Origin of the sequence: Kordia sp. (genome assembly GCF_022447245.1) — a bacterium.
Lineage (GTDB): Bacteria > Bacteroidota > Bacteroidia > Flavobacteriales > Flavobacteriaceae > Kordia.
Map to the genome: position 1 here is coordinate 1 of NZ_JAKVBC010000002.1, position 57,671 is coordinate 57,671.

General features: G+C 34.5%; 46 protein-coding genes, 2 pseudogenes and 1 riboswitch (1 of these 49 running past the window's edge). Of the genes and pseudogenes, 9 read left to right on the forward strand and 39 right to left on the reverse strand.

The features are described from left to right. The 6 genes from MK119_RS01355 to MK119_RS01380 form a co-directional block, all read right to left on the reverse strand. Positions 1-1,145: HAMP domain-containing sensor histidine kinase (locus MK119_RS01355; protein ID WP_290669924.1), on the reverse strand; the 1,145-nt coding region annotated here is incomplete at its 3' end. 57 nt (positions 1,146-1,202) lie between these two features. Continuing rightward, positions 1,203-2,207 (reverse strand): hypothetical protein, encoded by a 1,005-nt coding sequence (locus MK119_RS01360; RefSeq protein WP_290669926.1) that lies wholly within the window; start codon positions 2,205-2,207, stop codon positions 1,203-1,205. A gap of 556 nt (positions 2,208-2,763) precedes the next feature. Then, a complete protein-coding gene (locus MK119_RS01365; protein ID WP_290669928.1) occupies positions 2,764-3,816 on the reverse strand; it encodes a hypothetical protein in 1,053 nt (350 codons plus the stop codon). 52 nt (positions 3,817-3,868) lie between these two features. After that, on the reverse strand, positions 3,869-4,645 hold the full coding sequence (locus MK119_RS01370) for a hypothetical protein (protein WP_290669930.1): 777 nt from the start codon (positions 4,643-4,645) through the stop codon (positions 3,869-3,871). Next, positions 4,632-5,195: an RNA polymerase sigma factor gene (locus tag MK119_RS01375; protein ID WP_290669932.1), complete on the reverse strand. Its 564-nt coding sequence runs from the start codon at positions 5,193-5,195 to the stop codon at positions 4,632-4,634. Before MK119_RS01375 ends, MK119_RS01370 begins: the two co-directional genes overlap by 14 nt. A 69-nt stretch (positions 5,196-5,264) precedes the next feature. Beyond that, positions 5,265-6,242 carry a polyprenyl synthetase family protein gene (locus tag MK119_RS01380; protein ID WP_290669935.1) on the reverse strand — a complete coding sequence of 326 codons (978 nt, stop codon included), beginning with the start codon at positions 6,240-6,242 and terminating at the stop codon, positions 5,265-5,267. 290 nt (positions 6,243-6,532) lie between these two features. Between MK119_RS01380 and MK119_RS01385 the strand changes: the two genes are divergently transcribed. Then, entirely contained in the window at positions 6,533-7,657 is a 1,125-nt protein-coding gene (locus MK119_RS01385) for a choice-of-anchor J domain-containing protein (RefSeq protein ID WP_290669937.1), read from the forward strand. 146 nt (positions 7,658-7,803) lie between these two features. Here the strand turns inward: MK119_RS01385 and rlmN are convergent, their stop codons facing one another. The 9 genes from rlmN to rsgA all read right to left on the reverse strand — a co-directional run bounded on the left by rlmN (position 7,804) and on the right by rsgA (position 18,135). After that, positions 7,804-8,844 carry a 23S rRNA (adenine(2503)-C(2))-methyltransferase RlmN gene (gene rlmN / locus MK119_RS01390; RefSeq protein ID WP_290669939.1) on the reverse strand — a complete coding sequence of 347 codons (1,041 nt, stop codon included), beginning with the start codon at positions 8,842-8,844 and terminating at the stop codon, positions 7,804-7,806. A gap of 182 nt (positions 8,845-9,026) precedes the next feature. Then, positions 9,027-9,341 (reverse strand): hypothetical protein, encoded by a 315-nt coding sequence (locus tag MK119_RS01395; protein ID WP_290669942.1) that lies wholly within the window; start codon positions 9,339-9,341, stop codon positions 9,027-9,029. A gap of 403 nt (positions 9,342-9,744) precedes the next feature. Next, positions 9,745-10,800: a tRNA preQ1(34) S-adenosylmethionine ribosyltransferase-isomerase QueA gene (gene queA / locus MK119_RS01400; RefSeq protein ID WP_290669944.1), complete on the reverse strand. Its 1,056-nt coding sequence runs from the start codon at positions 10,798-10,800 to the stop codon at positions 9,745-9,747. 78 nt (positions 10,801-10,878) lie between these two features. Continuing rightward, positions 10,879-12,108: a 3-phosphoshikimate 1-carboxyvinyltransferase gene (locus tag MK119_RS01405; RefSeq protein ID WP_290669946.1), complete on the reverse strand. Its 1,230-nt coding sequence runs from the start codon at positions 12,106-12,108 to the stop codon at positions 10,879-10,881. Between the two features lie 76 nt (positions 12,109-12,184). Next, positions 12,185-12,511 carry a nucleotide pyrophosphohydrolase gene (locus tag MK119_RS01410; RefSeq protein WP_290669948.1) on the reverse strand — a complete coding sequence of 109 codons (327 nt, stop codon included), beginning with the start codon at positions 12,509-12,511 and terminating at the stop codon, positions 12,185-12,187. A gap of 123 nt (positions 12,512-12,634) precedes the next feature. Then, entirely contained in the window at positions 12,635-14,674 is a 2,040-nt protein-coding gene (locus MK119_RS01415) for a transglutaminase domain-containing protein (RefSeq protein WP_290669950.1), read from the reverse strand. Positions 14,675-14,705: 31 nt separating this feature from the next. After that, positions 14,706-16,616, reverse strand: a complete 1,911-nt coding sequence (locus tag MK119_RS01420) for a DUF3857 domain-containing protein (protein WP_290669952.1) — start codon at positions 16,614-16,616, stop codon at positions 14,706-14,708. A gap of 109 nt (positions 16,617-16,725) precedes the next feature. Further along, a complete protein-coding gene (dtd, locus tag MK119_RS01425) occupies positions 16,726-17,178 on the reverse strand; it encodes a D-aminoacyl-tRNA deacylase (RefSeq protein ID WP_290669955.1) in 453 nt (150 codons plus the stop codon). Between the two features lie 3 nt (positions 17,179-17,181). Further along, complete coding sequence (gene rsgA, locus MK119_RS01430; protein ID WP_290669958.1) at positions 17,182-18,135, reverse strand: ribosome small subunit-dependent GTPase A; 954 nt, start codon at positions 18,133-18,135, stop codon at positions 17,182-17,184. A 258-nt stretch (positions 18,136-18,393) separates the two neighbouring features. Between rsgA and MK119_RS01435 the strand changes: the two genes are divergently transcribed. Both MK119_RS01435 and MK119_RS01440 read left to right on the forward strand, forming a co-directional pair. Continuing rightward, complete coding sequence (locus MK119_RS01435; protein WP_290669960.1) at positions 18,394-18,645, forward strand: hypothetical protein; 252 nt, start codon at positions 18,394-18,396, stop codon at positions 18,643-18,645. Continuing rightward, complete coding sequence (locus MK119_RS01440) at positions 18,642-18,824, forward strand: hypothetical protein (protein ID WP_290669963.1); 183 nt, start codon at positions 18,642-18,644, stop codon at positions 18,822-18,824. The genes MK119_RS01435 and MK119_RS01440 overlap by 4 nt, the downstream gene beginning before the upstream one ends. A 70-nt stretch (positions 18,825-18,894) precedes the next feature. On the opposite strand, the gene MK119_RS01445 is transcribed toward MK119_RS01440, so the two are convergent. The 4 genes from MK119_RS01445 to MK119_RS01460 all read right to left on the reverse strand — a co-directional run bounded on the left by MK119_RS01445 (position 18,895) and on the right by MK119_RS01460 (position 22,947). Next, positions 18,895-19,977 (reverse strand): bifunctional 3-deoxy-7-phosphoheptulonate synthase/chorismate mutase type II, encoded by a 1,083-nt coding sequence (locus tag MK119_RS01445; RefSeq protein ID WP_290669966.1) that lies wholly within the window; start codon positions 19,975-19,977, stop codon positions 18,895-18,897. A 140-nt stretch (positions 19,978-20,117) separates the two neighbouring features. Continuing rightward, positions 20,118-20,966: a prephenate dehydrogenase gene (locus tag MK119_RS01450; protein ID WP_290669968.1), complete on the reverse strand. Its 849-nt coding sequence runs from the start codon at positions 20,964-20,966 to the stop codon at positions 20,118-20,120. Positions 20,967-20,971: 5 nt separating this feature from the next. Continuing rightward, on the reverse strand, positions 20,972-22,120 hold the full coding sequence (locus tag MK119_RS01455) for an aminotransferase class I/II-fold pyridoxal phosphate-dependent enzyme (RefSeq protein ID WP_290669970.1): 1,149 nt from the start codon (positions 22,118-22,120) through the stop codon (positions 20,972-20,974). Continuing rightward, positions 22,117-22,947, reverse strand: a complete 831-nt coding sequence (locus tag MK119_RS01460) for a prephenate dehydratase (RefSeq protein WP_290669972.1) — start codon at positions 22,945-22,947, stop codon at positions 22,117-22,119. Before MK119_RS01460 ends, MK119_RS01455 begins: the two co-directional genes overlap by 4 nt. A 484-nt stretch (positions 22,948-23,431) precedes the next feature. Between MK119_RS01460 and gldA the strand changes: the two genes are divergently transcribed. After that, positions 23,432-24,328 (forward strand): gliding motility-associated ABC transporter ATP-binding subunit GldA, encoded by an 897-nt coding sequence (gldA, locus tag MK119_RS01465; RefSeq protein ID WP_290669974.1) that lies wholly within the window; start codon positions 23,432-23,434, stop codon positions 24,326-24,328. A 112-nt stretch (positions 24,329-24,440) separates the two neighbouring features. Here the strand turns inward: gldA and MK119_RS01470 are convergent, their stop codons facing one another. The 3 genes from MK119_RS01470 to MK119_RS01480 all read right to left on the reverse strand — a co-directional run bounded on the left by MK119_RS01470 (position 24,441) and on the right by MK119_RS01480 (position 26,920). Beyond that, positions 24,441-25,187 (reverse strand): head GIN domain-containing protein, encoded by a 747-nt coding sequence (locus MK119_RS01470; RefSeq protein WP_290669976.1) that lies wholly within the window; start codon positions 25,185-25,187, stop codon positions 24,441-24,443. 167 nt (positions 25,188-25,354) lie between these two features. Then, on the reverse strand, positions 25,355-25,702 hold the full coding sequence (locus MK119_RS01475; protein WP_290669978.1) for a hypothetical protein: 348 nt from the start codon (positions 25,700-25,702) through the stop codon (positions 25,355-25,357). Between the two features lie 105 nt (positions 25,703-25,807). Further along, a complete protein-coding gene (locus tag MK119_RS01480) occupies positions 25,808-26,920 on the reverse strand; it encodes an acyloxyacyl hydrolase (protein ID WP_290669980.1) in 1,113 nt (370 codons plus the stop codon). A gap of 410 nt (positions 26,921-27,330) precedes the next feature. Here MK119_RS01480 and MK119_RS01485 point away from each other — a divergent pair, with 410 nt between their 5' ends. Both MK119_RS01485 and MK119_RS01490 read left to right on the forward strand, forming a co-directional pair. Continuing rightward, positions 27,331-27,522, forward strand: coding sequence for a hypothetical protein (locus tag MK119_RS01485; protein WP_290669982.1), 192 nt, complete (start codon positions 27,331-27,333; stop codon positions 27,520-27,522). An 823-nt stretch (positions 27,523-28,345) separates the two neighbouring features. Further along, positions 28,346-28,546 (forward strand): hypothetical protein, encoded by a 201-nt coding sequence (locus MK119_RS01490; protein WP_290669984.1) that lies wholly within the window; start codon positions 28,346-28,348, stop codon positions 28,544-28,546. A 70-nt stretch (positions 28,547-28,616) separates the two neighbouring features. On the opposite strand, the gene metF is transcribed toward MK119_RS01490, so the two are convergent. The 17 genes and pseudogenes from metF to MK119_RS01575 form a co-directional block, all read right to left on the reverse strand. Beyond that, positions 28,617-29,573 (reverse strand): methylenetetrahydrofolate reductase [NAD(P)H], encoded by a 957-nt coding sequence (metF, locus tag MK119_RS01495; RefSeq protein WP_290669986.1) that lies wholly within the window; start codon positions 29,571-29,573, stop codon positions 28,617-28,619. A gap of 306 nt (positions 29,574-29,879) precedes the next feature. Then, positions 29,880-32,591 carry a methionine synthase gene (gene metH, locus MK119_RS01500; RefSeq protein WP_290669988.1) on the reverse strand — a complete coding sequence of 904 codons (2,712 nt, stop codon included), beginning with the start codon at positions 32,589-32,591 and terminating at the stop codon, positions 29,880-29,882. An 80-nt stretch (positions 32,592-32,671) separates the two neighbouring features. Then, positions 32,672-33,673: a homocysteine S-methyltransferase family protein gene (locus tag MK119_RS01505; protein WP_290669990.1), complete on the reverse strand. Its 1,002-nt coding sequence runs from the start codon at positions 33,671-33,673 to the stop codon at positions 32,672-32,674. Positions 33,674-33,998: 325 nt separating this feature from the next. Further along, positions 33,999-34,101, reverse strand: a riboswitch (SAM riboswitch). 223 nt (positions 34,102-34,324) lie between these two features. Further along, positions 34,325-35,305 carry a phytanoyl-CoA dioxygenase gene (locus MK119_RS01510; RefSeq protein ID WP_290669991.1) on the reverse strand — a complete coding sequence of 327 codons (981 nt, stop codon included), beginning with the start codon at positions 35,303-35,305 and terminating at the stop codon, positions 34,325-34,327. Between the two features lie 170 nt (positions 35,306-35,475). Beyond that, positions 35,476-39,780, reverse strand: coding sequence for a GEVED domain-containing protein (locus MK119_RS01515; RefSeq protein ID WP_290669992.1), 4,305 nt, complete (start codon positions 39,778-39,780; stop codon positions 35,476-35,478). A gap of 367 nt (positions 39,781-40,147) precedes the next feature. Continuing rightward, entirely contained in the window at positions 40,148-41,203 is a 1,056-nt protein-coding gene (locus MK119_RS01520; RefSeq protein WP_290669994.1) for an NAD(P)/FAD-dependent oxidoreductase, read from the reverse strand. A gap of 69 nt (positions 41,204-41,272) precedes the next feature. Beyond that, positions 41,273-41,863: pseudogene (locus MK119_RS01525) on the reverse strand (bifunctional precorrin-2 dehydrogenase/sirohydrochlorin ferrochelatase). A 2-nt stretch (positions 41,864-41,865) separates the two neighbouring features. Further along, positions 41,866-42,642: a uroporphyrinogen-III C-methyltransferase gene (gene cobA / locus MK119_RS01530; protein WP_290669998.1), complete on the reverse strand. Its 777-nt coding sequence runs from the start codon at positions 42,640-42,642 to the stop codon at positions 41,866-41,868. Further along, the gene (locus MK119_RS01535) at positions 42,635-44,728 is read right to left on the reverse strand and encodes a HEPN domain-containing protein (protein WP_290670000.1); all 2,094 of its coding nucleotides are present in this window, start codon (positions 44,726-44,728) and stop codon (positions 42,635-42,637) included. Before MK119_RS01535 ends, cobA begins: the two co-directional genes overlap by 8 nt. A gap of 186 nt (positions 44,729-44,914) precedes the next feature. Next, a complete protein-coding gene (locus MK119_RS01540; protein WP_290670001.1) occupies positions 44,915-46,162 on the reverse strand; it encodes a GTP-binding protein in 1,248 nt (415 codons plus the stop codon). Between the two features lie 163 nt (positions 46,163-46,325). Beyond that, positions 46,326-47,231: a sulfate adenylyltransferase subunit CysD gene (gene cysD / locus MK119_RS01545; protein ID WP_290670002.1), complete on the reverse strand. Its 906-nt coding sequence runs from the start codon at positions 47,229-47,231 to the stop codon at positions 46,326-46,328. 11 nt (positions 47,232-47,242) lie between these two features. Beyond that, positions 47,243-47,857, reverse strand: a complete 615-nt coding sequence (locus tag MK119_RS01550) for a phosphoadenosine phosphosulfate reductase family protein (RefSeq protein WP_290670004.1) — start codon at positions 47,855-47,857, stop codon at positions 47,243-47,245. Between the two features lies 1 nt (position 47,858). Beyond that, entirely contained in the window at positions 47,859-48,110 is a 252-nt protein-coding gene (locus MK119_RS01555; protein ID WP_290670007.1) for a DUF2061 domain-containing protein, read from the reverse strand. A gap of 132 nt (positions 48,111-48,242) precedes the next feature. Beyond that, positions 48,243-49,412, reverse strand: a pseudogene (locus MK119_RS01560) (aminotransferase class I/II-fold pyridoxal phosphate-dependent enzyme). A gap of 100 nt (positions 49,413-49,512) precedes the next feature. Then, on the reverse strand, positions 49,513-51,915 hold the full coding sequence (gene thrA / locus MK119_RS01565; RefSeq protein ID WP_290670008.1) for a bifunctional aspartate kinase/homoserine dehydrogenase I: 2,403 nt from the start codon (positions 51,913-51,915) through the stop codon (positions 49,513-49,515). A gap of 12 nt (positions 51,916-51,927) precedes the next feature. Continuing rightward, positions 51,928-52,905: an alpha/beta fold hydrolase gene (locus tag MK119_RS01570; protein ID WP_290670010.1), complete on the reverse strand. Its 978-nt coding sequence runs from the start codon at positions 52,903-52,905 to the stop codon at positions 51,928-51,930. A gap of 22 nt (positions 52,906-52,927) precedes the next feature. Next, complete coding sequence (locus MK119_RS01575; protein WP_290670012.1) at positions 52,928-54,223, reverse strand: O-acetylhomoserine aminocarboxypropyltransferase/cysteine synthase family protein; 1,296 nt, start codon at positions 54,221-54,223, stop codon at positions 52,928-52,930. A 770-nt stretch (positions 54,224-54,993) separates the two neighbouring features. Between MK119_RS01575 and metK the strand changes: the two genes are divergently transcribed. The 3 genes from metK to MK119_RS01590 all read left to right on the forward strand — a co-directional run. After that, positions 54,994-56,250, forward strand: a complete 1,257-nt coding sequence (gene metK, locus MK119_RS01580) for a methionine adenosyltransferase (protein WP_290670014.1) — start codon at positions 54,994-54,996, stop codon at positions 56,248-56,250. A gap of 223 nt (positions 56,251-56,473) precedes the next feature. Beyond that, a complete protein-coding gene (locus MK119_RS01585) occupies positions 56,474-57,079 on the forward strand; it encodes a hypothetical protein (protein ID WP_290670016.1) in 606 nt (201 codons plus the stop codon). Between the two features lie 234 nt (positions 57,080-57,313). Next, positions 57,314-57,671 carry the 5' portion of a hypothetical protein gene (locus tag MK119_RS01590; protein WP_290670018.1) on the forward strand. The gene runs 290 nt beyond the window's last position, so the window shows 358 of its 648 coding nt (coding positions 1-358); it begins with the start codon at positions 57,314-57,316; its stop codon lies beyond the right edge, outside the window.

A 57,671-nucleotide genomic window follows, 5' to 3' on the forward strand; every position in this document is an offset into this window, starting at 1 on the left:
AACGCTTCCTTTCCATTATTCGAAATCAATAGCTGGTAATTTTTTTGCAAAATAGAAGCAATAAAATGTTGCATTTCATGATGATCTTCTACAATAAGTATCGTGTGTTTTTGTATGGCTTCTGTGATAGGATTCATACTTGCTGTAATAGCATCCATTGGTGTTGTTACTATTGGAATGATGGTATTTACATAGTCTTTTTGGGCTTTTTTATGTATATCCTCCAATGGAATGCTGACGGTAAATTGACTTCCTTTTTTCACTTCACTTTGTACTGTAATAGTACCGTTCATGAGTTCCACCAATTCTTTTACCAAAGACAAGCCAATGCCATAACCACCTTCTAGCGGTTTAGAAGTATCTTTACTTTGAAAATAGCGATCAAAGATATGGGGAATATCTGCTTTTGGAATTCCAATTCCTGTATCCTTTATTTTGATTGATAAGGCGTCTTGTGTGGTAAGCTTCCCGTTTATAGTAATTGTTCCACTAGCAGGCGTGTATTTCATTGAATTGGAAATAAGATTATTGATTACTTTTTCTAGCTTCTTTGTGTCAATGGTAGCATGATAGTTTTCCAAATCTTTACAACAAAAGTGAAAGTGTAGCTTTTTTTGCTGCATTAACGGTAGAAACTTTCGTAGGGTTGTATTCAAAAAAGTATCGATGTCGGTACTTTGTTGGTGAAGTTGGAGTTTTTTAGCTTTTAACTTTGACAAATCTAAAATATCATTCACCAATGTTTTTAACGAAGTGGTATTGTTCATTGCCATTTGTAGCTTCGATTTTGTAATGGCATCCAAAGTTTCTCCATTATTTTGTAAAGCCTGCTCTAAAGGGCCTTCAATAAGTGTGAGTGGTGTCTGCAGCTCATGCGTAATATTTGAAAAGAAGTTTGACTTTGCCTTGTCCAATTGTTTTAACTGCTTATTTTTTTCAGCAATATTGCGTGCAAATTTTATTCTCTTTCGTCTGTCTCTGTAAATAAAAAAAGCGCTCATAACTGCCATTACAAATAATGAAACGACACATAAAATTATTTTGTTCTTTGTGTTATTCTTTTCTTCTGCGAGTACTATATTTTTATCTCTTCTTTCAATTTCTAGTAAGGCGCTTTTTTTAAGTTGTTCTTCATTGGAGATCATTTTTTCAAATGAAACAATTTTTTCCAGTATAGCATTCGCCTTTTTGAAAAGTCCCTTCTATTTATACGCTTCATACAATAAATTTGCTGTCGCTAAATATCTCGGAGAAATACGTTCTTTATATGATAGATCAAAAGCCTTTTCGGCATATTGAATTTTTACTTCAATATTATTAGTTTTTCCACTAAGTATTGCTTTTAGGTAATAATAATTTAATAATAAGGCTGTATACTTGGCATCACTACTCAAAACTTTATACGCCTTTTTTAAACAGGTTTCCGCCTGTGTCACTTCCTCAATATCCACAAAAATGTGTGCTTTTTCTAAAAATATCATGGCCTGCCTAAAATCGAGCTTATTTCTTGTGGCAATAACCATTGCTTTTTGAATATGTGCTAAAGCAATTTCTGTATTTTTAAGTTCTCTATTAAATCGCGCACAGCGAAGATACACTATAGAAGATACTAATGCAGGATCAATTCCTTTTTTTTCAATATACTTAAATAAATGATCGTATTGTTTAATGGCAAGTTCATAGTTTTTTTGAGTGGCATATATACCTGCAGTTATCGTAGTTGCAATTTCACGCTGGAGAAAAAAATAATTAGGATCTTCAATATTTTCAGTTCTTGCAATAACAGCATTAAAATAGTCTAATGATGTTACCAAATCTCCCAAACCTTTGTAAGCAATTCCCTTTGAACAAGTAGCAGATAAAAATTGTTCTACATATTCTTTTGATTCTTTATTTTTAGTCAATGCCAAGACTTTGTCACTGTAATAAATAATACTATCATAACTAGCAGTTTTAAGATAATAGGTAGTGAGTGTATGAACCTCAATAATCTTGTTATAGATTCTAGCAGAGTCAATGGTACTTTTGGCAACACGTAGCATCTCAAACCCTTTGTGAAGTTCTTTTTTGTGCTGAGGTATGAGTGTTGTTTGAAAATTACCAGTTTCTGAAGTAGCAAGGTTTTTATTAGAGCAATACACGAAAAAAGGAAACCATAAAACACACCAGAAAATTTGTTTTTTTGATAAGCTTTTGTGAAATTTCATGAGTAGGTCAAATTGTCAATATCTAATTAAAGATAAATATTTTTTTTGATATATTGTCTTTCAAAACAATATATACTTTTCCTACTATTATTTGAAGTAAGTTAAAACCGTAATATGACAAAAAGTTTTTTTTTAGTGTATAAATAATTGAAAACCTCAATTGATTATGTTTAATCTTTCGGGGGAATTTTAAAAGAATCGTTAAACAAAAAAAGAACTACATTTCAATAAGTTTTAAAAACTATAAAATTAACTAAGGTAAAACCATAAAATTTTTATTGTTGATTTTTTTTTGAGAATTGTTATTGGAATAGCAACTAAAAATGACACAAAAAGTTAAGGGAGACAAGCTTTCAGAGTTTAAATATTTTAAAAATATGTTTGACAAATTTACCAACAAACATTCTATAAAATATATAAACAAAATTTTGATTTGGTTATTCATTGGAGACATCCAATGTAAAACGTCAGATTGAGTTTTTTTTCAAGCAATGAACACTTCAAATAAATCACAAATGCATCGCCGAAACTGATATTTTACATTGGATATTAATATTTAGAATACATCAAATAATATTCCAAGTGAAATATTACGTTGTTCAGTATTTGGACTTTTGAAGATTGGTGATAAGTCGTATTTACAATACAAACTCATGTCGTCCCATCCAATGTAGGCACCAACTCCGTATACAAAATTGTTGGTATTGAAGTTTCTACGAAATTCCTGATCTACTCGTTCTCCATTTTCTTTGTAACGTAACTTTTGTTTTACAGCCAGATTCACACCTACATAACCTCCAACTCCAAACTTAAATTTATTATTAGTGTAGTAACGAATGTATCGATCGGTTTCTTTTTTTCTAGATGGTCCAAATTCAAAGTATAATGGAATCGTCAAGTTTGTCATTCTGATTTTTGAACGACGCAAATCATTTGGAAACTCTTCCAAGGTTGTCAAATTTTCATTGTCAACAAAGAGGCGATTTCCCGTTGGTTTTAAGTTGTTATACTGTAAGGTTAATCCGTAGCGAAAACGTACAAAGTTGTGGTTTTTCGCAACACGTGTACTCCATAGAATTCCAAATTCAAAGAAACGTGATCCGCCAACTTTATAATCGGAATCTTGCAATGATACGCCATCCTGAATGGCATTATTCAACCCAAAAGCAAATACAATATCTGAGTATGTACGTCTATCATATCGCAACGCTCTCTTTTTTTTGATGCGTGTATCAAAGAGTTCTCCAAATCGGATGAATGATCCATATTCTTGCACATAGTAATCTGTTAGCATTTCGCGCTTTACTTTTGCCATACGATACTCAATCGTTGCTGCTGCTAGTTTTGCCGCTTTCTTTTTTTGTTTTTCGGCTTCTTGTAATGTAATTTCTCCTTTTTCGTATTTTTCATTTATTTGTTCTACTGAATATTTCAGCGCATCTTTTTCTTCCTGCGTAATAACACGAAGTCGTTCCGCCAGATATTTCTTCTCTTGCTCTTGTTTGATCGCAGTAGAATCCTGCCTCTTTTTAATTTCTTTTTGTTGCGCCTGCATGGTAAAATTTACACATAGGAATAGCAGGCATAAATACAAAGTACTTGTTTTCATGTTCGTTTTTTTAATGATGTTTGTTGATGATTTTTTCTAAATTATTGCGCTCTCAATCTTCCACAGCAACGGCTCTTTTTTTGACTTTTTCTTTGATAAGTTGAAATACTCTTTCTTTGAATGACATGTCTAATTCGTATTCTACGTCGTTTAACAATTCGTCTGCAGTTGCGAATAGTAAGACGTCAACATTTTCTTCTTTAATGTCTAATTCTCGTAATGATTGTTGTGCTTCTTGAAGCAATTGATCAATTTCTGCATTGGTCACTGATACTTTTTCTTCTTGTAACAATGCAACTATTGATTCTTTTAGTGTTGAATCAGTATTGGCAATTACTTCTTTTTGCGCGATTACTGTTTCTATTTTTGGTTGAATTTCTTTTTCTTTAATTGTAACTTCTTTTGGCAATTCCACTATCATTTGTTTTTTTGATTGTGGCACAATATTATTTTCTATTACTTTCTCTTTGCGATTGTTTGAAGCTTTTTCTTCAATGGCAATTTGTGTATTGTTTACGATTTCTTTCTGTTCTTTTTCTTCTAGTTTTGGATTGATGGTGTTTTGTAAATTTTCTTTTTTAATGATTGATTTTGAAGTATTATCTTCTTTTACAATCATGTCATCTCCAAGGTTCACAGTCGATTTGGCAAACATAAACACCAACATACTTATCAACAAAGCCAAACATGCAGCGTACACATAGTAAAACTTCTGTTTTCTATTTTTTTGATTGTTTGCATCTAGTTGTCCTGCGAGTTTTTCCCACGAATTTTCAGATGCTGTCAACCTACGCTCTTCTAATATGTCTTTAATTTCATGCGATTTCATTAGCTCTGTTTTTTTTTGATCGTAGTCGTGTTTGAAGCGTCTTTTTAGCTTTGAATAGCTGCGACTTTGATGTACTCACAGAAATATTGAGCATTTCAGCAATTTCTTGGTGCTTGTAGCCTTCTATTTCATACAAGTTGAATACAATTTTATAGCCTTGCGGCAAGGCATCTATTGCTTTTTGGATTTCTTCGACGCCAGCATTTACATTTACTTCACAGTCGGTGATTTTTGTGTAGCTTTCATTTTCTTCTACTGAAACGAGCGGATTCTTTTTTCGGAGAAAGGATATGGATTCTCTGACCATAATTCTTCGAATCCAACCTTCAAAACTTCCTTTGTTTTCGTAGCTTTTCAATTGTGTAAATACTTTGAAAAATCCTGAAAGCATTACTTCTTCGGCATCGTGAACGTTTGCAATGTAATACCTACAAACACTCAACATTTTTGGTGCATGTTGCGCATATAACGATTGCTGCGCTTTTCGGTCATTGCGCTTTGCTCGTTTTATGAGTTGTGCTTCTTGTAGATGTAATTGAATAACTTTCACTATGCAGGTTGTTTTCTATTAATATAGACGCAAATTTTATGCAAATGGTTGCCTGCGTGTGAAAAAAAATTATTTTTTTCTGTCAATCACGTAATTTACCATCAATTCTAAGGAATCTTTATATGTGGATTTCGGATAGGCTTTAAGCAGTTCGAGTGCTTTTTCTTGGTAAGCTTTCATTTGATTAATTGCATACTCTAATCCGCCATTTTTTTTCACAAAGTCAATAACTTCTTTGACTCTTTTTTTGTCTTTATTATGATTTTTGACAGAATTAATTGCCCATTTTTTTTCTTCTTTTGAGCAATGATTCAATGCATAAATCAACGGAAGTGTCATTTTTTGTTCTTTGATATCAATTCCTGTTGGCTTTCCAATTTGTGTTTCTCCGTAATCAAATAAATCATCTTTTATTTGAAATGCCATTCCAATAAATTCTCCGAACAAACGCATCCGTTCCACTTCTTCTTCAGGAGCATTTACAGATTGTGCTCCCATAGCACAACATGCTGCAACAAGTGTTGCCGTTTTTTGTCGGATGATTTCATAGTAGATTTCTTCCGTAATATCTAATCTACGTGCTTTTTCAATTTGGAGTAATTCTCCTTCACTCATTTCTCGAACTGCTACAGAGATAATTCGCAACAAATCAAAATCACCATTATCAATAGACAATAGCAATCCTTTAGACAATAAATAATCACCTACTAATACAGCAATTTTATTTTTCCATAGGGCATTAATCGAGAAAAAGCCTCTTCGCCTGTTAGAATCATCTACCACATCATCATGGACTAACGTTGCTGTATGAATCAGTTCTATTACAGAAGCGCCACGATATGTACGTTCATTTACCAATCCTTCTGACACCATTTTTGAAACCAAAAAGATAAACATAGGACGCATTTGCTTCCCTTTCCTATTTACGATGTAATGTGTAATTCTATTCAGTAAAGCGACTTTCGAAGTCATTGAATTGGAAAACTTTTTTTCAAAAAGTTCCATTTCCTTTACAATGGGTTGTTTTATCTGCGAAACTACTTTCATTATGGTGCAAAGATATTAACTAATTCTATGATTTTTAACCTTTTTAACAAGATTCGAACACTTGTATATGTAAATCATTGTATTATTTCAATTGTTTAGAATATAGTTGTGTAAAGATCATTATGCTTTGTTCTTTTATTGTTTTATAACTTTTCAGATTTTTTTTAAAGAGTTGTCATTTTTAAAACTGTTATACTGTTATACTGTGTGAAATATAAAAATACAAATAGAAGGCTAGAGTTGTATATTTTTTCATAACTTTATGTTGTTTAACACATAAAGCCTTGATTATGAAGAAAAATACTTTTTTATTATTATTACTTAGCTTTCAACTCGGATTTTCACAACTCACTGAAGATTTTGAATCTAGTACGACAATTCCGGCAGGATGGACAAGTTTTATTGGAACCAATGGTTTGGGAACTGTTCAAAATTGGCAAATAAATGATGCTGCAACCAATAATGTTGCTTTCGTTACTTGGGAAGCTGTTGTAGGTGGAAATGCTGAAGATTGGTTGGTAACACCACAATTTACTGTTGACGCCACTAACTTCATACTTTCCTTTGATCAATCGGATAGTTTTGCAACAGATTATGGTTCTACATTTACAATTAGAGTTTCTACAGGTATGAGTCAAACCACTCATGCAGATTTTGTCATTGTAGACACACAAACTGAAGCTGATGTTTGGTCTGGAGGACCTTTGGCGCAACACACAGTTGATTTGTCTGCTTATGTTGGACAAGCTATTTATGTAGCTTTTGTTCTGGAACAAAACGATGGTGACCGTTGGATTATTGATAACGTAGATATGATTGCTGATGCTACTGCACCAGACCCTGCTACGACTCCAACTCCAGCAGATACGGCAACTGGTGTTGTTATTGATCCTGCGGATGACAATATGGATGGAAGTCCTGATAATTCTGTAACTTTTGCCTGGGAAGCTGCAGTAACTGGTGATGCAGCAACTGCTTACGATGTATATTTAGGAGATTCTCCAGGAACACTCAATTTATTGGGAACACTTGGTAACACTACTGTAGACATTACAGGAATGGAATATTCAACTTTATATTACTGGCAAATTGTAGCAAAAAATGTTGGTGGAGAAGCTGTCAATTCTCCGGTTTGGAGCTTTACAACGCAATCTGATCCATTATCTGTGGAAGAGGTTAATACAGATAGTTTTAAGTATTATCCAAATCCAACTACTGGAATTGTACAGTTTGATAGTACACAACCAATTACTAATTTAGAAGTTATTAATTTATTTGGGCAGCAAGTAATTCGTGTTGACGAAACTGTTTTAGCTCATCGTCAAATAGATATTTCTTCGTTTAAAGCAGGAACTTATATTATGGTTGTTACTATTGGTGATTCTGTAAGTTCTTATAAAGTCGTCAAACAATAAGTTAAATTATTTATAAAAATATAGAAAGCCTTTAAAGTCGTTACTTTAAAGGCTTTTTTTGTTGGACTTTCTTAGACTTGTTAAGTATTTTTAAAATATATTTTTTTATTAGAAATTTAATTGATTTTCATATAACTTACCATGTACTATTCTTTATTTGCCAATTGTCCGCAGGCAGCATCAATATCTTTTCCTCTTGATCGTCTTACAGTTACGGTAATTCCATTTTGTTCTAATGAATCTACATAACGATCGATTGCTTTGTTGCTGGCTTGTTGGAATTCTCCATCGTCAATAGGATTGTATTCAATGAGATTGACTTTACTTGGAACATCTTTACAAAACTTCACTAAGGCATTGATATCTTTTTGCTGATCGTTGATTCCGTCCCATACTACATATTCGTAGGTAATTTTATTCTTTGTTTTATCATACCAGTATGCCAATGCTTCTTTTAAATCTTTTAACGGAAAGTGTTGATTGAATGGCATGATAGACGTTCTCACCTCATCAATTGCTGAATGCAACGAAACAGCCAATTTGAATTTGACTTCATCATCTGCCATTTTTTTGATCATTTTTGGCACACCAGAAGTAGATACTGTAATTCGTTTTGGAGACATTCCTAAACCTTCATCTGAAGTTATTTTATCAATTGCCTTTAGCACATTGTTGTAATTCATCAAAGGTTCTCCCATTCCCATGAATACAATATTTGATAAAGGTCTGTTATGATATAATCTGCTTTCGCGATCAATAGCAACTACCTGATCATAGATTTCATCAGGATTTAGGTTTCGCATACGCTTTAATCTTGCAGTAGCACAGAATTTACAGTCTAAACTACAACCTACTTGACTTGACACACAAGCTGTTGTTCGTGTTGCTGTGGGAATTAAAACAGACTCCACAATCAATCCGTCATGCAAGCGTACTGCATTTTTGATCGTACCATCATTACTACGTTGCATTTTGTCCACACGAATGTGATTGATGACAAAGTTTTCTTCCAGCATTTGACGCGTACTTTTAGAAATATTAGTCATATCTTCAAATTGATGTGCGCCTTTTTGCCACAACCATTCATAGACTTGATTTCCACGAAACGCCTTATCTCCTTGCGATACAAAAAATTCTCGAAGTTGTTCTTTTGTCAACGCGCGTATGTCTTTCCTCATTGCTTGCATGCTGCAAAAATAGGGAGAATTTACGAGTTTACAGATTTGTTAGCACATCAATATAATATTCACAAAATGAAACAATAAAACCATCAAACCAGACTTTATCTTTTTTTAATTTCGATCATCAATTCAAAATCAGCTATTGTTAGACCTTCTACGCCCGCGACTCCAATAACTACTTCGTAAGGTCAATTAATTGCATTTAAGCGTACTTTTTGTGTATGATCCTGAGTTTTCCCAAGCCTTTTACGATCCCATTTATAATCAGCTTCACAAGTAACACAACTGTTCAAATTTGTTGGTAATTGCTCGTTATTGACACCAACTTGATAAACATATAGACTAAAGTTATGTTTTTTGTTTTTTGGAATGACTTTGGTAAACATTTCTGAACGTCTTGGAATCGCTGTTGTATAAAACACATGGTTTCCAGAGAATTTTTGATTTTTGGTAGCAGGAAAACAAGCAACACTACTATTAGCTGCCCAAGATAAATCTGTCATCTTTTATACATCAGCTAAAGTTCTTGGCTGCGAAACTGTCCAGTTTGCTTTGTTTCTATATAAGTTATTTCTGTGTTGTGATTTTGCCCGAAGCTACAGGGCATCATGAACATATAGCAACAAATAAGAAGTATATTTTTTTCATTGTGTGATGGTTATAGTGATTTTTACAGAATGCATGTTATATCCAATGCACATTCTACGTAGTAAAGTAGGTAAAAACATATTTTTTGGAATTTAGCTTGTATTTTTGGCTTGTAATTTCTACAAATTACTAAACACAAACCTAGTTGCTTGTTTCAACACGTCTTTTGTAGACTTTCATTCTTTCCATTCATGTCAAGAAAAAACAAAATCCTGCCGGAAGACAGGATTTTTGAATATATTTTATGTGTTTTCTTTTTTATAGAATCAACATTGCATCACCATACGAATAGAATTGGTATCCTTCTTTGATAGCTTCGTCATACGCTTTTAGAATAAAGTCGTGACCTGCAAACGCCGAAACCATCATTAATAATGTTGATTTTGGTGTATGGAAGTTGGTAATCATACAGTTTGCAATGCTAAAATCATACGGAGGAAAAATAAATTTGTTTGTCCAGCCTTCATACTCATTCAATGTTCTTTCTGAAGAAACTGAACTTTCCAAAGCACGCATTACTGTAGTTCCAACTGCACATACTTTTCTTTTGTTTTTCTTGGCACTGTTTACAGTTTCTACTGCTTTTGGACCGATTTTTAATTCTTCTGAGTCCATTTTATGCTTCGATAAATCTTCTACTTCTACAGGGTTGAATGTTCCTAAACCTACGTGTAATGTAATTTCAGAGAAGTCAATTCCTTTGATTTCTAAACGCTTTAACAGGTGTTTAGAGAAGTGTAAACCTGCTGTTGGTGCTGCTACAGCTCCTTCTTCTTTTGCATAAATTGTTTGGTAACGCTCTTCATCTTCTGGCTCTACATCTCTTTTGATGTATTTTGGAAGTGGTGTTTGTCCAAGTTCGCTCAATTTTGCTCTGAATTCATCATACGAACCATCATATAAGAAACGTAAGGTACGACCTCTTGACGTTGTATTATCGATTACCTCAGCTACTAAACTTTCGTCATCACCGAAGTATAATTTATTTCCAATTCTAATTTTTCTTGCAGGATCAACTAACACATCCCATAAACGTTGTTCTTCGTTTAATTCTCTTAGTAAAAAGACTTCGATGCGTGCTCCTGTTTTTTCTTTGTTTCCAAAAAGTCTTGCAGGAAATACTTTTGTATTGTTTAACACCATTACATCGCCTTCATCAAAGTAGTCCACCAAATCTTTGAACTGTTTGTGTTCAATTGTTTGTTTTTCACGATTTAACACCATTAAACGTGCTTCATCTCTGTGCTCTGATGGGTATTCTGCTAATAATTCTACAGGAAGGTCAAAATTAAAATGCGATAGCTTTTTTGCCATAAGTCTTCTAAGTTATTTTTTAAGAACCGCAAATATACAATCTCAAAATAGGGGTTGTCAAGTATTTAGTGAGTTTTTTTATTTTTCTATGACTTCAACTCCTATGTTTTGTAAATCTCTCCAAAAATCTGGAAAGGATTTTGACACTACATCTGCTTTTTCAATATATAATGGAACACGCAATGCTAAGGGCGCAAATGCCATTGCCATACGATGATCTTTATAGGTTTGAATTGCAATGTCTTCGTTGATTGTTGATGCTTTGTGTAGATACAAAGATTCATCCGTAATGTCTACCGAAGCTCCCAATTTTTCTAGTTCAACTTTTAGTGCAACTAAACGATCTGTTTCCTTGATTTTTAAGGTGTGTAATCCTATCATTTTACATGGCAATTGCAATCCGAATGCTGTCACGGCAATTGTTTGTGCAATGTCTGGTGCATTTTTTAAGTCAAGCGTAATAGTTTCCTGAGATGCTTCTTTCGTTTTTGTTAGCGTGATGGTATTTTCACCAAAAACAGTTTCTACACCAAATAGTTTATAAATTTCTGCCAAGCATGAATCACCTTGTAGACTGTTTTGCTTATAGGCTGAAAGTTCAATTGTTGTTCCGATTTCGCTAAGTGCAATTAAACTATAAAAATACGAAGCAGAGCTCCAATCAGATTCTACGGTAAATGCTTTATTTTCTTCTGAAGCTTCAAATCGTTTTACGGTGATTGTATTTCCTTCAAAATTAGTTTTTACACCAAGATCATTCAATAACGAAAGTGTCATTTTTATGTATGGAACTGAGGTGATTTTACCATCTAGCGTAAGCGTTAGTCCATTTTCTAATGTTGGTGCAATTAATAGCAATGCAGAAATATACTGACTGCTCACATTGGCTGCTAATGTGACTTGGTTTCCTTTTAATTTTTGCCCTTTGATTTGCAATGGCGGATACCCTTCGTTGTTTGTATACTCAATAACAGCACCTAATTGTTGTAATGCTTCTACCAAAATTTTGACAGGACGTTCTTGCATTCGTGAAGAACCTGTTAGTCTTATTTCTTGTCCTTCTCGCGTGGCATAATACGCTGTTAAAAAGCGCATCGCTGTTCCTGCATGATGAATATCTTTTACGTTAGCTGTAGATTTTAGTGCTTTTTGCATTAAGGTAGCATCATCCGAATTGGAAATGTTTGTAATGCTAATGTTAGGATATAAAGCCTGTAAAAGTAATAATCGGTTGGATTCACTTTTAGAACCTGTTATGGCAATGATTGATTGCTTGTGAAGTGTTGATTTTTGTAGTTTTAGGTTCATTGTAATTTCTTATTTTTTGAGGAAATGCTTTATGTGATTCTGAATTCAATTCAGAATGACGCACCAAAACTTTTATTTATTTAAGTTTTTCGTTGTTGTGATGGCGATCGTGATCACGTTTGGTTTTTTTATCCATTTTTTTATCAAAGGCAGCTTGCAAGTCAATTCCTGTTTGATTTGCCAAACATAGTACAACAAACACAACATCTGCTAACTCTTCACCTAAGTCTTTATCTTTATCGCTTTCTTTTTCACTTTGTTCTCCGTAACGGCGTGCTATGATACGAGCCACTTCTCCAACTTCTTCTGTCAATTGCGCCATGTTAGTTAACTCATTAAAGTAACGAACTCCGTGTTCTTTGATCCATGTATCTACAGCTAATTGTGCATCTTTTAGATTCATAAAGTTTATTTTTTGATATAAAAAAATGACTTTATAAGAGGTTTATAAAGTCATTTGTAAAAATATAGCTTTTCAGCGAATTTTATGAGTTGTTTCCCAAGAAAGATTTACAGTTTTTTTCTACTATAATTTCTTCAATACTACTTTTTCTTTTTCCTTTTCTACCAGCATTTTGTAGAATTCGCGCAAGGCTCCATATTTGTCTGGTGTAATTACGGAAGAATTAATTTCTTTGGTCATTACCACACTAATCCCTACAGGTGTTTTGGAGATATTAAATGAATATGCTCCTAAACCTTCTGGCATTTTTACAGCACCAGCTTCTGGTATTGATTCCACTTCATAGCCTTCCGGCAATTGAATATTCATCATTATTTTTCGTTTCCAAGGATGTCCAAAATCAACAGGATACACACGCTCTTCTGCTTTGAATACATTTTCAGAAGTTGCTAAGAAGAATAGTGGCGAAAAGTACATTTTGTCTCCAATAATTTCTGCCTGTGCTTCCTTTTCAAACGAATATGATTCAAAAACAGGTTTTCCTATTTTTTTAAGGTTTTTTATATCGTGTTCAGCAATTTCTATATCTTCAATACTGTTTTCTAATTCTTCTAAATATGCTTCTTCATCAGCTTGCGAATACATTTCGCGGAAATTTAGTGCATTGTGAGATGTAAATTGCGTACGCTGCTTTCCTGTAAGATCTCCATTTTCATCTAAGGTAACATTGATCATGGTAGCATGTAATGCTGTTTGTTTAGGCATTAAACTAATTTGATTCCAACTTCCATCTTTACGAATCAATCTTCCTGACCAATTTAAAGCACGCATTGGTAATACGTTAGGCTCTCCGTAATAATTAGTGGCATCTAATAAAATAACTGCATCCTCTACTTCAATAGCAGCAATTACATAATTGAATCCGTTCAAACTTGGAAACATCGTAATTCCATGGGAACGTGTACTCAAAATAACTGGATTGGCATTGATGCCTGCATGACGCAACATCGCAGTTAGCATTAAGTTCATATCTGCTACATTTCCTGTTTTATCTTTGTATGCTTTTCGAACACCTTCATCTGCGTATTTTCCATATCTTCCATTCCACTTTACTCTGCCTCTTACATAATTATAAATCATGGCTGCTTTTTTCATATCCCCAGAAACACCAGCCACTAGATTATCTATGTCACTTTTAAAGTAGGATGTTTTGGTTAGTTGCCCTCCAAAATCATTACTCCTGTAAATTGTTTTTACCACATCATCCCAAGATTTTGCTAAGTATTGCGGAATATCGTTGGGCATTTGCACTTGTGCTAGTTCAAATTTTACAGCACTTCGGTAATTTTCAAGATTACTTACAAAGCTTTCGTCTTTTAATGCAGGAACATTTTTTAAGTTGAATTTTGTAATATTATAAGTAAATTCTATATCATCTTTCGAAAAAGTTGTTCTACTTGATCCACCACCACCTCCCCATGTGAGTCTTTTATTGCCATCCTGTCTGGAACTTCCTGTAAGGGTAATAGTTCCTCGACGTGTACTTTCTTTGGGTTGCAATTGAAAATAGCCTTTGTAATGTTTTTTATAGGTAAAATATTCATGTGCCTCAAAGGTCACTTCTATATGATTTACTGGAATTCCATATTGAAAATACACTTCATTGATATTTCCATAATACGGTGAGATCATTCTGTATTTGTACTCCACAACAGAACCTTCTTTTACATTTGGCATCGTTATCTTTTGTAGATCTACATATTCATTACGCTTTTCTTTAAAGATTCCACTTTTGCGTAATTTGGTATCTTCAATTTTACCATCTACTAAGTTATACGTATAGGCTTTTAATCCTGCAACTTTTTCTCGTTCTCCTCCACTTCCTTTGAACAATGGAATAGAATGATTTGCCATATCCAAACCATCTTTATTGTATATTTTGATACGTTTTTGGACATTGGTTTCTATTTGAAATCCTTCCCCTTGAATATAGCGCATTGTGATGTATGTCTTTTCATAAAGAATAGCTGCACTCGCTTCTGGATCATTTGGATGTTTTTTTTCTTCCAATTCAGCTTTCGACACTTCTCCAAATTCAAAGTCTTGCGCATGCATTGTTATAAAACCTAACAAAGCAAACACGAATAGCATTTGTTTTTTCATTTGTAATTATTGTTATTATTGGGTTAGGGTGTTATTTTTTGACTAATACAATTTTTGAACCATCGTATCGGACAATTTTCTTGATAAATTTTCGATAGTTTTTGTATTCTTCTTTTGGATACAATCCATCTTTTATTTTTATGGTTCTTTTGTATTGTAAAGTTTGATCGTCTTTTTTTGTGATACTGAATGTGTAGCTTCCAAATTTAGTTTCGTAGCTTATATCATCAGGGATTGCCTCTATCTTATATTCACTTGGCAATTTGATTTCATAGTCATCAATATCATAATATCCTCTTTGAATTTCTAGTGGAAATTTACGATTTCGATAACGGTCAGGAATACTTGTCGTTCTGTTTAGTGCATTGACTGCAAATAACATTCGATCACCTGTGGAAACTCCATAAGCATCTGCATTGAATGTTACCTTTTCTGTGAATACTATATTTTTTTTATCGTTTGTTAGTTCGATATTATCCACATTGACATTGCTGACTGTTTGGAAATATTGTTTGTATCGTTTGTCTTTTCTCACATCTGACCAATCTTCTATATAATAACGATTGTCGTACTGAATTCCTTCTGTTTTTATGGTGACATCTGCTTTTATATTTCCATTACTATCTAATGTGTAGGAGCCTGTGGTTTCCTGAAGGTTTTCTTCTGTAGTGTATTTTTTGGTATGTTTTAGTATTCCTCCTTGTGGTGTTACCACTAATACATTTCTATCATCCGTAAAATCGCCAATATGTCCAAAAGGAACTTTTTGACTCGTACATTCTAACCAAATATCATCGCCATTATTTGGTATGTTTAAGATGACGTGATTTCCTTGTCCCAAAGAAGCAAAGTCTTCATAGAAACTGGATATTTTTGTTCCGCCATATACAACAGTGTAATATGATTCAATTCCTGCAATTTTTAATAATGCCATCATATAGTTGGATAATCCTTTACAATCGCCATAACCGACTTTGTCCACTTCTTCAGCTTTTATCGGTTGATATCCTCCAATTCCAACTTGCACACTGATGTAACGTGTTTTTCCTTGCATAAATTCATAAATGATTCGTGCTTTTTCTCGGTCAGATTCAACACCAGCCACCATGCTTTCTATTTCTGCTTTCGTAGCAGCATCAACCGTTGCACGTCCATTTAGTAAATTTTGATGAATCCATGCACCTACTTCTTCCCAATTTTCAACTTCAGCAGGAATTCCTTCATAACTAAATTTACTGAGTGCAAGACGAACTCGCGGTTTTATACGAGCTTCTGCTGGACTGTATGCTTCTGGTTTTATTCCCGGAACATTTTCGATGATATACATCAAACTACCTTCTTTTTGATCTTTTATAACTCCATATTCTTCAAGATTGTGTTCTTTTTTATATAGTGTCAACGATAATGGATAGGTGATTTTATATCGACTTTTTTGAATTCCTGTATAGTAAGGAACAGGAGAATACCATGGCAAGTTTGATGTTTTTTTTGTATGAATTTCACTTGTAAATACTGCTGTAAAAGGATATGAAACAGGTGTATAATCTAAATATTTGTATCGCGAATCTGTATACATGGTCGCACCATCAACTGCACTTACATCTTCAAAGTCTTTTTGACGAATTTTCTTAATTTGCTTTCCAAACTTATCATAAATTCGAACTTCTAAATTTTTTACACGTCTGTTATTATCATAGTACACTTGCGCTCCAATTTTCCCCAATCCATTTTCGTTTAGTACCGTAACAATACGTTTTTCGGAGATTGTCATATCGTCAATTGCTTCTACTTTGACGAGTGTTTCATCTAAGCGAACTACTGCATTTGCATTTTTTGTAAGTTCTTGTGGAAGTGTAAGGTAACTAATGAGTTCCTTATCTTGGGCTTTTGCTGTATATAAAGAACATAGCAGGACAGCAATTGCCAATATTTTTAAGTGCATAGGTATTTATGTGTTTTAATATTCGGGTGAATACGATACGAATATAAGAAAAGTAATCCATTAAAAGGAAGAAAGTTAATAAGCGTTACAAAAAGTTAATAAACGCTGTTTACTCTTTGTTCTTTGTGTCAATTATAATAGTTACAGGACCATCGTTAAGCAATGCTACTTTCATATCGGCAGCAAAGATTCCTGTTTGGACTTTTTTACCAAGATCTTTTTCTAGTTGTGTAACAAATGCTTCATACATTGGAATGGAAACATCAGATTTTGCAGCTTTCATATAGCTTGGACGGCTTCCTTTTTTGGTACTTGCATGTAGTGTAAATTGACTCACTACAATTGCTTCACCATTTGTATCTAACAAAGACGTATTCATTACTCCATTTTCATCGTTGAAGATGCGCAATCTTGCTACTTTATTAGAAAGCCATTTTACATCATCGTGTGTATCTTCGTGTTCAACTCCAAGAAGAATCAATAATCCATTACCAATATTGGCTACTTTTTTTTGATCTACGGTAACGCTTGCTTCTGTAACTCTTTGTATGACTGCTTTCATGTATTACTGTTCTTTAAATTCGTCAACACGGTAATTACTTTCATCTCCTTCAATCATTTGCACATAGCTTTTGTAACGTGACCAAGCAATTTCGCCATCTTCAACTGCATCTTTTATAGCACATTTTGGCTCTTCTAGGTGAATACAGTTATTGAATTTACATTCGTTTTTTAAAGCCAAAAATTCAGGAAAGTAATCGCCTATTTCATCTTTTTCCATATCTACAATTCCAAAACCTTTGATTCCTGGCGTATCAATGATTTTTGCTCCAAATTCTAAGTCGAACATTTCGGCAAAAGTTGTGGTATGTTGTCCTTGTTTGTGTTGCTCCGAAATTTCTTTAGTTTTTAAGTTGAGTTCAGGAGCAATAGCATTTACTAAAGTAGATTTCCCTACACCAGAATGTCCTGCAAACATACTTACCGTATCTTTCATTCGATGCTTTATAGCTTCTACATTTTCTCCTTCTTTGGCAGATATTTCAATACATTCATATCCAATAGTTGCATAAATATCTTTGAGATACATTACTTCAGCACGTCTTTCAATTTCTGCATAGGTATCAATTTTATTAAAAACTAATACACAAGGAATTGAATAGGCTTCTGCAGTTACTAGAAAACGATCTATAAAGCTTGGAAATGTCGGTGGATTGTCAATTGTAATCAATAAAAAAACTTGATCAATATTTGACGCAATGATATGTGTTTGTTTGGATAGGTTGACTGATTTACGAATGATGTAGTTTTTACGATCAAAGATTTCATCGATGATACCAGTTTCCGTATTGTTCTTAGTTTCTAGAGTAAAATGCACTTTGTCACCAACCGCAATAGGATTTGTACTTTTTATTCCTTTAAGTCTAAATTTCCCTTTGATTCTACACTCGTATTCCTCACCGTTTTCGGTTTTCACCAAATACCAACTTCCCGTAGATTTATAAACAGTTCCTATCATTGGCGCAAAGATCAAGATTATTCTTAAAAATAACAAAGCTTTACAGGTTGGTTTTTAAAGAAATAGCCTGTTAAGTGCAAATACAGATTTATTTTGATACATAAAAGTTTTTCTATTTCACTTTCATAAACCATCAACAACATATTTTCACATTTTCAACAACTTACCTTGTTTTCATAAACCATCAACAATGTTTCTTTTTTCACAAAAATATTCTGATTTGCTTTGAATCATTGTAAACCTAAAAGCATTTAAATTATGAAAAAACGTAATCTTAAAAATTTACATTTAAACAAAACGTCCATCTCTAATTTGCGTGGAGGATTAGATATTGGCACAATTCCAACAATTACAGTTCCTAATTCGAATCAGATTGGTTGTTGGTCAGATGACATACACTCTTGTCCAAGTGAATATCGTACAGCTTGTGAACTAATAGTGAATGAAACATGCCATATTGAATGCGAATCTATACATGTTCCATCTGAAGTACATATAAATACTTTATGAAAAAGCGAAGTTTACAAAGTTTGAAATTGAACAAAAAATCGATTTCTAATTTTTTGATAATAGGTGGATTGGATTCAGAAAATCCTAGCAATCCAAGCGAAGAAGTCATGAATATTTTACCTATTGAAGGATGTTTGCCTGCGTCTGTACTTCAAAATACAGATTGCACTTGTGCCTAACTTTTGGTAGTAATTATTGAAAAAGCGAGCTTGTTAGGCTCGCTTTTACGTTTTTATTTTTTTGAGATTATTATTGATTCATAATCTTTTCTTGATGGTTAATTGACTCTTGGTGAATCGCTTTAAACATACGTAATACAAACTCTTCACTCAATTGATTTTGTTCTCCTTCTAGAATCATTTTTCCTAGAATTTCATTCCAACGTCTGGTTTGTAAGATGGCAACGTTTTTATCTTTTTTCAAAGCTCCAATTTTGTCTGCCACTTTCATACGTTTCCCTAATATTTCTATTAATTGATGATCGATCACATCAATTTGTGTACGAAGTGTGTTTAACGCATTTCTATACGCAGCTTCGGTATCGGTTTCTTTTCTAATTCTCAAATCCTCCATGATGTCAACCAAACGGTTAGGAGTTATTTGTTGCTTAGCATCACTCCAAGCGTTGTCTGGATCAAAATGTGTTTCTACCATTAATCCGTCATAGCTTAAATCTAATGCTGTTTGGCAAAGATCAAAAATGATATCTCTGCGACCAGCAATATGTGATGGATCTAAGATTAATGGTAAATCTGGGAAACGATTTTGCAATTCAATTGGAATCTGCCATTCTGGATTGTTTCTGTAACGTGTTTTTTCATAGGTTGAAAATCCTCTGTGAATTACACCAAGTTTTTCAATATTAGCAGAATGCAAGCGTTCTACAGCTCCTAACCACAACGCTAAATCAGGGTTTACAGGGTTTTTAACTAATACAATTTTATCAGTACCATTTAAGGCATCTGCAATTTCTTGAACGATGAATGGACTTACTGTAGAGCGTGCTCCAATCCACAATACATCGATATCGTGCTCTAATGCTAAACGTACGTGTGTTGCATTGGCAACTTCGGTCGCTGTCAACATTCCTGTTTCTTCTTTGGCTTTTTGCAACCATTTTAGTCCTAAGGCACCAACTCCTTCAAAGTTTCCTGGACGCGTACGTGGCTTCCAAATTCCGGCACGTAATACAGTAGCATCTGTGTCTTTAAGTTGATGTGCTATTTTTAATACTTGATCTTCTGCTTCTGCGCTGCATGGTCCTGCGATTACAATCGGGTGTTCTAATCCGAAGGCGTTTAACCAGTTTCTGAGTTCTTTTGTATTCTCCATGATTATCTTTTTATTTTTTATGTCTTCTGTTGATGTCTCTATTTGTTTTTTTCACTTACGTGAGATTTGTTCTTTGTGTATATGTCTGTTCGTTTATTTGTTGATCTGTTTTTTTCTGTCTCAAAGAAATTCTCAAATCATTATTCGATTCCTTTTAATATTTTTTTTAAGTGATTTGTATTTTCCATCTCTTTATAAATTCCTTCAAAATTGTCTTGCAGCATCAGGCTTTTGAATTCCTGTAAATTGGCTATGTATTCATCAAGCGTTTCGATGACATTGGTTTTGTTTTGCTCAAATATTGGTGTCCACATGGTTGGCGAGCTTTTTGCCAAACGGACTGTGGAAGCAAATCCACTACCTGCTAAATCGAAAATATCGCGTTCGTTCTTTTCTTTTTCAATCACTGTTTTTCCTAACATAAACGAACTTATGTGCGACAAATGCGATACATACGCAATGTGCTTGTCATGCGATTTTGGATCCATATAGCGAATGCGCATTCCTAAGTTTTTAAACATCTCCAACGCTTTTTCTTGCAAGCTAAATGCTGTTTTTTCCACTTCGCAAATGATGTTAGTTTTTCCATCAAACAATTGTTTTACAGCAGCAGATGGTCCTGAAAATTCAGTTCCTGCAATTGGATGTGCTGCTAAAAAATTGCGCCGTTTTGGATGCGCTGCAATGCTATAACATATTTTTTCTTTTGTGGAACCTGCATCAATTACCAGAGCGTCATCGTTTATGGTATCTAATACTTCCTGAATGATTTTTATAGAAGCATGTACAGGAATTGTGACAATGACAATATCAGCATTTTGCACATTTTGAATTGTAGCTTTTTCATGAATTAACTGTCTTTGCAGTGCTTCTTCTAAATGTGCATCATTTACATCAATTCCATAGATCGTTGCTTCTGGATATGTTGATTGAATATCCAGTGACATACTTCCGCCTATGAGTCCAATTCCTATGATGTATACGTTCATTTTATTTATACTATTCTATTAATAACTTCTTTTATTTTTTCTTCTGTTACACAAAGTGAAAATCGAACATATCCTTCGCCCTGTGTTCCAAATATACTTCCAGGAGTAATGAATACATCCTTTTCATATAATAGCTTGTCTACAAATGCTTCTGAAGTGAGTTGATTGTTTGCTGGTAGTTTTGCCCATACAAACATTCCTGCAGTTTCTGTGTCGAATTCACAATGTAATTTTGTTGCTAATTCCCATATAAGTTTACGACGTCTTTGGTATATTTTGTTGAGTTCAGAAAACCAATCTTTGGAACTTGCTAATGCTTGAATAGCTCCTTTTTGAATTCCATAAAACATTCCTGAATCCATATTACTTTTTACTTTGAGTACATGTTGAATATGTTCCGCTTTTCCCATGACCATTCCTGTACGCCAACCAGCCATATTGAATGATTTACTGAGCGAATTCAATTCTAATGCAACTTCTTTTGCACCATCAATACTAAGAATACTAATTGGTTCATCATTTAAAATAAAGCTATACGGATTGTCGTTTACGATGAGAATTTGATGCTTTTTGGCAAATGCAATTAATTTTTCAAAAAATGTTTTTGTCGCCTTTGCTCCCGTTGGCATGTGTGGATAGTTAATCCACATGAGTTTCACCTTGCTTAAATCTTGTTGTTCTAACTCCTCTAAATTTGGCAACCAACCATCGTTTGCATCCAAATTATAATAGTTTGGAATGGCGCCTAGAAGTTTTGTAACAGACGTATAGGTCGGATAACTTGGATTGGCAATTAAGACCTCATCTCCTTCATCTAAGTATGCCATCGAAATGTGCATAATTCCTTCTTTGCTTCCCATAAGCGGCAATACTTCTGTATCGACATCAAGTGTGACGCTGTAATTTCTTTTATAAAAATCTGCAATGGCAGTTCGCAATCCTGGAATTCCTTGATAGCTTTGATATTTGTGTGCCATTTCATCGTGTAAACTTGCTTCCAAAGCAGCTACTACAACTGTTGGCGGTTGTAAATCGGGGCTTCCAATTCCGAGATTGATAATAGTTTTACCCGCAGCAACTAGACCACGAACTTCTCTTAGCTTTCGTGAGAAGTAGTATTCTTCTACGATATGTATACGTTTTGCTGGAATCATGCGGTTCGTTGATTTTTGTAGGTTCCTAATACTTTAAGACTTGTAGACATTATTTCTAATACAGAGATCGCTTTGGTATAATCTTCATAATCATTAAAAGTAACATCTACAAAAAATGCATATTTCCAAGGCGTTTCAATAATAGGTAGTGATTGTATTTTGGTTAGATTCAGTTTGCAATCGCTCATTACATTTAAAACGGTTGCTAAACTTCCTCTTTTGTGATCTAATTCGAGTCGTAACGAAGCTTTGTTTATTTGCGAAACATCTTCTATTGGTTTTTGCTTTTGCAGAATTACAAAACGTGTTTCATTGGTTTTGATCGTTTGAATTTCGGATGAAAGTACATTTAGCCCAAATAATTCCGCTGCTGTTTTTGTTGCTATTGCTGCAACACCTCGTTGTTGTTGTTCTTGAATTCTTCTTGCCACTGCAGCTGTATCTAAATCTTCTACCAATTTGATATGTGGATATTGCTTGAAAAATTCTTTGCATTGTAACAGCGCCATAGGATGCGAACATACTTCTATAATATCTTCAATAGCTTGATTGGGCAATGCCATTAAATGATGATGGATATTTAAGTAGTATTCACCATTGATATGAATGTTATTTGCATCAATTAAGGCATAGTTTGGTATGATTGAACCTGCAATGGTATTCTCCAAAGCCATGATCGCATAACTACTTTTTTCATGTGTTAAACTATGTACCAATTCATCAAAAGACAAGCACTCATCTAACAGTACTTGTTCTCCAAAATAAAGTTGTGCTACTTTATGATGATTAGATCCTTGAACTCCTTGTATTGCAATTGTTTGTTCCATTTATTATCGTTATGAATCAATAACTTATCTTGATTTTTTATTCTTTCTGAAAAGTAGTACAAATTCATTCAGATGCTGCTACTCTTTTTAGTAGTATGCTCATAAAGCACTGTTTTTGAATAAATTTCCATCTATTTTCAATTGTATCGTAAGATTCAAGATGAGTACAAAAAAAAAGTTCCGAATATGATTCGGAACTTTTTTTATATGTTTGATACATTACTTAACTATATAACATAGAGTTCCGACTTCTCTTTAAAGAAGTAAAAATATCCTTGCCAAAAATAGTTTGTATTGTACATCGTTGTCTCTTATTTACTTAGCTAAAGTATAGATTAATTTTTATAATCAAAATCGTTTTCCAATATTTTTTAAAGAAAAACGTTTTTTGCAATAAACCATCGTATTTTTTGTTTTTATTTAATATAAAATGGCAAAATACTGATAAAAATTTATGTAATTTTGATTCTCAAATTCTTGTAATATGTCTATTGTAGTTGAAAATATCACAAAAACGTACGGCGAACAAAAAGCGTTGAATTCGGTTTCTTTTCATGTTACTAAAGGAGAAATTGTTGGTTTTTTAGGTCCCAATGGAGCTGGAAAATCTACCATGATGAAGATTTTGACAACATATTTGAAAGCTACTTCTGGAAATGCTTCTGTAAATGAGTTTGACACCGAAACTGAAGCACGAAATGTACAAAAGAGTGTTGGATATCTTCCAGAGCATAATCCGTTGTATTTGGATATGCATGTACGAGAGTATCTGGCTTTTAATGCAAATGTATACAAGGTTTCTAAATCGCGTATCAATGAAGTGATTGAAATGACAGGATTGTTACCTGAATCTAAGAAGAAGATTGGTGAACTATCTAAAGGATATCGTCAGCGTGTTGGTTTGGCAAATGCGTTACTACACGATCCGGAAGTATTGATTTTGGATGAACCTACAACTGGACTTGACCCAAATCAATTGACAGAGATTCGAAATTTGATTACTTCTATCGGAAAAGAGAAAACTATTTTTCTATCTACACATATTATGCAAGAAGTGGAAGCGCTTTGCGATCGTGTGATTATTATTAATAAAGGAGAAATTGTCGCAGATACCACTTTAGCTAAACTTCAAAACAATCAAGAACAAGTAATTGAAGTAGAGTTTAACTACCGTGTTGAAGATGTGTTACTCCAACAAATTCCACATGTAACCAAGATTGTGAATACGCGTGATTTGATCTATGAAATTACATTTAGTACAACAAAAGATATGCGTCCGGCAGTATTTGACTTTGCGCACGACCATCAATTAAAGACGTTACAAATTAATCAGAAGAATAAGAATTTGGAAAGTTTGTTTAGAGAGTTGACAGCTTCTTAGACATACTTTGCTTATTGATTGCTTCGCAACTAGATTCCTTGGACAGCTTTCGCCATTAGAATAATTTGTGTTTTGTCAATTTTTAAATTCGTATTTTGTTTATTTGACTAAATCAATCTTGAAAGATTAGACTTCCTGTATAATGCGCTGTAAAATCTATTACTGGCGGACGATTGACAGCAATAACATCTCCTGTGCCAAAAATTTCGCCTGAAAGTTCTTGTTGCGGATTTATGATGATATCATTACTTCCACGAGAAGAAATAATGACTTTTTCTGCATTAAAATCTGCCGCTTCTACTCTAGAATTTCCGCCTGGAAAGCTAATTATAAATTCGTCCGTACTCCCTGAAATAAATAGATTGGACAGATTGTTGAATACTATCTTTAGTTCCTGATTTTGCAGTTGTAATCTAAAGTTTCCAGAAGCCGCACTTTCATTGGTAAAATTTTCGGAAATCAATTCTAAGTTTGGAAATGTCAAGATTCCTTCCGAACGTACTTCGAATTGCGTTTTGCTTAGAATTTCTGTGATGTTTGGCGCCGTTACATATATTGTGGTGATTCCGTAGTTTCGGAAATAATTACAATCATTATTATCTGATAAAAACAAGGTTTCACCAACTACTTTTGCCTCTACATCATTTAGAAGATTTGCTCCAGTTTCTATTGTTACTTCTTGGTTGACGCCTTCTTTTATGACTAATGTAATATCTTCTCCCACTTCTATTTTGGAAAAATCAGCAACCGTTATTGTTTCTGACATTATACTGCCTGAGGTTTGAAAACAATCGTTTGCATCTTCTTTATTACAAGAAATACACAAAACCGTTATAAGTAAGAAGTATATTTTTTTCATTCTTTATATCTTAATGCTTTACCATTTTCGTTTCATTTTGTCTGCAGTCTTATTAAAGTTTAAAAAATAAATTACAGACACTATATGTTTGCTTACGTTTGGCATATCTTTATTTGTTATGGCCATATTAAAAGCATAGGTCAATTTTAAATCTCCTGAAGCGAGTCCTATTTCTGGTCGTACACTAAACTATTGTTATGATTCATGTCAAAATACCAAGGAAGACTCATTCCAAAATTAAAATAATAAACATTTGCCCAAACAGCTGCTTTTGGAGCAATTACATAATCTTTATTTATATAATGTTCCGTTGTTAATGAATATCCTAATCCTGCAACAATTGGTATTTTAGAATCTAAGTTTTCTTCCCATAGATATTGAAAATAACCAATTTCAAACATCGTTTCTCTTGCGCCATGAACACCAAATAAGATTCCTTCTAATTTTGGTTCGCTTCGGAAAAGTTTCCATATCGTAATCTTCTCCTGATCTTCAACTGACAGTGTTTGCGCCATCCCAAACTAACACATTACCACTAATAGGAACGCGCCAAATACAACTCTTTTTTTCATCTTTTTGTTTTTTGATTGTTATCTTAAAAAGTTGCGAATATTTTTTTGTTACAGTCGTATTCCTACACCAAATTCTACTGCTTCTGCTTTGGCTGCATGTGATTTGAGTGTTAAGGCTGCAAACCATTTTTTACCAAAGTATCTTTTCATTCCTACACGAATATAGGTTTGTCCTTCAAAATCGACAGGATAATATACGTAATATCCAAGTTGCGTAATAACAGATAGTTTGTTGATAAACAATTCATGCCCTACAAATACACCAACACGTTTATAGTCTTCATCACCTTTTACTTCTCCGTTTGGAAATGCTATAGATCTAAATCGAATCCATTCTTTTAAGAAATTGGAGAAAAACACTTCTGCTCCTAGTTGTACCGCGCTTTTTCTACTAAAGCGTTTATCTGCATACGCCGAAAGTACTGTAAAACCATATTGTCCACTTCCTATCGCGTCACTTTCATTGACTCCGCCACGGAGAACAATATTGAATTTTATAGGTTCTTTAAAGTTTTGGGTGACTTCATTTTTTTGATATTCTATCAATGATGTATCATCCAAATTATAATTGACTCCAACATTGAACGCTAATGTATTGATACTTGTGTTTGGCGCTTTTACATTGGCATTTGAATAATGTATAAGCGATAATCCAGCTTGGACACCAAATCGTTTGAATAGATTTTCTTTTTTGTAGTTCAGCATCAAATACGTGCTACTCATCAATCGCGAACCAAAAGCAATGTTTCTAAAGTTGTCTACTTTGTCATACGGATTGCTTGTATATGCCAATCCCTGTCCGATACGCAACATTAAGTTTCTCTTGAAAAAGTAAAAGTTATAATGCGCATACAAGGCAACATTTTTTCCTAAGAATTCATTTTTTAAATCTTGATAACTCAACGAAACTCCATAATCCGGATAGTTATAGAATTGTGACCAATCGTCATTCCCGAAGGTTTTTCGGTTGTAACTTACAATAACACCTTCTGGATCTCCTGTGATTAAATGTAAAATATCGTCATTGTGACGTGCGATGTTTCCACTAAAATAATTTACATCAATCGTAGCCGCTTTGGACGATTGTTGTTTTTGACCAGTGTTTTCTTGTGCAATACAAAAACACGAATAGAGGAATATGAGGAAAACTAACTTTTTCATGCGTAAAGCAAATGTAGTTTTTATTTTAAATATCTGTTTATTTCTGCCCTTTTTCTTGATGAAAGACCACATTTATAGATGAACCAATGTAAACTACTGCAACCACGTACTAGTTGTATTGGAAAACCTCTGTTGTAAGTAATTTTGTTTCTATAATTTTATTGGAACCAAAAAACCAACCCCATAAAAAATAAGTCAATTAAAAGATTGAAGCTACACAAAGCTTGTATTTCTAGACTGAATACTGATGCCATATCTGGCGGAACTGGTCAAAGTGCATTACAATTTTGTGAATCTATTAATATCTGTGAAACGAGAGATTATACAAGATGTAATGGTGAATTTGGCTGTCAATTGTATTTGACTATTAACTGTTAGTAAAAACGTACTATTTATTCATACCAGAAATCATGAAAAAAAGATCTATTCACAAATTAAAATTAAAAAAAGCAGCTGTTTCTAATTTGAATACAAATGCTGCTACAGGAGGAACTTTTGGAAATACAGCCTTTTGCATTTCTGTAAACTTCTGCGAAACTATCGATTATACAGCATGTAATGGAGAATTTATATGTCAAATATACGATTCACCACAGCGTTAATATATGATCAAAAAATATGTAAAAAAGGAACCATAATTGGTTCCTTTTTTTATTTTTCACCACTACCAAAAACACAACTTACAGCAATCACGTAACGAAAGTATTGTAAAACCCGTACGATAATGCACTGCTTTTTAGTAGCTTTATATTAATCAAATACATAATTATGTAATTGAATTTACAGCGGAAAAAAAATTATTCTAAATTTCTTGCTTTTGAAAGTTAGTTGAATTTTAATGTTTCTTGAAGCTTAAAATCTTTATCGAGCACAAATAGAATATCCGCTACGCTGTAAAATAATTGTTCTTACGAACAATCAATAAAAACTGATTTCTAAAACAATCGATTTTATGTTTAGTTAAAAGAGGAATTTAAGGCATTCCTCTTTTTTTATGGTCAAATGTTAAATACAGCGAACACGTACTTCTAGTAATGGAAAACCAATGTCATTTATAGGACGTTTTTGCTACCTTCGGAACTACAAAAACCAACATCATTATAAAATCATTTACTTCAGCTTGAGTATGCCTAGCGTAAGAGTGAATTTGTAAATTCAGTTTACATATGCGAATCTGTTGATATTTGCCAAACCATTTATGTTACTAGATATTATGGAAGTAGAAACTTCGGTTTGTTTGATCCGAGAACCGAATTATGCTAATATTTAGATTCAAGTATGTATCAAAAGAGAGGAAATAACATTCCTCTCTTTTCTTTTCTAACATATTTTCAGTACAGATAAAACATACTTTTAGTAGTGTAAAAGCCAACACTTTTCTTTCTTGAATTTTATAATTTTAGGCTTAATCACAAAATCAAAATCATGAAAAAAAGATCTATTAAAAAATTGAAATTAAAGAAAGCGTCTATTTCTACTTTAGATGCTAATGCACTTCAAGGAGGAAACGATCCTTGGCAATCTGTATACTTATGTGAATCAGATAATTGGTGCCAAACACTAGATTACACAAGATGTTATGGAAATTGGAACTGCGGTATTTTTGATAGAACAGGAAACCTGTAAAACAAATATGCATCAACAAAAAAGAGAGGAATAGTTTTTTCCTCTCTTTTCATTTTAATATGTTTTTTTTTTAAAATATTTCTTTTGCAATTGCATCAATATTGCTCGATCTTCCCATAGAATAATAGTGCAATATTGGCACGCCAGCCGAAACCAATTCTTTACTTTGCTGTATACACCATTCAATTCCTACTTGACGCACAGCTTTATTGTCTTTACAACGAACCACTTCCATGATCAAATCGTCCGGCAAATCTACTTTGAATCGATGCGGAATTAAATTCAATTGCTTCTTAGTAGCTATGGGTTTTAATCCCGGAATAATTGGCACTGTAATTCCTTCCTTTCTACATTTTTCTACAAAGTCAAAATACTTTTGATTATCAAAAAACATCTGAGTTATAATGTACGCTGCTCCAGCCTTTATCTTTTTCTTTAAGAAATGAATATCCGAGTCCAAACTTGGTGCTTCCATGTGCTTTTCAGGATAACCAGCCACACCAATACAGAAGTCCGTTTTTGATGAGTTTAGCAATTCTTCATCTAAATACTTTCCGTTATTTAAGTCTTGAATCTGACTTACCAGTTCAGAGGCATACCGATGTCCTTCAGGCTCTGCTCTAAAATAAGTCTCGCTTTTCACAGCATCTCCACGTAAGGCTACAACATTGTCAATTCCTAAAAAATCCATATCAATCAAGAAATTTTCAGTGTCTTCTTTTGTAAATCCACCACACAAAATATGCGGAATAGCATCTACTTGATATTTATTTTGAATTGCAGCACATATTCCTACAGTTCCCGGACGTTTTTTTACAACCTGCTTTTTCAACAGCCCATTCCCTAGTTCTTTAAACGTGTATTCTTCTCTATGATACGTTACATCAATAAACGGTGGTTTGTATTCCATTAACGGATCAATATTATCAAATATCGACTTGACGTGTTGTCCTTTTAACGGCGGTAATATTTCAAAAGAAAACAATGTTTTTCCTTCCGATTGCGCTATATGTTCTGTTACTTTCATTTAATCCTTTAGGTTTCATTCCCGTGAAAACGGAAATTTTTGTTGTTATATTTTCTTTTTCTATGTTTTGTTTATCTGTTAATTTATGGATTTGCTCATCTTGCTTTCCGCTCTTAACTTTTAATTTGGGCGTTCCCACAAGGGTCGTGCTATCCGTTATATCTTTTTAAACCATTTATCATGACTAGCAACTTCTTAAGAGATTGTATCTTCTGCTTTTTCAACATACAGATAACTTCGTCGCAAACTCCTCGCAATGACGGTTCAAAGCTTTAAAAAGGATGCCACTCCTATCACTAACGCGGGCTAGTCTGCCAACGTTGGATGCAACCATTTTTGTGCCTTTTCTATCGTGATTCCTTTTCTTTTTGCAAAATCTTCAACTTGATCGCTTGTTATTTTCCCAAGTCCAAAATACTTTGCCTCTTCATTTCCAAAATAGTATCCTGAAACGGCGGCGGCTGGCCACATGGCTAAACTTTCCGTCAAAGAAACTCCAATCACATTTTCGACATCTAGCAATTCCCAAATTGTTTCTTTTTCCAAATGATCTGGACATGCAGGATAACCTGGCGCTGGACGAATTCCTTTGTATGTTTCTTTGATTAATTCTTCATTTGTTAAATCTTCACTACTTGCATATCCCCAATGTTTTGTACGTACTTGCTTGTGTAAATATTCAGCAAATGCTTCTGCAAAACGATCTGCAATGGCTTGTGCCATAATTGCGTTGTAATCATCTTGTTGTTCTTTGTAACTATTTGCCAATTCGTCTGCTCCAAAAATAGCCGTACAAAACGCTCCCATATAATCTTGCTTTCCACTTTCTTTTGGTGCCACAAAATCTGCTAAAGCGATATTTGGCACTTCTGCACGCTTGTCCAATTGTTGACGAAGCGTTCTGAAAACCCCAATTTCTTTTCCTTTTTTCTGAATAGAAATATCATCATCATTGATCGTATTTGCTTCAAACAATCCAAAAATTCCTTTGGCTTTTAACGATTGTTTTGCAATGATTTCTTCGATCATTTTTTTCGCATCCGAATATAATTGCGTGGCTTGTTCACCCACAACATCATCTGTTAGAATATTAGGAAAACGCCCGTGTAAATCCCATGAACGGAAAAACGGGCTCCAATCAATGTATGTAACAAGTTCTTTTAGACTCAGCTGGGTCAACTTTTGAATTCCCAATTCTTTGGGTTTTACAATATTGCTTGTTTCCCAATCAATTGTATACTTTTTAGCTCTAGCAGCTTCTAAAGAGATGTATGATTTTTTCTTTTTACGTTTCAAAAACTTTTCGCGGAACTCGTCATAATCCTTTTTCAACTGTTCGCGATAGTCTTTTGATTTTTTCTTATTCAATAAATCCCCAACAACTGTCACTGCTCTTGATGCATCATTAACATGCACTACTGCGTTTTTGTATTCTGGATCAATTTTTACTGCTGTATGCGCTTTGGAAGTAGTAGCTCCACCAATCAATAACGGAATTTCTAAGTTTTGACGTTCCATTTCCTTTGCTAAGTACACCATTTCATCCAAAGAAGGCGTAATTAATCCTGATAAACCTATGACATCGACATTTTCAGCTTTTGCGGTTTCGATGATTTTTTCTGGTGGTACCATTACTCCTAAATCTACAATTTCGTAGTTATTACAGCCCAATACCACACTTACAATATTCTTTCCAATATCGTGTACATCTCCTTTTACAGTTGCCATCAACACTTTTCCAATAGCTTTTTGTTGTTCGCCTTTTTCTGCTTCAATAAAAGGCTGTAGATATGCCACAGCTTTTTTCATAACACGTGCCGATTTTACTACTTGCGGCAAGAACATTTTTCCTGAACCGAATAAATCTCCCACGACATTCATTCCGATCATCAAATTTCCTTCTATGACTTCTATAGGTTTACTTGCTTGCAAACGTGCTTCTTCTACATCTTCTGTAATGTATTTGTCAATTCCTTTTACGAGCGAGTGTGTGATACGTTCTTGCAATTCGTAATTACGCCATTCCTGTACTGCTTCAGTATCTGCTTTTTTAACTCCTTTGAAAGTTTCTGCTAAGTCTAGTAAACGTTCTGTAGCATCATCGCGACGATCGAGAATTACGTCTTCTACATGCTCCAATAAGTTTTTAGGAATATCATCATAGACTTCTAACATGGTTGGATTTACAATTCCCATGTTCATTCCAGCTTGAATGGCATGATACAAGAATACAGAGTGCATGGCCTCACGTACTACATTATTTCCACGAAACGAAAAGGATACATTACTCACTCCACCACTTACACTAACATTTGGATAGGTTTCTCGTGTCCAACGTGTTGCTTCTATGAAATCAATTGCATTTTTACGATGTTCTTCCATTCCTGTTGCAACAGGGAATATATTTAAATCAAAGATGACATCTTCTTCTGGGAATCCAACTTTATTGACCAACACATCATAGGAACGTGCTACAATTTCTAATCGGCGTTCGTAGTTGTCTGCTTGTCCTACTTCATCAAAAGCCATCACAATCACGGCAGCTCCATATCGCTTGATTTGTGTAGCTTCCCAAATAAATTTTTCCTCTCCTTCTTTGAGTGAGATAGAGTTTACAACGCATTTTCCTTGTACTACTTGTAATCCTGCTTCAATGATGTCCCATTTAGAACTATCAATCATTATAGGTACACGGCAAATATCTGGTTCAGCAGCGATGAGATTTAAAAACTTCACCATAGCTTCTTTTCCATCAATTAAACCATCGTCCATATTGATATCAATGATTTGTGCGCCACCATCCACTTGATGTCTTGCAATAGCCAAGGCTTCATCAAATTTTTCTTGCTTTACTAGTCGCAAGAATTTACGTGAGCCCGCTACATTGGTACGTTCTCCAACATTTACAAAGTTGCTATTTTCATTTAAAACCAATGGTTCTAGGCCTGAAAGTCGCATGAACTTGGTTTGTTTAGGTTTTTCGTGTTTGGTATTTGGTGTTTGATCTTTATCTTGCATCTTCATTTCTGTTTTGTTCTCGTTGTTGAGTTGAGTTGTCAATTTGTTAATTCGTCGATTTATTGATTTAACTTTTTGTTTCAAACATTGACAAGCAACTTACGAGGTTCATATTTTGCTGCTACTTCTGCAATAGCATTGATATGATCAGGTGTTGTTCCACAGCAACCGCCTATGATGTTGATGAGATTCTTTTTTAAGTACTCTTGTATTTGCCCTGCCATTTCTTCTGGCGATTCGTCATATTCTCCAAAAGCATTTGGCAATCCTGCATTTGGATGTGCCGATACTGCAAAGTCTGTTTTATTAGCAATAGCTTCTAAGTGCGGTTGTAATAGGTTTGCTCCTAAAGCACAGTTGAATCCGACGGATAGTAACGGAATGTGCGATACTGAGATCAAGAATGCTTCTGCAGTTTGTCCTGATAGTGTACGTCCACTCGCATCCGTAATAGTTCCGCTCAACATGGTAGGCATTTCTATATTTCTTTCAGCTTTTACTTCTTCTATGGCAAATAATGCTGCTTTTGCATTTAAGGTATCAAATACAGTTTCAACTAATAATACATCTACTCCTCCATCAATGAGTGCCTCTACTTGTTGTTTGTAAGCAATTCTTAATTCATCAAATGTTACAGCGCGGTATCCAGGATCGTTTACGTCTGGTGACATACTTGCGGTCTTATTTGTAGGACCGATAGAACCTGCCACAAATCGTGGTTTGTGCGGTTCTTTGGCGGTAAATTCATCCGCTACTTCTTTCGCAATTTTTGCAGATTCATAGTTGAGTTCATAGACTAAGTCTTCCATTTCATAGTCAGCCATTGCGATGGTTGTTCCTGAGAATGTATTGGTTTCTACAATGTCTGCACCAGCGGCAAAGTATTTTGCATGCACTTCTTTGATCGCGTTTGGCTGTGTTATGGATAATAAGTCATTATTTCCTTGTAGTGGTACTTGAAAATCTTTAAATCGTTCGCCTCGGAAATCTTCTTCTGTGAATTTGTATGCCTGTAACATGGTTCCCATAGCGCCATCTAAGACTAGGATTCTCTTTTCTATTTCGTTCCAAATGTTTTTCATTTCTTCATTTTCTTTTTCTGTGTATTCCTATCTCTGTAGGAATGACAAACGGTTTTTAGTTAGCTACACATATCACAGGCTTGACTTCGTTCGATGTGATATTTTGCTTCAACTTTGCTCAACATCCTTTTTAAATATGTGAATAGTCATTACAAGGAAGAATTAATGAAGTAATCTGTTTTTTGTATACGGATTACCACGAATCTTCATAGATTCTCGCAATAACGTTTCCCTTTTAAAAAGACACAGCGAATAGCCTGAATTTTTGGGTAACGCCCAAATTATTATTATCAAAAAAGCATGTGGAAACGGTGTAAATTTCGCTTAGTTATCTACCTGCATTTGCAGTAGAATGTAGCACCTTCTTTAAGTGTAAAGGGTTGCTAAGGCGTCATCGGGTCTATTCCCTCAGCCTTTCTTGATAACAACAGTATAAGTATGAACTATTTGCTACAAAGAAAAGGCTTCCGAGTAGAAGATGCAAATATTTTGCGCTGATTTTTAAACGATAACGTTTTAGTGTTGAATTTTGAATGGATTCGCTTCCTTTTTTACAGCTTTTTTAAACTTATAAATGTTCTCAATATGATTTTCTTCTTCTAACTCTAAAAATCATCAGAACTTACGTTTGTGGAAATTGATATTTTGAATTTAGTTTTTAAGTTTTAATTCTACCGAAGGTTTGAGTTCGTAGAAAAAGGTTACGTTTGGTGCTTCAAGTGGATACACAATTTCCATTTCGAGCGGCACACTGAGTGAGGATTCGTTTCGATGCAACCAGATGTCATTGTATATATGTACTTTGGTATCAACAATCATGGTGTGATATCTTTTGTCACCACTAAGATCGATGGTAATTGATTCGAAAGATTTTGGTAATGATTTGCTTCCATCGCTGATTTTGACAGCTTCACGCACATCTAAAATGACAGCAGCTTCTTTTTCTTGACGAGTTTCTTCATTCTTTTTTTGAGGATATGTAAGACTTGCTTGTACGATGACATTGTTTGGAATGACAGTACAGTTTTCTGAGATTTGAGGTAACATATTCCAAAGAATTGGCACATAGGATTCTCTATATAATAGCGCATCGAGCGTTTCACTGAAAAGAATATGGTATTTTTTAGCATCTGGAATTTGAAAAGTAACCGCATCCGAATTATGGAATTCCGTTACATAGTCTTTTAAATCAAGAGATTCTACCAGTTTTTCTGCCATTTTGATGGAAATCGCATTAATTTCTAAAACGGTAAATTGTACTTCAGAAACTTCAAATAATGGTGCCACTAAAGTTACAAAAGGTGCATACGGACCACAACCTGCATAGAATATGTTGATGACTTCATTTGGATGTTGTTGTTGCTTCTCGCGAATAAGCGCCACCATTCCGTCTAGGAATTTTGCTGTTCTGCGATAATCAAGTAAACATGCTGCAGCATGGTTGAGTGATAATGCCATTCCTCCTGCTGTTGGTACGGCTGCCATGTGCTGCATTCCCTCTCCTAAGTCACGAATATTCGTAGTTTCTAAATAATGTTTGTGAATTTCGTCAATCGTATTTTTGACAGTATCAAAATCTGATTGATTGTTAAGGATTGTTGTAGAGAGTTCTTTAATGGTATTTCGTAACATGCTAGTTTTGATTTTGCATAAAAGTAAGTGAAGCTTTTGAATTTAGCAACCCGTATTTATGTGTGTTTTGAGTTGTTGTATTTACTAACAAGACTTTTTTTGTCCTAAAAATAAAAAACACCCTTCATTTATTTCTGAAGAGTGCTTTTTTTGTAAGTGCTTATAATTACTTAGTAAATGACTTTTTGAATTTTTTGTTTTCCATTTTCTAAGATCACTTTTACAATCAACGCACTGTTTGTCGGTCTTAGATTGGTTATATCATATACTTCTTCACTAATGTTTTTACGAACTATCAAACGCTTTCCAAGAATATCATAGATTATAATGTCTGCTATTTGACTTTGATACGCATGCACTTTAATTTTGTTTTCGCTTGTGGTAATCACAATCCCTGCATTGGAGTTGAATTCATCAACACTTAGATTACTTGCATTTATATCGAGATATCTTAACACAAAACGATCTTCAAAGTCTCCTGCTTCTGAATAAAAGTCATACGGCGTTAGTTTTAAGTCATGAAGCGTACTCGTATACAAGTCTTCCAAATAAATTTTCTGGTCTGTAGTTTCAAATAGTCCATCAAGCGCATTGATTGCTATGGTATAATTTCCATCTTGTGCAATTTTAACTCCTAGCGAAACTACATCTTCTTCCTCAAAAGGAACAGCTCTTCCTTGAATTGTCATTTTTTCTTCTCCAATCAATGAATAAATATGTGTTGGAGCATCACTCAGATTATCTCCATCAAAAAGACGATCTTGTTCATTTGATGCACCTGTGATGTATCCTATTAACAAAGATGCTGCGGAATTGTCTGGTGAAATAATATCTAACCAAATTCTATGTTTTTCTATCGTTGTCGTTGCACTTTCACTGTTGTATTCTAATTCTATACCTCCATCATCACTTGGTCTGTAGAATTGATCATTTGTATACGCTACTCCACGCATTGAATTGTTGAACTGAATCGTTGTACTAGCTGGTGCCGCATCATCCATTAATACAAAGAAGGCTTGTCCTGCTGCAATGTTTCCATTGAATCCGATTGGATTTGATCCTGTACTGTTGTACTGAATGTAATCGTTTTCATTGTAATTATAAAGATAATCACTGTAAAAAGGGTCGCCATAAGCATTGCTTGGAGCACTTAAATGTCTCCACAAATAAACCGTTCCTGTGATAGTGGATGGACTCGTATCATCAGTAATCACCGAAGCATTTGCTGCGATAAAGGCATCTGCTGAGATTGCTGAAGGATATGGATTTCCTACTAAGTTCCAGTTGTCATCTAATGCCGTAGCATTAGTTCCTCCTGCTCCTGGATAATCAACTCCTGTATAAGTTCCTCTGGTTACTGTCGTATTGATGATTCCGTTGTTTGGCACTCCATCAAATTCTGCTGTATTAGCTATGCTTGTTCCTGAGATGCCTCGAATAATGTATCCGTTTCCTGCTCCCATAACTCCAGAAGCACTTTGCCATTCTCCATAGTTACCTAATCCATTACCTGATACCGTTGGTTGCCATTGAAATATTAATCCTGGATTTGTTCCTGGAGAAACATCAGCAACATCAAAATTTGCTACTGGTGATGACCAGTATATATAATCAAAGTTGTTTACCCCTACAGCCATACGATCCATGTTAATATCTCCTGTATTGTTGTTGGATACTACATCCGTTACTTGAATCAGGTTTGCACCATCTCTTACATGTAGTGTTCCTCCACTCTCTACACTAATCCAGTCGGTGACTGTGATTGAAGAACCTGTGGCAAGTTCTAGTGTTGCTCCATTTTTTACGGTAATGTTTCGAGCCAATCCGTTACCTGTGGCTTCCGTATCTATTGTAAGTCCATTGTCTTTAATAATTACACAATCATCTGAGGTTGGTACTACATTTTGTGCCCAGTTTGCGGCGACACCCCATGCGTCAGCGGCACTATCAAAGACTCTGGTATTGTTAATTACATCAAAACTAGTGCTTACCGCTCCACATCCATTGGCTAGGTTTGCATCAATGGTAAAGGAATAATTTGACTCTTCTAACTGTGCCAATGTTGGCATAGCATATACTGTTTCATGACTTCCCGATACATAAGGTGTATCTCCGATGTTATCATTATCTGTATCAACATACAGGTCAATAATATTTGCTGGTGTGGTTGTCCAATCTACAGCAGTTACATCCTTGTCTCCTATTAGTTGTATGTTATCTATTGCAATACCATCTGCCCACAAAGCATAGTAACGAATACGTACGCTTAGTGTTGGCTGATTGATATATGCTGATATGTCATAGGAAAGATTGTCAAACTTTGTCCCGATTCCCACATCTGCAATGATATCTGCTGTGATTGCCGTCCAGCTGGTGCCGTCAGTTGAAACTTCTACGGTAAAGTAATCATCTGCACCACCTATTCCATCATCTAAATAATGTGAATAATAACAATCAAAACTAAATGTTAGATTTACAAAATCGGTGGTATCATAAGAAGTTGTTGATTGTAGTGCATTGTGAGTGATATATGAATTTCCTAAACCGTCTGCTCCAACATCCGAATTACATATTACAAACTGATCATTTCCAAATCCTGAAGAAATGGCTGGAAACCATACTTCTTCTGAAGGAACAAATGTACTGGTTTGGTTTTGCCATGCACTTCTAGCATTGATAGTTGCCCCGTTGTCATTTAATACAATATTGCTAAATACGCCTAATCCTCCAGATTCAAAATCCTCGTCTATCAACAATACATCTTCCACATCTCCTGAAACTGAAATTTCTAACATATCATTTTCTCCACATACTACTCTACTCGAAACATCAGGTGTAATATTAACCGTTGGTATCGAATTAAATTTTGCGACTATTGGTTCTCTTACCCATGATTCGCAAGTACCATTGTACGCCGTAACATAATACGTAGTTGTCGATGATATGGATGGTGTCGTCCAATTACCAGTAACTGTCGTTGCTACTAAGCTTCCTCCTGTTTCTGCATCATACCAACGATATTCCATAACAGAAGGAGTTCCTGTACCAGTTACCGATAAGTTAACCGTTCCTGCACCACAAGTTTCTCCATCTGTAATGGTATCAATCAGTGCATCACAGAAAGGCTCTACTGTAAAGAAGTAATCTTCAGCTTCTCCCAAGCGATCAATTGTAATACCAGTATCTTGAAAATTTTCACAGGAATCAAAGTCGTATGAATTATTGTAGTCAAATATAAAGTAATCAAACCCTGTGTAATTTCTAATACGTATTCTATAATCTCCTGCAGCAGTTCCTAGTGGAATCACAAATCCAAACGTAGTTGACGTTGTAGAGATATTGTTAGAGTCATAGACTTTTTCTGTAGACTCATCAAATACATCATCTCCATCCCAATCAACCCAAGCTTTCCAAGCACATCTGAATGGTGCTTCTACATATACATTTATACCTTCTCCTTCTACCTGCCTAGCTTTGGTTGCCAATCCAGTAAAATCTTGATATCCCGAACTAAATCCTGTTCCAGCATTAGTTACATCTTCTAAGGCTCCTAAAAAGGCAACCTCATCTATGTACATTGTATCTGGTGTATCTGTTGTGGGTTGGCATGGTCCAGGCAAAATAACTGGCGTTGTTACACAGATATCAAAAGTCCCTGAATTTGCTCCACCTCCATAACTGTAGACGCGCACATAGTACGTATTACCTATAGTTAAACCAGTAGCGTTTATAATTTCTGCGTTTAATCCAACAGTAGCGTCTGCGCAATCTATATTAGTTCCATTACAAGAACCTGAACGTAAATCTACCACCAAGTCATTAAGTGTCCCTGGTGTTACAGTGATATCATGTTCTGTTGCTGTTGCCACAAAACTATACCAAACATCGTCATCTGCATTTCCTGTATAGCCATTGCAACTAATAGCAGCGATACTTTGTGTAGCAGTTGAAGTGTCACCATTTACTAGTGTTACACAAGTACTTGTTGGACTTACGCTTAAAGATGTAGCCGACCCACAATCATCATTTGCTGGTCCTGAAGTAACTGAAAGTAGAGTTACTACAATATCCCCATTAAGGTTGTTAGCAGTTGCGCAATTGTATCTGTTTAAATGAATTCGATAATTGCCTGTAGTTGTTGGTGTAAAATCGATAGAGGCGGCAAATCCTCCACAAGCTGGGCCATTATCATCATTGAATGCAACAAAATTTCCTGCCTCATCTCTTACTGTCATTTGTGTGTCATATCCAGACCCACAATTTGATAGTCTGTATGTACTTCCAGCGATCATATTGGTTACTTCAAAGTTTCTTCTACCACCTTGGTTTGCAGGAGGTGTACAGCTGATGCTGTTTCCTATAACTGTTGGAGCTGGCGTTGAACATTGGATTCTTCCAATTCCATTACATTGGGCTTGAATCTCAGAAATAAGAGAGAAAGTAAGGAATAGTATTAACAAAATTGGTGTTCTCATGATTCGGGGTTTTGGAAGTTGGGCTATTTTATCATAATGAAATTATGAAATATATCTTTTCATTCAACTTTCGATAAACGCATTTCACCCTTGTTTTCATACATTTCGTCGAAACCAAAATCCTATCAAACTACTTGAAAACAAAACACATCTCACTATCATTTAGGTAATTACATTTTAAACACTCATAAAGACTACTTTTTATGAAATTTAAACCTACATATATCAGCACACACTATTAATTGTTTAATTCTTTTATTGAGAGAAATTAAAACTTATAATTAGAACAAAAAAGGCAAATGTACATTTGCCTTTTTTAGGAAAACAATCACTTCATTTTCGTAAGTAATTGTAGTATATCTAATAATCAAAAGATCGCTTGAACCGTTTCTTTTTTGGCTTCTTTTTTTGATCCGTCAAATCCTTCTACACCTGAAACTGTTGTATATTTCATTACATATTTTTTCCCAGGATTGATACGTTGATATGCACTTTGACACATTACAGCTGCCTCATGGAATCCAGAAAGTATCAATTTTAGTTTTCCTTTATATGTATTTACATCTCCAATAGCATATACACCTGGAATATTGGTTTGATAGTCATACGAATTATCTACTTTGATGGCATTCTTTTCAATATCCAATCCCCAATTTCCTAAAGGCCCTAATTTTGGTGATAATCCAAATAATGGAATAAAATGATCCGTTTCTAGAAGTATTGGCTCTTCTCCTTTTTTAGTAATCGTAACTGCCGTTAAATGCTCTTCTCCGTGAAGCTGTCTAATTTCAGCAGGTGTAATCAGGTTGATTTTACCCAAATTACGAAGTTCCTGTACTTTTTCTACAGAATCTAATGCGCCTCTGAATTCATTTCTACGATGTATTAAAGTTACTTCGCTAGCAATTTCTGCTAAGTAAATTGTCCAATCTAGCGCAGAATCACCCCCACCAGCGATGACCACTTTTTTGTCTCGATATATTTCAGGGTCACGAATGATGTAAGCTACACCTTTACCCTCATAGTTTTCAATTTCTGCAATTGGAGGTTTTCTAGGTTCAAAAGACCCCAAACCACCTGCAATTACAACTACTGGGGCCGCGTGTTTTGTTCCTTTGTTAGTAGTTACGATAAAGGTATCATCTTCTAAGCGCTCAAGCGTTTCTGCTCGTTCACCTAAGGTAAATCCTGGCTCAAAAGATTCAATTTGTTTGAGTAGGTTTTTGACCAAATCGCCTGCTAATATTTCTGAAAAACCAGGAATATCATAGATTGGTTTTTTAGGATATATTTCTGCACATTGTCCACCAGGTTGTGGCAATGCATCAATTAAATGTGTTTTTAGTTTTAATAAACCAGCTTCGAATACGGTAAAAAGTCCCGTTGGTCCTGCTCCTATAATTAATAAATCTGTTTGTATCATTTTTGCTTTTAGTATTGAGATATGAGGCGTGATTCTAAATCACCTCACTTTTATTTAACTTTTTTATTCTTAGTTTTCTATTTGTTCTTGCAATAAACTTTCTGTTAGCTTATTGAGCGTATCTACTTTTTGTTCAAAATTTTGATTGAGTCGTTTGCGATATGTATGAAGGTTTTTCACAAATTCATCAATGCTATCTGGGATAATTTGCTCAAAAAATTGACGCAAACGTTTTGCTGTTGTTGGAGATTTCCCATTGGTAGAAATGGCAATTTTGACATTTCCTTTTGTAACAATTCCTCCTAGATAAAAATCACAGTACTGCGGTTGATCGGCCAGATTTACCAGTAAGTGTCTGCGTTTGGCTTCTAAAAATATATTCAGATTTACTATTTGATCGTCCGTAGCTGCAATAACAATATGCTTTTCATTCAGATAATCGTTCGAAAATTCATCTTCAATCAATGTTACTGTAGTATGTAATGTTGCTAAATTTTTAATTTCATCTTTTATAGAAGGCGCCACCAATGATACTTGTGCATTAGGACTCGATTTTAATAAGAAACTTAGTTATTCAAGTCCTACATTTCCTCCACCAACAAATAACACTTGTAATTGCTGAACCTTTAAAAATATTGGATATAATTCGTTTTTTTCCATAGTTATATTGCTGCTCGTATTGAAATCAGTTCTTTTTGTGTTGTTTGATATGTTTGAATGTTTGCAACTGCTTCATTGACCACTTCACCGATAACAATTATGGCTGGTGCTGCAATGTTTTTTTCTTTTACTTTTTCAAGAATAGAATCGACATTTCCAAATACAGATTTTTCATTGTCTGTAGTTCCGTTTTGAATGATTCCGACTGGCATTTTTTGCTTTCCTGCAATTTGAAATAGACTCACAATTTCTGAAAGTTTACTCATTCCCATTAAAATGACAACCGTTGCCGAAGATTGTGCTGCAAGCGCTACATCTTGTGATAGTTTACGAGCCGAAGTTGTTCCCGTGATAACCCAGAAACTTTCAGAAATTCCTCTTTTTGTCAATGGAACACCAACAGAAGCTGGCACTGCAACTGCTGACGTTATGCCTGATACTACATTGGTTTCAAGTCCATTGTGTTTTGCAAATTCAATTTCTTCTGCGCCACGTCCAAAAACAAAAGGATCACCACCTTTTAAACGAACTACATGTCCAAATTCATAGGCGTTTTTTACAATTAATTCGTTGATTTCTTCTTGACTGTAGCGATGAAATCCTTTGCGTTTGCCTACAAATATATGCTTAGCTTTTGGTGCAAAATCGAGTAATTCTCTATTGACCAAAGCATCATATAATACTACATCTGCCGCTTCTAAATTTCGAATTCCTTTTAGTGTAATCAGTTCTATATCACCAGGTCCAGCTCCTAATACTGTTAGCTTTGGTTTATGCATGTGTCAACTCCTCCTTTCTGTATTTTTTGAGTTGATCAACAAACCAAATAGTATCATTTAGGTACTTTTTTGCGAAAGCTTCACTTGGCGCATTGTTTTGCATTTGATAGATCAATGTTGAAAAATCACTTTGCATGCTTATTTTTTTTGTGGCAACAAATACCTCATCAAATTGTTTAATGATTGCCGCATGCGAATTTGTTTTTTGCTGCTCAGAAAGTAAGATTGCTTTTGCTGCATTTACCATCGCAGCATAGGCATGATAAATACCATCACTGTATAATTGATTCTTTACAGCTTCTGTTGCATTTGTGATTTTTTCTTCACTTTCAAATAAGAGCGTTTCTACCAAATCAATCACAACGCCAGCACATTCTCCAATTCCAACAGCTTTTATATACGGAACTTCATTTCCCCAATCAATAAAATCATCTTCCTTCAATTCTGTACTATCTGATAACGGTTTTAGGAAATTATAGAAGTATATTTTTTCTTTTCGTTGATAATATGCAGCAAATGATTCTTCTTGTAATGCATTTTCTTTAAAGTCATTTAAGATGCTTCGCAATGCTTCTGGTCCGCGCTTGCTTGGAATTTTTAAAACCTTGTCTGCAAAACGTCCTTGCCCATTTCCTACAACACCACCACCTAATAAGATTTGTAGCGCTGGTGCCAAAAGTTTCCCCGATTTTATTGTCATTCCTTGAAAACCAATTTCTGCCATATTGTGTTGTCCACATGCATTCATACAACCACTTATTTTGATAGTAATGTTTTTTGTGGTGACAAATTCTTGATATTCAGCAGCAATCACTTTTTCTAGTTCTGTAGCAATTCCTGTACTACTTGCAATTCCTAAGTTACAGGTATCTGTCCCTGGACACGCTGTAATATCTACGAGTTTGTTATAGCCAATTTTTGTAAAGCCTAAGGCTTTTAGTTTTTGATAGAAAATAGGTACTAATTCTTCTTTTACGTGACGAATCAGTATGTTTTGTCGCAGAGTAAATCGCAATTCGTCCGCAGCATAGGCTTTGATTAAATCGGCTAATTCACGTGCTTTATCCGTGTAGAAATCTCCTAAAGGTACTCGGATCCCAATGGCAACTAATCCTTTTTGTTTTTGTGGAATGATATTGCTTTGTTTCCAGGCTTCAAAGGTTTCTGTATCTTCAATAGCTACCGTTTCAGTTTCTAAATTTTGAAATGTTGGCGCCACTTCAAAAGATTTTGTCTCTATGAAAACTTTCATGTTTGATAGTGCTTTTCGTTCCGCGTCAATCAATTCAACAAATGCTTCTAAGCCTAAATCTTTGATTAGAAATTTCATACGTGCTTTTCCTCTTTTAGCACGTTCTCCATGACGATCAAATACACGCAATACGGCTTCTGTTAACGGAATGATTTCATCTGTCGGTAAAAATTCATAAAGTACATCTGCATGTCTTGGTTGCGAGCCTAATCCGCCACCTAATAGCACTTTAAAACCACGAATTCCATCTTGAATTTTAGCGATGAATCCCAAATCATGAATATAACTTAGCGCTGTATCTTCATCAGTTGCTGAGAACGATATTTTAAATTTTCTTCCCATTTCCTGCGAGATCGGATTTCTTAGAAAGAATTTAAAAACTGCATCTGCGTAAGGTGATACATCAAACGGTTCGTCAATATCAATTCCTGCAGTGGCGCTTGCCGTTATATTTCGCACCGTATTTCCACACGCTTCACGCAGTGTAATATCATCCCTTTCTAATTGTGCCCACAATTCTGGAGTTCGGTCTAGACTTACATAGTGAATTTGAATGTCTTGTCGCGTCGTAATGTGTAACCTTCCTGTTGAATATTCATCAGCAACATCTGCTATTCTATGCAATTGCGCACTGCTCACTTTTCCATACGGTAATTTGATGCGAATCATTTGTACACCATGTTGACGTTGTCCATAAACTCCTCTCGCCAATCGGAGGCTACGGAATTTTTCTTCATCGACTTTTCCTTCTTTGAATAAGCGGATTTTTTGTTCCAATTCGATGATATCTTTTTCAACTACTGAATTTTCTATTTCTGTTCTAAAGCTTTGCATTTGATCTTTGATATTAAAAAAGTCCTTATGAAATCTGTTTCAAAAGGACTTATATTTTAAAATATGGTATACGTATCTACGTCATGTTCCTTTTGTTTTGAGAAAAATGTTTTTACAACACATGCAAGTGCAGTTCATTATATGTTTATTCGAAAAGTTGATCATATTGTCTTCTATTTGTATATTTTATTTGATAAATCCAACTCCTGCTGTTGTGTTTGATTGTAAATCGATCAAAATAAAGCCTCCATTATATTTGTTCTTTTTGTAACTATCAAAGAATAACGGCTTGCTTAGTTTTAATTGAATTTCTCCAATTTCATTGAGTTGTAATTGTGATACTGCCGTTTTTTCCTCAGAAAAATTGGCTTCTTCTATCGTTTCAACATCCACTATTTTTGCCAATACATTGTTGACTCCATGTTGTAAACTGTATTTAGTATTGGGTCTCAGTGGCTTTTTGTCCATCCAACAAATAGTAGCACTCAATTCTTTTTCAACTTTTGGTTGTTCTGAGGTTTTTACAATCATGTCGCCTCTACTTACATTGACATCATTTGTAAGCGTCAGTGTTAATGAACTTCCTCTTCCTGCTTTTTCAAATTTTTGATCGTAGAAAAAGATTTCTTTTACTGTCGATTGTGTTCCAGAAGGTAATATTGTGACTTCATCTCCAACAGCAATATCTCCTCCGTATAGTTTCCCTGCATATCCTCTAAAATCATGATATTCTGATGTTTTTGGTCGAATTACGGTTTGTATTGGAAAACGTGTTTGCGCTTCTTCATACACATCTTGCGGTTGAATTTGCTCTAAGTGTTCTACCAATGTTTTTCCTGAATACCAAGTCATATTCGAAGATTTTGCTACTACATTATCACCTTGTAATGCACTTACTGGAATACATGTAATGTTCTGTTCTTTATAGGTTGTTTTGGCAACCAAAGCTTGAATTTCATCAAATAGCGCAAGATATTTTTCTTCAGAATAATCGACCAAATCCATTTTATTGACTGCAAATACAATGTCTTTGACACGTAATAAATTGTTGATATAAAAGTGACGTGACGTTTGTTCAATCACACCTTTTCGTGCATCAACTAAAATAATAGCTACTTGTGACGTTGATGCTCCAGTTACCATGTTTCTGGTATATTCTTCATGACCTGGTGTATCAGCAATAATATAACTTCTGTTTTGTGTAGAAAAGTATATGTGTGCAACATCAATTGTAATTCCTTGTTCACGTTCGGCTACTAATCCATCAGTAGCTAGCGAAAAGTCTAAATAATCAAAACCTTTTCGTTTGCTATTGCGTTCTATCGCTTCTAGTTTGTCATCTGTAAGTGACTGTGTATCGTACAGAATTCTCCCAATTAAGGTACTTTTTCCATCATCGACACTTCCTGCTGTGGCTATTTTTAGTACGTCCATTTTGTTGTTGGATGTTAGGTGTTGGGTTTTGGTGTTCGTATGTATACTGCTACTTTTAAAACTCAACATTTATCATTTAATCTTCTGACTTCTTCTTTTGTTGATTTGTGAATCTGTTTTTTTGTTAACTAAGACATGATTGCCAATAGCTAAAAGCAAAATTTTAGAAATATCCTTGTTGTTTTCTTTTTTCCATCGCTGCTTCTGAGCGTTTGTCATCTATTCGTGCTCCGCGTTCAGAGATGGTTGATTGTCGTATTTCTTGCACTACCGAAGCAATGTCATACGCATTGGAAAGTACTGCTGCAGTACAACTCATATCTCCAACAGTTCTAAATCGAATCACACGTTCTTCTATTTTTTCATCTTCTTCTCTGTAGACAACTTCATCATCTGCTGACCAGATGAGTCCGTCTCTTAAAAAGGTGGCTCGTGTGTGTGCAAAATAAATCGAAGGAATTTCTATTTGCTCTTTTTCAATATAGCTCCACACATCTAATTCTGTCCAGTTTGATATTGGGAATACGCGTACATTCTGTCCTAAATTGATTTTCCCATTGAGCATATCAAATACTTCTGGACGCTGATTTTTTTCGTCCCATTGTCCAAAATCGTCTCGTACAGAAAAGATACGTTCTTTTGCTCGTGCCTTTTCTTCATCGCGTCTTGCGCCACCAATACATGCATCAAAACCAAATTCTTCAATTGCATCTAATAAAGTTTCTGTTTGTAACATGTTTCTACTGGCATATTTTCCGGTTTCTTCCGTTACTTTTCCTGCATCTATATTGTCTTGCACATTTCTCACAATCAATTCTAAACCTAGTTTTTCAACAAGTTTGTCACGAAAGGCAATCGTTTCAGGAAAATTGTGTCCTGTATCGATATGTAATAGCGGAAACGGAATTTTAGAAGGGAAAAAGGCTTTTTGTGCCAATCGTACCAACGTAATAGAATCTTTTCCACCAGAAAATAACAAGACAGGCTTTTCAAATTGCGCAACTACTTCTCTAAAAATATAAATAGCTTCGCTTTCTAATATATTTGTTTGTAATACGTTTTGAGTCATTTCTTGTTCAGTTAGGAATGCAGTCCACATTCTCGGTTCGCTAATACTTTTGTAGGATCGAAATATTTGAATTCATTTGGAATTTGATGTGTTTCTAAATAACTATCCAATTCAGCATCAGACCAATGATAAAAAGGGCTTATTTTTAAAACTCCATCTTTTCCTTGTGATACAATATCAATAGAATCTCTAAATACAGTTTGCCCTTTTCTAAGATTGGTAAACCAAATTGTTGGCTTGTGAAAATCCATTGCACGTTTGAAAGGTTCTAACTTTACTTGTTCTGTAAAAAGTTTATGTTTTTCATCATCTACATCTGGAATTCCTAAGACAATATCTCTATGCGCCGTTGTTTGTTTTGGCACGTATAAATCCACTTTTAGTTTTAATAATTGTATTAAATCTTCTGCATGTCGGTAGGTGTTTGGTGTATTGTATCCTGTATCGCACCATATGACATCAATTGATGGTTTTACTTGTGTACAAACATGCAAAATGGCACCTTCGTACGGTCTGAAATTTGTTGTTACAACCGACTTTCCTCCTTGTGCAATTGCCCATAAGACAATCTCTTCTGGAGATTTACCGTTTAATTCGTTGTTAATTTGTGTTATATCTAAACTCATTTTATTTGCCCCATTTTATAATGTTCCACAATCGTTCGTGAAAAAAGTATAAGATCATTTTTGTAATCATTTCTATGGATCCTATGGTAAATGCCATTTCCAAAGTTCCTGTAACCAACCAAGAGATCAGAATTGTATCTAATGTTCCTACGATTCTCCAACTGATTGATTTTAAAAAACTTCGCAACGGTTTTTCAGAACTGATATCGGTTCTGTAATCACTTTTGTTTCTAATTATTTGATTTAAAATCATTTCAATTCAATTATAATACTATTATCCTATAGACTTACTAGATTATTTAGCAAATGTATTTCTTTTTTTTAAGTAAGAGATACATTTTTTAGTTAAAAAGTGTTACAGTGATAAAATTTCAGACCTAAATTGTTAGTTACCTAAAGCTTGATTCAAATCTTCAATGATATCATTTACATTTTCGAGTCCAACCGACACACGAATGAGTCCGTCAGTGATGCTTGTTTCCAAACGATCTTCCACAGACAGTTTACTATGCGTCGTAGATGCTGGATGCGTTACAATAGTGCGCGTATCACCTAAATTTGCTGATAAAGAACAGAGTTTTATAGTGTTTAAAAATGTTCTTCCGGCATCAACGCCACCTTTTACTTCAAACGAAACTACATTTCCTCCAAGCTTCATCTGTTTTTTAGCTGTTTCATATTGCGGATGCGATGGCAGAAACGGATATTTTACCCAATTTACTTTTGGATGTTTTTCCAAGAATTCTGCTACTTTAAATGCATTTTAGCAATGACGTTCTACACGTACTACCAACGTTTCCAAACTTTTTGATAAAACCCACGCATTGAATGGCGATAAGGCTGGTCCTGTATTTCTAGAAAACAGATAGATTTCACGAATCAAATCGGCACGACCAACAGTGACACCTCCTAATACACGTCCTTGTCCATCAATCAATTTGGTAGCAGAATGGATGACCAAATCAGCTCCAAATTGTATTGGATTTTGTAAATAAGGCGTTGCAAAACAGTTGTCTACTATAAAGATAAGATTGTGTTTTTTGGCAATGTCTCCTAATACTTGTAAATCTAAAATATCAACCGCAGGATTCGTAGGTGATTCTGCATATAACACTTTTGTATTTGGTTGTATCAATGCTTCTATTTTATCAACTTCATTGACTTTGAAATAGCTTGTTTCAATATTCCATTTCGGCAGAAATTTGGTAAATAAGCTATTGGTAGAACCAAATATGGATCGAGAAGACACAATATGATCGCCACTGTTGAGCAAAGCTGCAAAAGTTGAAAATACTGCAGACATTCCGGTTGCAAAGGCATAGCCATCTTCCGCGCCTTCCAATTTGCAGATTTTTGATACAAATTCGGAAGTGTTTGGATTGGTAAATCGGCTATAAATGTTACGCTTTTTTTCTTCCGCGAAGGAAGAGCGCATATCTTCCGCATCTTCAAATACAAAACTTGACGTTAGGTATAACGGATTGGAATGTTCTAAGAAAGCAGTACGTTCGATTTGTGTTCGAATCGCTTGTGTTTCTATATATTGTGAATTCATTTTTTCTTTTTTGTTGTTTGTTTGTGTAGAGCGCTATGCATCTGTTTGTTAATTTGTTGACTTGTTTATTCGTTATTTTTTAACATATAGACTTCATCCATCAAAGCTTTTCCGTTAAACGTAAAATATCTCCAAAAACTCCTCTTGCCGTTACGGCTGCTCCTGCTCCTGCTCCTTGAATTACTAACGGCTGTTCTTTGTAGGCTTCTGTATAGATTTCGAAAATAGAATCGGATCCTTTTATTTGTCCCAAAGCACTATTGCTTGGAACTGAAATTAGTTTAACTTCTAGGATTCCCGTTTCCGTTGACAAATCGCCTACATAACGCAATACATGATCTTTTTGCTGGTTGGCTTTGATGAGTTTGTAGGTTTGATCTAAGTCTGTGACATTTTTGTTGAACTGCTGTAAACTGATCGCCTGTAAATGTGCTGGCAATAGGTTTTGAATTGTGATGTCTGAGAATTCTTTGCGTAACTCTAATTCTCTGGCAAGGATTAACAATTTACGCGCCACATCATTTCCAGATAAATCTTCACGTGCATCTGGTTCTGTGTATCCTTTTTCTCCAGCTTGTTGTAAAACTGTGCTAAACTCCACATCTTCCACAGAAAACGTATTGAATATATAACTTAATGAACCTGAAAATACACCGCGAATTTTATTGATTTTCTCTCCGGATTTGTGCAATAATTTTATTGTATCAATTAATGGCAATCCAGCTCCTACATTGGTTTCGTACAAATAATTTTTCTGATGCTTTTTCAGTTCTGTTCGCAACGTATCATAAAATGAGTACTCAACTGTGTTTGCAATCTTGTTTGCCGAAACCAAATCGAAGCCATTATTAACTAAACTTATATAATTATGTATAAAATCTTTGCTGGCAGTAGTATCAACCGCAATTAAATTTTCTAAGTGATGATTTTTTGCATAATCGATGATTTGCTGTAATGTATATGCCACTTTTTCTTTTGGAAATGTTTCTTTCCAGTCATCAGAAATACCATTTTTGTCTAAATATACATGTTGTGAATCCGCAACTGCGAACACATTTAGTCGGATGTTATTTTTGTCTAATATGTCTTTTTTGCTTTGTATAATTTGATCGAGCAATGTGCCTCCAACCAAACCTTTACCAAAGACTGCGATGTTTATTTTTTTAGAAACTCCGAAAATTTGTCCGTGAATTACATTGATAGCTTTGTGCAATTCTGATTCTTTTACCACTACACTCACATTTTTTCCTGAAACTGTATTATTGAATAGAATCGGAATAATTTGATTTTTGATCAATGCATTATATGGCTTGTGGAATTCACTCAAATCTTGCCCAATAATTGAAATAACCGTAACATCATCAATCACTGAAATTTTGTTTACATCTTTGGTGTAGAAATCATTTTCAAATTCTCTTTCCAGTGCTATAATCGCTTCAGAAGCTTTTTCTGCATCTATAACCAAACCAATTCCTCGTTCAGAAGAACCCTGAGAAATGATGCTTACGTTGATATCAATTTCACTTAGCGTTTTAAATATTCGGGCATCTACACCTACTCTTCCCAATAAACCTCTTCCTTCTAAATTAATCAACGCCACATTGTCTAAGACAGAGATTGACTTGATCCCTTTTGACTTGGTTTTTTGCTTAATAATGGTTCCTTCATCATTCGTATTGAATGTATTCAGTATTCGAAGCGGAATATTTTTTTCAATTAATGGAACAATCGTTTTTGCATGTAGAATGTTAGCGCCAAAGTTTGCCAATTCGTTTGCTTCGTTGAACGATAGTTCTTCAATTTTTCGCGCATCAGCCACTAAATCGGGATTGGCAGTAAAAATTCCATCTACATGAGTGTAATTTTGCAATTCTTCTGCATCTAAAAAATTCGCCAATAAAGCTGCCGTATAATTGCTTCCATTTCTGCCCAAAGTCGTCGTTTCATTATTTTGGTTAGAACCGATAAAACCTGTTACGATGTTTACCGTAGTTCCGTTGTACGACTTGAAATGATTGATTATATTTTTTCTTGAGATGACATCTAACGGACGTGCATTTCCAAAAGAATCGTCGGTTTTTATTAAGTTTCTTGTATCCGTAAAATGTGCATTTACACCTTCTTTTTTAAGCAAACTAGTTACTAACTTTGCAGAAATCAATTCTCCTTGTGATACAATTTGATCCTTTATTTTCTCACTGTAATCACCTAATAAAGAAACTCCTTGAAATAAGTTTTCGAGCGTTGTGAATTCTTCTGTAAAATCTAACGAACGGTCTATTTGACTCTGATAGGCTTTGAATGCCATTAATTGTTCGTGATATGATTCTTTATTGATTGCTTTCTCTAACATTTCCAATAATTCGTCTGTAGCATTTCCGCGTGCAGACAATACAACAGCAATGTTTTCTTGTTGTGTTGCTTTTTCTTTTATGATTTGAATCGTCTTTTTGATTCCTTTCCCGTTAGCGAGAGATTTCCCTCCAAATTTTAAAATCTTCATAGCATTATGTTGTTATATGGATGATTTTTGAACTTGAAATATGTTTCTTAGCAATAGACTTAATTGCCCATATTCTATTAAAAATGCATCGTGTCCGTGAATGGACTGAATTTCGTCGTGATATACGTTTTCTTTGACACGTTTTAATCGTCTGAAGGTTTCTATATCTTCATCAGGTGAAAAAAAGATGTCACTGTTAATACTTATAATGTGAATGTTTCCAGTAATTTTTGAAGCTACTGCTTCTAAAGTTTCTCTTCCTCTAGTAATATCAATGGTTTTTAATAATTGATTCATCAGTTTATATGCTGCCAATTGATAGCGTTCTTGCAATTTTTTTCCGTGATGTACTAACCAACTTTCTACATTGAACAATTCTTTTTCTTTGTGTTTTGTTCGTTGAAATTTTACTTTAAAAGAGAAAGGCGTTCTGTAGCATAACATGGCATGAATGCGTGCATCTTCAATTGGATTTCTCGAATTTTCCAGAATACGTTCTTGCAAAAAACAGTTTGCAATTAACCAATCGGTAGATTTCCAATCGGAAGCAATCGGAATTAAGTTTTGAATCAAATTTGGTTCTAAAACTGCCATTTCCCAAGCAATTCCGCCTCCTAATGATCCTCCAATTGCGGCAAAAAGTGTGGTGATATTTAAATTTTCCAAACCTCGAATAAAGATTTTTGCAATATCTCTTGCCACAAAATCTTTATAAAACTCAATCAAACCTGTTTCTTCTGAATAACCATTGCCAGGAATGTCAAAGCTTAAAATTTTAAATTCGTTAGTATCAATACATTTTCCTTTGCCAATCAAACTATTCCACCAACCATTTTCACCTGTAACTTCTGAGTTTCCTGTCAACGCATGATTTACCAATACAATCGGCGCATCTGCACTATCCGAACCAACCAACTGATAACTCAACTTTAAGTTTGGATAGTACGCACCGCTTTCGGTAAAGAAGTCTGAAATGCTGATATGTGTCATTTTCTGTCTCAAAATAGCTTCTTTATGATGCTGGAATTCCTGCAGTTATTTTGTCAAATACCGTTTGTAAATCTGTTTTCAAATCTTCAACATTTTCCAATCCTACCGACAAACGAATTAGATCTTGTGTTACACCTGTTGATGCTTGTTGTGCTTCCGTCAATTGCTGATGCGTTGTACTTGCTGGATGAATGATGAGTGATTTTGTATCTCCAATATTTGCTAAAAGTGAGAATACTTTTGTTTCATCTGCAATGCGTTTTGCGGCTTCATAACCTGCTTTGATTCCGAAAGTTACAATTCCACTTTGCCCTTTTGGTAAGTATTTTTCAGCCAATGCTTTGTAATTGCTAGTTTCTAATCCTGGATAATTTACCCAAGCTACAGCTTCTTGTGTTTGTAACCACGTTGCGAGTTCTAGTGCATTTTCACTGTGTTGTTTGATTCGAATTGGCAGTGTTTCTAATCCTTGAATGATTTGAAATGCATTGAATGGACTTAACGCTGAACCAAAATCACGCAATCCTTCGATACGAACTTTAGCTATGAACGCCGCTTCTTTTAAAGCTTCGCTGTATATTAATCCGTGGTATCCTGCAGATGGTTCTGTAAATTCTGGAAACTTTCCGTTGGTCCAGTCAAATGTTCCTGCATCAATGATAGCACCACCTAAGGCTGTTCCGTTTCCGTTAATGTATTTTGTGAGTGAATGAATGACAATATTTGCACCGTGTTTGATAGGATTCAATAAGTAAGGAGTGGCAATCGTATTGTCGACGATGAGTGGAATTTTGTTTGCTTGTGCTTGTGCTGAAATCGCTTCAATGTCTAGTACATCTAATTTTGGATTTCCTAGTGACTCAATGAAAACGGCTCTTGTGTTTTCTTGTACTGCATCAGTGAAACCGTTTGCTTCCGCTGGATCAACAAATGTTGTTGTAATTCCGAGTCTTGGTAAAGTTACATTTAGTAAGTTATACGTTCCTCCATACAGACTATTAGAAGCTACAATATGATCGCCTGCTCGTAATAACGTTAGCAATGTTGTTGCTATTGCTGAAGTTCCTGAAGCGGTTACTACTGCTGCAATTCCTCCTTCCAAATCAGCCAATCGTTGTTCTAAAATATCATTCGTTGGATTATTAATTCTTGTGTAAATATTGCCTGGTTCTGCTAAGGCAAATAAGTTAGACGCATGATCAGAATTATTAAATACATACGCTGTTGATTGATAAATTGGCACTGCTCTTGTCCCCCCATTTTGGGTAGTTTCGTGTCCTGAATGTAAAGCTTTTGTTGCGAATTGTTGTGTACTCATTTTTTTGGTTTTTATGTGTTTGTGTTTGTTATTTCGTTAATCTGTTGATTCGTTTTTTGTATATGTTTTTTTGTGAATTCGTGAGTTTGATTTGTCAACCAATAAAAAAAGGCCCTTTTGGATATCTATTACCAAAAGGACCTTTTTTATAAAGTGATAAATGGGTTAGTATTTATCTGGAACTTTTCGATAATAGCAAGCTTGACTACAGCACATCATGCACATAGCCATCATACAACAACAAATTGTCATTGTCATTTCGATTGCTACTATTTGAAAAATTTTACTCATTGGTTTTTGAAAAAAATTAACTTAAAATATAATCATGAAAAAAGCCTCTGCAATTGCAGAGGCTTAATATTATTGAATGCTTTCTTATAGTTAGCTAAATACAATAGTTGTCCTCTGCGGCATTTCTGCTACACATCATACAACACATCATACTTGAAACTTTAATAAACATATTTCGTTTTTGTTTGGTACAAAGGTAAAGTCATAATTATTTAATTTCCAAATGTTTTTTAAAATAAATCATTTTTAACAGTTTTTCACACTTCCTATAAAATTCTATTTTTTGTTGCTTGTATGTAATCATATTTTTATACATTTGCACCTGTTTTGAGGAAAAATTTGAACTGATTGCAACCTCAATTCTTGAATTTATCAAGGAATTAAAAAATGCTAAAGCAGTAATTTTCTGCTCCTTTAGACGACAAAGCAATCTCTTTTTATTTTTCTTATCATTTATAATTTTTAAAAGAAGATTTATTATGTCATATTTTTTTACCTCTGAATCGGTTTCAGAAGGACATCCAGACAAAGTAGCAGATCAAATTTCTGATGCTCTAATTGACAACTTTTTAGCATTCGATCCTGAGTCAAAAGTAGCTTGTGAAACGTTGGTAACTACAGGTCAAGTTATCTTGGCTGGAGAAGTAAAATCTAACACATATCTAGACGTTCAAAAGATTGCTAGAGAAGTAGTTAACAAAATTGGATACACGAAAAGCGAATACATGTTTGATGGAAACTCTTGTGGTGTATTATCGGCTATTCACGAGCAATCAGAAGACATTAATAGAGGTGTTGATAGAGAGACAAAAGAAGAGCAAGGAGCTGGTGATCAAGGTATGATGTTCGGATATGCTACGAAAGAGACTGAAAACTTAATGCCTTTAGCTTTAGATTTGTCACATTTAATGTTGATTGAATTGGCCGCTTTACGTAGAGAATATAAAGAGATTACATATTTACGTCCAGATGCAAAAAGTCAGGTAACTATTGAGTATAATGATGACAATGTACCTTCAAGAGTTGAAGCCATTGTAATTTCGACTCAGCATGATGATTTTGACGAAAGTGACGAAGTAATGTTAGCTAAAATTCGTGAAGATATCGTAAACATTTTAATTCCACGTGTAAAAGCAAAATTGAAGCCAGAGATTCAAGCATTATTTGGAGATGACATCAAGTATCACATCAATCCAACCGGAAAGTTTGTAATTGGGGGACCACATGGAGATACTGGATTAACAGGTAGAAAAATTATTGTAGATACTTACGGAGGAAAAGGTGCTCACGGTGGTGGAGCATTCTCTGGAAAAGATCCAAGTAAGGTAGATAGAAGTGCTGCGTATGCAACACGTCACGTAGCAAAAAACTTAGTTGCGGCTGGAGTTGCTGATGAAATTTTAGTACAAGTTTCATATGCAATTGGAGTTGTAGAGCCTATGGGGATTTTTGTAGATACGTATGGAACTGCAAAAGTTGATTTAACAGATGGGGAAATTGCTGAAAAAGTAAAGGAAGTATTTGACATGCGTCCTGCTGCGATTGAAAGTCGTTTAAAATTACGTTCACCAATGTATAGCGAAACTGCTGCTTACGGACACATGGGACGTAAAAACGAAGTAGTTTCTAAGACATTTGTTACTCCAAATGGAGAAAGCAAAACACTAGATGTTGAGTTATTTACTTGGGAAAAATTAGACTACGTAGACAACGTAAAAACAGTTTTCGGATTGTAAAATTCTGAGCTTAGTTATATATTACAAAAGCCGCTTCTGTTGCTATGGAAGCGGCTTTTTTGTGTTTTTGAAATAAAAATGTCACGTTGTAATTTTATATACGTTATAGGTTTAAAAGAAAAATTAATTTGAACAGCTACTTTTACGTAAGCATCAACATATGTGTATTTTAAAAAGATGTAGCTTGTTTAAAAGTACAGTCAAAAACTTAGTATATTGCCTTATGAAACAACTCTTATTAGGATTATTATTTGCGATAGGCACACATACAGCGCATGCACAATTTTCTGAAAATCATGCTATTTATGGAACTATGGGACTTGATGTTGGAAATTATTTTGGCGCTAATTTTGGACTTAATTACACCTATCAGGAAAAGTATTCATTTCGATTAGAATATAATGTCCGCGCTCGTAGTGCTGATTCCGAACCAGATGATTTTAATATTGGACTGGGAAGAGCATTATCGTTTGGGTTGGCAAATCCGTATGATAATATAAAAACTTTTCAGGTGACGGCTGGCAGAATTTATAAGATGAATCCGAAAGGAACGATTCGAATGAATTTGTCGGTTGGTGTTGGCTTCTCAACAATTAGTCTTCCTGAAAACTGGCAAAGTGTTGAAGGCACGTTTTTATTTTCTGACAATTACACCTGGGACACGTATAATTATAATACCATAAGCTTTGTGATTAGTCCCAAAATAGAATTTCCTTTTACGCGACATTATGGACTTTCGCTGTCTCCTGTATTTCAAATAAATAAAGATAGAACCTATATAGGTATTGGTTTTGAGCATATGTTTGGCCTCATTAGAAAAAGAAGTTGATAGCAGATTTAAAAGTGATTTTAATACATAATAAAATATGAATTTATTTAGTCTAGATTCTAGATATATATAATTTTAAAATGAAGCATTATTATTTTTCGTACATTTATTGAAATTCATTACATATATGTCAAATAAAAAAATAAAATAATAAGATTAATTATAATCCTATTATTTATTCTAATCCTACTGTTTTTTCTGATACCCTATTTTTTTGTAAACAATCCAAACTCTTTGAAAAGTGAGTTAAGATTGAAGTATGACAAGTTAGAAATATCTTTACGAACTTCACTAGAAGACAATGAAGGTAAATATAAAGTAGATAAAATATTAACTAAAGAGCTAATTGAAAATAAAAAGGGTACATATTATTTAATAAATTTATTTAATCCTGAAAAGGAAAAAGTTTTTTTATTTGAAGCTGGGAAATTTACGATTGAGAGTTCCGAAAAAGATTTTATAGATTCCATGAATGAATTTATGAAAGATGTATACAAAACTTTAGAAATAAATAAAACTCTTCAACTATATACTAAAGGTAGCGCAGACTTTTCAGGGAATAATACTTTCAAATCTACAATAAGCGATTACT

Coding starts and splice junctions, on each gene's coding strand:
- cysD (WP_290670002.1), bottom strand. CDS start 47,231: ATGACTCAAAACGTATTACAAACAAATATATTAGAAAGCGAAGCTATT.
- MK119_RS01520 (WP_290669994.1), bottom strand. CDS start 41,203: ATGATACAAACAGATTTATTAATTATAGGAGCAGGACCAACGGGACTT.
- MK119_RS01585 (WP_290670016.1), top strand. CDS start 56,474: ATGAAACAACTCTTATTAGGATTATTATTTGCGATAGGCACACATACA.
- MK119_RS01570 (WP_290670010.1), bottom strand. CDS start 52,905: ATGACACATATCAGCATTTCAGACTTCTTTACCGAAAGCGGTGCGTAC.
- MK119_RS01385 (WP_290669937.1), top strand. CDS start 6,533: ATGAAGAAAAATACTTTTTTATTATTATTACTTAGCTTTCAACTCGGA.
- MK119_RS01470 (WP_290669976.1), bottom strand. CDS start 25,187: ATGAAAAAAATATACTTCTTACTTATAACGGTTTTGTGTATTTCTTGT.
- MK119_RS01475 (WP_290669978.1), bottom strand. CDS start 25,702: ATGGCGCAAACACTGTCAGTTGAAGATCAGGAGAAGATTACGATATGG.
- MK119_RS01510 (WP_290669991.1), bottom strand. CDS start 35,305: ATGTTACGAAATACCATTAAAGAACTCTCTACAACAATCCTTAACAAT.
- MK119_RS01460 (WP_290669972.1), bottom strand. CDS start 22,947: ATGGAACAAACAATTGCAATACAAGGAGTTCAAGGATCTAATCATCAT.
- MK119_RS01575 (WP_290670012.1), bottom strand. CDS start 54,223: ATGAGTACACAACAATTCGCAACAAAAGCTTTACATTCAGGACACGAA.
- MK119_RS01455 (WP_290669970.1), bottom strand. CDS start 22,120: ATGATTCCAGCAAAACGTATACATATCGTAGAAGAATACTACTTCTCA.
- thrA (WP_290670008.1), bottom strand. CDS start 51,915: ATGAAGATTTTAAAATTTGGAGGGAAATCTCTCGCTAACGGGAAAGGA.
- MK119_RS01535 (WP_290670000.1), bottom strand. CDS start 44,728: ATGCAAAGCTTTAGAACAGAAATAGAAAATTCAGTAGTTGAAAAAGAT.
- metH (WP_290669988.1), bottom strand. CDS start 32,591: ATGCAAGATAAAGATCAAACACCAAATACCAAACACGAAAAACCTAAA.
- metK (WP_290670014.1), top strand. CDS start 54,994: ATGTCATATTTTTTTACCTCTGAATCGGTTTCAGAAGGACATCCAGAC.
- MK119_RS01480 (WP_290669980.1), bottom strand. CDS start 26,920: ATGAAAAAGTTAGTTTTCCTCATATTCCTCTATTCGTGTTTTTGTATT.
- MK119_RS01485 (WP_290669982.1), top strand. CDS start 27,331: ATGAAAAAAAGATCTATTCACAAATTAAAATTAAAAAAAGCAGCTGTT.
- dtd (WP_290669955.1), bottom strand. CDS start 17,178: ATGAAAGCAGTCATACAAAGAGTTACAGAAGCAAGCGTTACCGTAGAT.
- MK119_RS01360 (WP_290669926.1), bottom strand. CDS start 2,207: ATGAAATTTCACAAAAGCTTATCAAAAAAACAAATTTTCTGGTGTGTT.
- MK119_RS01405 (WP_290669946.1), bottom strand. CDS start 12,108: ATGAACCTAAAACTACAAAAATCAACACTTCACAAGCAATCAATCATT.
- rlmN (WP_290669939.1), bottom strand. CDS start 8,844: ATGCAAGCAATGAGGAAAGACATACGCGCGTTGACAAAAGAACAACTT.
- MK119_RS01435 (WP_290669960.1), top strand. CDS start 18,394: ATGAAAAAACGTAATCTTAAAAATTTACATTTAAACAAAACGTCCATC.
- rsgA (WP_290669958.1), bottom strand. CDS start 18,135: ATGATAGGAACTGTTTATAAATCTACGGGAAGTTGGTATTTGGTGAAA.
- MK119_RS01450 (WP_290669968.1), bottom strand. CDS start 20,966: ATGAACGTATACATCATAGGAATTGGACTCATAGGCGGAAGTATGTCA.
- MK119_RS01490 (WP_290669984.1), top strand. CDS start 28,346: ATGAAAAAAAGATCTATTAAAAAATTGAAATTAAAGAAAGCGTCTATT.
- MK119_RS01555 (WP_290670007.1), bottom strand. CDS start 48,110: ATGATTTTAAATCAAATAATTAGAAACAAAAGTGATTACAGAACCGAT.
- MK119_RS01420 (WP_290669952.1), bottom strand. CDS start 16,616: ATGCACTTAAAAATATTGGCAATTGCTGTCCTGCTATGTTCTTTATAT.
- metF (WP_290669986.1), bottom strand. CDS start 29,573: ATGAAAGTAACAGAACATATAGCGCAATCGGAAGGAAAAACATTGTTT.
- MK119_RS01395 (WP_290669942.1), bottom strand. CDS start 9,341: ATGACAGATTTATCTTGGGCAGCTAATAGTAGTGTTGCTTGTTTTCCT.
- MK119_RS01540 (WP_290670001.1), bottom strand. CDS start 46,162: ATGGACGTACTAAAAATAGCCACAGCAGGAAGTGTCGATGATGGAAAA.
- cobA (WP_290669998.1), bottom strand. CDS start 42,642: ATGCATAAACCAAAGCTAACAGTATTAGGAGCTGGACCTGGTGATATA.
- MK119_RS01440 (WP_290669963.1), top strand. CDS start 18,642: ATGAAAAAGCGAAGTTTACAAAGTTTGAAATTGAACAAAAAATCGATT.
- MK119_RS01370 (WP_290669930.1), bottom strand. CDS start 4,645: ATGAAATCGCATGAAATTAAAGACATATTAGAAGAGCGTAGGTTGACA.
- MK119_RS01415 (WP_290669950.1), bottom strand. CDS start 14,674: ATGAAAAAACAAATGCTATTCGTGTTTGCTTTGTTAGGTTTTATAACA.
- MK119_RS01515 (WP_290669992.1), bottom strand. CDS start 39,780: ATGAGAACACCAATTTTGTTAATACTATTCCTTACTTTCTCTCTTATT.
- MK119_RS01550 (WP_290670004.1), bottom strand. CDS start 47,857: ATGAGTTTAGATATAACACAAATTAACAACGAATTAAACGGTAAATCT.
- MK119_RS01445 (WP_290669966.1), bottom strand. CDS start 19,977: ATGGAGAATACAAAAGAACTCAGAAACTGGTTAAACGCCTTCGGATTA.
- MK119_RS01410 (WP_290669948.1), bottom strand. CDS start 12,511: ATGAATCTAAAAGATGCACAATTAGCTGTAGATACATGGATCAAAGAA.
- MK119_RS01505 (WP_290669990.1), bottom strand. CDS start 33,673: ATGAAAAACATTTGGAACGAAATAGAAAAGAGAATCCTAGTCTTAGAT.
- queA (WP_290669944.1), bottom strand. CDS start 10,800: ATGGCAAAAAAGCTATCGCATTTTAATTTTGACCTTCCTGTAGAATTA.
- MK119_RS01365 (WP_290669928.1), bottom strand. CDS start 3,816: ATGAAAACAAGTACTTTGTATTTATGCCTGCTATTCCTATGTGTAAAT.
- gldA (WP_290669974.1), top strand. CDS start 23,432: ATGTCTATTGTAGTTGAAAATATCACAAAAACGTACGGCGAACAAAAA.
- MK119_RS01380 (WP_290669935.1), bottom strand. CDS start 6,242: ATGAAAGTAGTTTCGCAGATAAAACAACCCATTGTAAAGGAAATGGAA.